Consider the following 47,746-nt stretch of genomic DNA (forward strand, 5'->3'; position numbering starts at 1 on the left):
GGGTCGATCACGCCACCGCTGGCCAAAATGCGGATGTGGCTGTCGGTCAGGGTCGCCAACTGGCTGTGGCCCTGAGCCAGGTAATAAGAAGGGCGGCGCTGAGCGATCATCAGCGACAGCACCTGGCGCAGGGCCAGACCGCGTTGCGCCACGTCGGCCTTGGCATCGCTCAGCAGGCGGTTCACTTCACCGAAGTCGGCGCCATACCAAACCCGCAGGCCATCGGCCATGCCATGCACCTCGCCATACCCCGGCGCCGCCGACAGCGGCACGCTGTTGAGGTAGTCACGCACAATGTTTTGCCGGGCGGGCAGGGTCTGCGGCCCGTTCTGGTAGGCGCGCACGCTGGCCGAGGCCATTTGCTTGAGTTTGTCGACGCCCGAGAGGGTCAGGCCATCGGGAGAATGGCGGTACTTTTCCAACTGCGTGGCCAAGGTGCTGCCGCCGGCCGATTGGCCTTGAACGTCGAGTTTTTTGCCGACCTGGGTGATGGCTGCCATCACGAACCGAGGCCAGTCGACAGCCGGATTGCTCAGCGGCTGCTGCGGGTCGAGCAGGTAGCGGTTTTCGATGAACAGCAGGCTATTGACCACCAAGGGCGGAATGTCGCTGAAGTGGGCGTACAGCTGCTGCGGGTACGTGAAGCTGTACAGCGGCGCGCCTCGGCAGTCGGCGATGGCCAGGCCGCTTTGCAGTTTTTCCGGGTAGGGAATAAACAGGCCGTGGCGGCTGTATTCCATCAAGGCGGGCGAAAAGCGCGTTTGCTGCTGGATGAGGTAATCGCGTTTTTGCAGGCGCTCCAGCATGTCTGGCAAATAGGCGTAGCCCAGGCGTTTGTCGAACGGGCCGTATTCGGGGTAGCGGATGGCGTTGCTCGGGCCTTCAGCCAATTCATAGGTGAGCGTGGCGGCGTAGCGGCTCAGTTCGCGGGATTGAAACCGGGCGGTGGTGGTTTCTTCGTAGACCAGCCAGGCGCCAGCGACCACCAGAAACAACAGCGTTAACCAGAAGGTTCGCCGCACCGCCCGGCGCCAAGGGGAGCGGGGTGGCGGGCGTTTTGCGTTGGGCAAAGGAGAGGAAGTCAGGCCGGGCACCGTTTGCTCAGCCGAATTACTGTTCGATTGCCACAATGCGCCCATATCAATATTGGCCTTGGCTCTGCGTTGCTCTGCATGGGTTAAAGCGTAGACGCTGTTGTCGGCGGCAAAATGCGGTTAACGTCTTCGCGCGTGTTTTTTCTCTTTTCTTCGAGCGCCACCATGCAACGCGATCATCGAGAACAGCTCAATTTCAGCTGGCAGGCCAACGCCGACGCCTGGACCGCCGCCGTGCGCGAACAACGCATTGAAAGCCGACGGCTGGTTACCGACGCCGCCATCGTGCGCGCCATTCTGGCCTGCGAACCCAAGCGCGTGCTGGACATCGGCTGCGGCGAAGGCTGGTTGTGTCGCGGCTTGATGGCCCATGGCATCGAAGCCGTGGGCGTGGATGCCTCGGTGCCGCTGATCGAAACGGCGCGGGCCATTTGTTCCGGGCAATACCGCGTGTGCGGTTACGCCGATCTTGAAGCGCAGGCGCCGCTGCTGGGCAAGTTCGATGTGCTGGTGTGCAACTTCGCCTTGCTCGACGAACCGCTGGCGCCGGTGCTGAATGCCTTGCACAGCCTGATCGCACCGGGCGGCGTGTTGCTGATTCAAACCATCCACCCGTGGAGCTCGCGGGGCGAAGGGCAGTATCAGGACGGTTGGCGCGTCGAGCATTTCGAAGGGTTTGGCGAGGGCTTTGCCGAACCCATGCCGTGGTTCTTCCGCACCCTGGAATCGTGGCTGACGCTGCTGGCCGAAACAGACTGGCGCTTGCAGTGGCTGCAAGAGCCGCTGCATCCGGAAAGTGAACAACCGGTGTCGCTGCTGCTCTTACTGAAATCCGGGCTCCGTTCTGAGCCCAGATAAGTCGAGCCCACGTCAACCGAGCCAGCCACGGATGCCTCCATGAATCTACTGCTTAACATCGACGTTCCCGACCTCGAAGCGGGTATCGCCTTTTACACCCAAGCGTTCGGCGTGCACCTCAAGCGCTACCTGTTCGACGGCCAGGTGGCGGAGCTGCTGGGTGGCCCCGTGCCGATCTACCTGCTCGCCAACCCTACCGGCAGCCAACCGTGCAAAGGCGCCGCGCGCCAGTACCAGCGGCACTGGACGCCGGTGCACGTCGACATCGTGGTCGATGACCTGGCCGCCGCCTGCGAACGCGCCATTGCCGCCGGGGCGAAAAACGAAACGCCGATCCGCCACGAAGCCTGGTGCAGCATCGCCACCTTTGCCGACCCGTTCGGCCATGGCTTCTGCCTGATGCAATGGAACGGCGACGGTTATGCCGAAGTGGAAAGTGCCGCGCCATCGCACTGCGCCTTGTAGGAGCCAGCTTGCTGGCGAAGCTGTTGGTTTCCAAGATTCGCCAGCACGCTGGCTCCTACGAAAAAACAGAACAAAAAATTGGATAAGGAACGCCCCATGCACACCGTTCAACTCGCCAACCAAACCCTTCCGGCCATTGGCCAAGGCACCTGGCGCATGGGCGAGCGCGCCAGCGAACACCGAGCCGAAGTAGACGCCCTGCGCCTGGGCGTGGAATTGGGCATGCGCCTGATCGACACCGCTGAAATGTACGGCGAAGGTGGCGCGGAAAATGTGGTGGGCGATGCCCTGCAAGGCATTCGCGATCAGGTGTATCTGGTCAGCAAGGTGTACCCGCATAACGCCAGCCGCCGAGGCGCCATCGAAGCCTGCGAGCGCAGCCTCAAACGCCTGCGCACCGATACCCTGGACCTGTACTTGTTGCACTGGCGCGGTCAGTACCCGCTGGACGAAACCGTCGAGGCGTTCGAGCGCTTGCGTGAGCAAGGCAAAATCCGCGACTGGGGCGTGTCCAATTTCGACCTCGACGACATGCTCGAACTGAACAACCGCGCCTGCGCCGCCAACCAAGTGCTTTACAGCCTGGAGCAGCGTGGTGTCGGCTTTGATTTGCTGCCTTGGTGTCAGCAGCAGCACATGCCGCTCATGGCCTATTGCCCGATTGGGCAGGGCGGTCGGATGCTGGCCGATGTCACGCTGAACCAGATCGCCGAGCGCCGTGGTGTCGGCGCGGCGCAGGTGGCCCTGGCCTGGCTGGTGCAGCAAGGCGGCGTGATCGCCATTCCCAAAGCGGTGACGCCCAGCCACGTGCGCGCCAACGCCGCTGCCCTTGAGTTGACCCTGGACGCCGCCGACCTGCGCCTGCTCGACGGCGTATTCCCGCCGCCGACGCGCAAGCAACCGCTGGCCATGGTGTAACGCCCAATGCTCAAGCGCCGTGGTGTGACGCTCAGCCTATTTAGTTGCGCAATTGCCGTAGCGCTCAGCGCGGCGGTGCTGGTGACGGCGCCGTTGCCTGTGCAAAAGCTGCACAACGCCGTGTTCGACCAATACCAGCGCTGGCAGCCGCGCGCCTATAACAACGCGCCCGTGCGCATTATTGATATCGACGAAGCCAGCCTGGCGCGCCTTGGCCAATGGCCGTGGCCACGCACGCGGGTGGCCGAGTTGGTGACCAAGCTGCATGAGGCGGGCACGGCGGCGATTGTCTTCGACGTGCTGTTTGCCGAGCCGGACCGCACCTCGCCCGCGTCGCTGTTGAAAGACCAGGGGCTGGACGATGGGCTGATCAGCCAACTGCAAGCCTTGCCCGATCACGATGCGCAACTAGCCAACGCGCTGACCGCGCGCAACGTGGTGCTCGGCTTTGCTACCGAGCGGCGCGGTGCGGGCGGTGAATTACCCCTGAGCCGCTTTGGCCTGGTGACTGCCGGACAACCGCCGCTGGCGTTTCTGCCCAGTTACGCCTCGGCCGTGCGCGCCTTGCCGGCACTGGAACAAGCGGCGGCCGGTACGGGCGCGCTTACGTTCGAGCCCGACACCGACGGCGTGGTGCGCAAAGTGCCGTTGTTACTGGCGCTGGGCGAGCAAGTGCGCCCATCGCTGGTGGCCGAAGCCTTGCGCGTCGCGCAGCGGGCCGGTATGTACCGGGTGCGCAGCGGCGAGGCAGGCGTGGAGCAAATCGACATCGGCCGCGTGCAAATTCCTACCAACCGTCGCGGCGAGTTCTGGGTGCATTTCACCGAGCCGCAAGCGGCGCGGACCATTCCCGTCTGGCAGGTGCTGGCCGGGCAGGCGCCGGACGGCCTGGCCGGTAGCATTGCTCTGATCGGCACCTCGGCGCAGGGCCTGCAAGACCTGCGCTTCAGTCCATCGGGCGGCATCATTCCCGGCGTGGAAGTCCATGCGCAGGCGCTGGAGCAAATTCTCAGCGGCGAGTTTTTACAGCGGCCGGGCTGGGCGGTGGCGGTCGAAGCGCTGGTGCTGGTGCTCGGCAGCTTGCTGGTGGCGCTGCTGGCGCTGCGCCTGCCTGCGCTGGTGGCGGCCGTGCTGACGGCGCTGCTGATCGGCGCGGCAAACGGCGCCAGTTGGTACGCCTTCAGCGAGCACCGCTTGCTGCTTGATCTATTCACTCCCGGCATCGGTCTGGCACTGGTTTACAGCGTGGCGAGCATCAGTCACCACGTCGCCAGTGAGCGGGAACAGCGCTGGGTGCGCGAGGCGTTCTCGCGTTACGTGTCGCCCAACTTGGTCAAACACCTAGTGGATAACCCCGGCCAACTGACCCTCGGCGGCAAACGTCAGGTGTGCAGTTTTGTGTTCACCGACCTCACCGGCTTTACCGAAATGATGGAGCGGCAAAGCCCTGAAGCCGTGGTCAGCCTGCTGAACGATTACCTGGAAGAAGTGATCGGCATCGCCTTCCGCCACGACGGCACGCTCGACCGTATTGTTGGCGATGCCGTGGCCATTATGTTTTCAGCGCCGCTGCCACAGGCCGACCATGCGCAGCGCGCGCTGAACTGCGCGCTGGAAATTGACCGCTTTGCGCAAGGTTATGTCTCGCAGTTGCAAGCGTGCGGCACCGCCTTCGGCCAAACCCGTATCGGCGTGCACAGCGGGGAAGTGGTGGTGGGCAATTTCGGTGGCTCGACCATTTTCGACTACCGCGCCTTGGGCGACCCGGTGAACACCACCTCGCGCCTGGAAAGTTTGAATCAACACCTCGGCACGCGCGTGTGTGTGTCGGCGGCTATTGCGCGCAGCAACCCGCACGTGCCGATGCGCCCGGTGGGCAAGGTGCAGCTCAAGGGTAAGTCGGCGGCGGTGGAAGTGTTCGAGCCGTTAGGCACGGCGGACGAGGCGTATGACGCCGCTTACCTATTGTTGATGGCCGGTGATGCCGGCGCGTTGGCGGCATTCGCAGCGCTGCATGAGCAGCGCCCGAACGATGGCTTGGTGCAGTTTCACTGGCAGCGGTTGTTGGCGGGAGAGCAGGGCGATGCGTTTGCCATGAACCGCAAGTGAGCTAGCGGACGATGATTTCCACGCGCCGATTGCGCGGTTCGGGGGTGTCGTCCGGCGTTTTGATCAGCAAATTGCTTTCGCCGTGGGACGTCACCACCAACTCGATGACCTCGATGCGTTCCTTCTTGAACATCTCGGCGATGGCCGTGGCGCGCTTGAGGCCGATTTGCTCATTCCACTTGCTCTTGCCTTCGGTGTCGGTATGGCCGATTACCGACACCGCCGACGGCCCGCGCTCGCGCAAGGTGACGAGCACGTTCTGGAAGTCGGCTTTCGAGGCTTTGGTGAGGTTCGCCGTGCCGGTGTCGAAATACAGACGGAAGGTCACCGGCAGTGCCGGTTGCGCGCCGAGTGCGGCGGAGAAGTCTTGCTGCACGCGTGGCGGCTCGACGGCAAAGGTGTTGACGGTTTTGCCGTCGAGCGCCACGGCGTTGAGCTTTTTATCGACACGGGTGCTGCCGTTCGCCGTTTGCACGACGATGGCGCCGGTGGTGCCGTCGGGGCTTTCCATCAACACCACATAAGACTTCGACGTGGCACAGCCCGTGGCGCACAGGGCCAACAGCAGAACGGCTAGGCCGCGAATCAGATACCCAGGCATGAACAGGCTCAGTCCACCTTCACCAGAAAATGGGTGCCGCGCACGCCGATGGTGCCGGTGGGGGTATTGATCTCCACGGCTTCGGGTTTGAGCTTGGCGATCACACCCGAAATGTAATTGAGCGTGCCGTGGGTGATCTTCGCGCTGAGCTTGAGGTCTTGCTCACTGGGCTCGTACTGGAACGCATCGAAACTCAGCTGGCTGTTCGGGCCGAACGACATCAACGTGTTGTCTTCCAGCGTCACGCCCAACGAGCCGTTGGCGCCGGTTTTGATCGAGCTGCCGACAAAAACTGGCATTCCGACCTTGGCGGGCTGCGGCTTACCGTCGACAATAACGGCCGCTTCACCCTCGGTTTTCATTACATAGCCAATGGCTTTGCTAGCGACAGGTTGCGTCGACGGCTCGTCGGCGGCATGCAGCCATGACGAAAAAAACAGTGGCGCAAGCAAACCGCATAACCATAGGCTGGTTTTTTTTGGCACAAACATACTAGTCTCCCTGATGACCCGAATTCTTGGGCTCAACACCCTCTGAGCAAGCTGGGTAGAACGGTGCGAAACGTGTGACGCCGTATTGTCGCTACTTATAAAAGCTGCGATCAACGTGATTTGCCAGTATTACGGCAAAAAGGAAATTTTAATAACGGGTTGCAGTATGACAACAGGATTTATCAAGTTCAGATTTAAGAACTGGTCAGTTGTTCTAACCGCGTTTTTTCTTCTGCAGTTGCTGCCGATTCTGGCACTGACTTTTGGCCTCGCGCCGACCACTGTGCTGTGCCTATCGGTGCTGGTGCTTTTGTGCACCTTGCCGTTGGCGCTCAACGGCATGGACAGCATCAACCGCACCATCGAACGCCTGGCCGAAGACACGCGCCTGATCCGCAATCTGGACTTCTCCGGCGAGCAGCCCAAAGCCTCGATGTTCCATGAGGTCGACAGCCTCAACCGCAACCATTCAAGCATGAAGGCCGCGTTGCAGCTGCAAACCCAAACCTTGCAGGAAACCCAAGCCAAGCTCGCCAGCCTGGTGGAAAACGGTTTGCTGTTGTCCTCCGAACGCGACCGCGATGCGCTGCTCAAGCACATCCTGATGCAGGGCAAACTCATCTGTAACGCGCAAGCCGCGACCATGTACCTGAAAACCGAGAACGACACCCTGCGCTTTGCGTTGCGCTCGATGGACGACGACCTGCCGGCCAGCGAAATCGTGCTGCACGACCCCGTTAGCGGCCTGCCCAACGAGCGTCATGTGTCCACCTACACCGCGTTGCACAACAAGGCCGTGGTGATCGACGACGTGTACGCCGAAACCCGTTTCGACCTCAGCGGCACCCGCCATTTCGATGCCGAGTCGGGCTACCACACCGTGTCGATGCTCAGCGTGCCGTTGGCGCCGCGTCAGGGCGAAGTGATTGGCGTGCTGCAGTTTATGAACGCGCTCGACCCGCTCACCGGCGAGGTGGTGGCGTTCTCGCCGCAAGTGCTCTCGTTTGTCGGCGCCCTGGCTTCGCAAGCCGCCATCGCCCTGGACAACCACAACCTGATCGACGCGCAGAAAGCGCTGATCGACGCCATGATCGAAATTCTCGCCGGCGCCATCGACGCCAAAAGCGCCTACACCGGCGCCCACTGCGAACGCGTGCCGGAGCTGGCGCTGATGCTGGCCGAAGAAGCCTGCAAGGTCAGCGAAGGGCCATTGGCCGATTTCAGCTTCAACTCGGCAGACGAATGGCGCGAATTCCGCATCGGCGCCTGGCTGCACGATTGCGGCAAAATCACCACGCCCGAACACGTGGTCGACAAAGCCACCAAGCTGGAAACCATCTACAACCGCATCCACGAAGTACGCATGCGCTTTGAAGTGCTGCTGCGCGACGCCCATATCGCTTGCCTGGAAGCCATTCGCGATGGTGTTGACGAAGACCTCGCGCGCGCCGACTACCAGCGCGCCATGGCGCAGTTGCAAGACGACTTCGCCTACGTGGCTGAATGCAACATTGGCAGCGAGCTGATGGAGCCTGAGCGCATCGAGCGCTTGAATCAGATAGGCAAGCGGCTCTGGCTGCGCCATTTCGATGATCGACTGGGGTTGTCCGAAGGTGAATTGCACCGCGTCGAGCACCTTGCAGTGGTGGAATTGCCGGCGCAGGAAGCGCTGCTGGCCGACAAGCCGCAGCACATCTTCCCGCGCCTGGCGAGCCGCGAGTACGACCCCAAATACGGCTTCAAGGTCACGGTGCCCGAGCACCTGTACAACTACGGCGAGCTCTACAACCTCAGTGTCAGCCGCGGCACGCTCACCGCCGAAGAGCGTTACAAGATCAACGAGCACATCATCCAGACCATCATGATGCTGGAAAACCTGCCGCTGCCCGCCAACCTCAAGCGCGTACCCGAATACGCCGGCACCCACCACGAAACGCTGATGGGCACCGGATATCCACGGCAATTGGATAAAGACAAACTGTCGATTCCGGCGCGCATCATGGCCATCGCCGACGTGTTCGAAGCGCTGACTGCCTCTGACCGCCCGTATAAGAAAGCCAAGACCTTGTCCGAATCGGTGCGCATCTTGGCCAACCTGCGCGACAAGGGGCATATCGATGCCGACCTGTTCGCCCTGTTCCTGCGCAGCGGCATGCCGCAGCGTTACGCCAAGCGCTACTTGCAGCCGGAACAGATCGACGAAATCGACATCGCGGTTTTCCTCCCCGCCTGATCAGTCAGCCTTCACCACCCGCGACTCCCCCGTCAGATAAAACTGCCCGCCTGCCACATAGTGCAGGCTGCGCAGTTCGGGGTCGGCGTGTTCGAACTGCCAATGGCCATTGGCAAAGGCGCGAGTGTCAGCCCAGGCGCCGACCACCTCGGCAATGAACAGGTCATAGGTCTCCTCGTTATGTGGTTCGGGAATTCGCCGGCAGGCCAGCCAGGCGGAGCAACCCGCCACGAACGGCAAGTCGTAGCCGGCAAACTCCAACACCTGCACGCCGGCATGGGCGAGCTTGTCGGCGTCGTCCGCCAGGCTGTGGTTGCCCACCGTGTGGGTCAGTTGGGCTTGGGCCGCCGTGGGCACTTGAATTACAAATTCGCCGCTGCCTTCCACCAAGGCGCGGGTGCGTGTGGCTTTGTCGATGACCACAGTGAGCTTGGGCGGCGAAAAGTCCAACGCGCAGGCCCAGGCCGCCGCCATCACGTTGGTCACGCCGGCATGGCGCGCCGACACCAAAACGGTGGGGCCGTGGTTGAGCAGGCGATAGGCTTTGGACAATTCCACCGGGGCAATACTGGGGCTCATGGCGATACTCGTGGCTGAGAGTTAGGCGGAAATAGTAACGGGGAGGGCGTCTCGATGCGAAAGCTCGCTTTCGCGGCAAGCGTCCTACCGGATGTTCAGCTGGGCATTCTGTGCTGTCGGGTGTACAGTCATTTGCATTATCTGTGTCAGTCAAATGACTGAAGGAGTAGCCCCATGGCTTCCCGTAAAAAACCCGCAAACGCCCGAGCAAAAGACTACGACAGCGCCGAAAAGCCGGAGTGCGCGCCTGCCGGCGTTGCTGAAATGCCGGCCCATTACCACCACGCCGCGCCAGCCGCGATTTGGAATGTGCCGGCGGGCATCGTCTGGCCGGATGAGCCCACTGACTTCCCCGCCATCACCCGCAGCCTCCAAACCATGAGCGACGAGGTTCAGGTGGGCGTCATTCGCCACGGGCTGAGTGCGAATCTGGCTCGCAGCCTGGGGCAAACATTTGATATCTCGGTGGGCGAGTTATCGAAGGTGTTGCTGGTCTCCGAGTCCACTCTTACTCGCAAGAGCCGCGACAACGCCTTGCTCGACCCGTCCACCACCGAGCGCGTGTTGCGCATCGCCGCCATTACGGCGCTGGCAATCGAGGTGTTCGAAGACGAAGCCAAAGCCACCGCCTGGATGAAGCGCGACAACGTGGCCCTGGGCGGCCAGGCGCCGCTGTCGTTATGCGACAACGACATCAGCGCCGCCCAGGTGCGCCGGGTATTGCGCGCGATTGAATACGGTGGCGTGGTCTGATGCGGGCGTGGCGACTGTGCACTGCGAAATGGGCACACAACTTTGACGGCATGGGCGCCGCCAAGGAAGGCGGGCGCTGGAACGAGCAAGACGTGCCGGCCATTTATCTGGCCCTGGATTCGTCCACCTGCGTATTGGAAACCTTCGTTCACCAAAGCGGCCCACCGCAGATGCCGCTGGTGATGGTGGAGTTAGCGCTGCCCGACGACGCCAGTCTTTACATTCAGCCGGCCCTCAGCGACCTGCCGCCAGGCTGGGACCGGCTGCCTGCCGATGTACCGAGCCGCGCCTTCGGCACCGAGTTTCTGCAACGGTCCGGCAAGTTCGGCTTGATCATTCCCTCGGTGGTTAACCCCTTGGCTAACAACCTCGTGCTGACCCCCAACCACCGCGCGCGCTTCGACATTGCGGTGGTCAGCACCCATGCGTTTATCTACGACGCGCGGATGTTTAGCCTTCAGTAGCCTGTTCAGCGCACGGGAAATAGTCCTTCGTCTCGCGGAAAAACAGGTCCATCGCACAAACCGGCAGCCTCAGCCGAGGCAGCGCTTGGCAAGCCAGCAACCGCTGACTACAGTGCGCCGAGCGCAGCCCTGCGCCATGGCGTTATGGTGTGTTCCGGTGCATTGAACAACGCGTTGAAGTAGCGCGCACAGCCATAAATGGAGGCAGGACAATGTCCACGCAAAACGATATTCGCTTCACCAACGCCATTCCTATCTTGCGCATTTTCGACGAAGCGAAAGCGCGGGAGTTTTATCTGAGTTTCCTCGGTTTCAACGTGGAGTTCGAACATCGCTTCGAACCTTCATTACCGTTGTACATGCGCATTGAGCGCGCCGGTTTAAGCCTGCACCTATCCGAACACCACGGCGATGCGTGCCCCGGCTCAACGGTCTACGTGCCGATGGAAAACATCGAGGCTTATCAGGCCGAGCTGTTGGCCAAGCAATACGGCTACGGCCGCCCGGGAATCGAAACCATGCCGTGGGGAAAAGTCATGGAAGTGCATGACCCGTTCGGAAACCGCATCCGGTTTAATCAGGCTTGATCGAAATCGACGTTGCGCACAGGCTGGCTGCGTTTCGCCATGAACGGTATGGCCGTATATCCACTCTACAAAGCGGCCCAGACTGAAAAGGACTTTCCCCATGCAAGACTCCACACCGCCCCCTATGGTCGTCACCCTACCGAACAGCACCTTCGCCGAACGCTTCACGCCGCTGCGCGCCACCTTGCTCGACCCCGAGGGCGTTTTCAGCGGTTCGCAAATGCATGCCGACCTCACCGCACTCATTTCGCTAGCCAAAGCCCAGGGCGAAAATTCCGCCGAGCTCGCTGAGCTCTATGCCTCGCTGGCGCTGCTACAGGGCAAGCGCGATGAGTGGGAAGAGCAGCGCAGCTTCGGCCTGCAAGCGTTGGCGATTCAGCAGCGCAACCCCGTGCTGCCGCCCGACGAGGTGCTGGCGCTGCATTACAGCTTGTCGATGGGCGCTGCCGAGCTGGAGCTGACTGAAGAAGTGATCGAACACCTTCACGCCGCCATTGCCCTGATTCCACAAGACCGCACCCTGGACGTGCGTCAGCAGTTCGGCTTACGTCAGGAGCTGGGTTACTGGCTGCACATTCATGGCGAGTACGCTGCGGCGCTGGCCTATAACCAGCAACTGTTGGCCGATGCTGAAGCCACGTTCGGTGCCGACGAAGCCGAGCTCACCGGCATGCTCACCAACCTGGCGCAAAACGCGTACGAGCTAAAAGACATAGCGCAGAGCGAGGCGTACCTGCGACGCGTGGTGAGCCTGTCGCGCCAGCACGACAAGCTCGATATCGAGCTCGATGGGCTGTTTCAACTCGGCGTGCTGGCCCATGAGCAGGGCGACAACGCTCAGGCCCTGGCCTATTTCCAGCAACGCGTAGAACTGGCTAAAACGGCAGACGACCACTACCTGCTCGAACGCGCCGAGGAAGACCTCGCCGAGTTTCACCAGCGCGCGAAGCAGTAAAAAGCGTGAGCGAAACCCTCGAGCTCCCCGACATCGCGAACACCTCCGGCAACCCCATGCGCACCGTGCCGCCGCAAGCGCGAGGCGGCAGCTGGGGCGCGTTCGTGTTCGGCGGCGTATGGGCGTTGAGCAACGGCGTGTGGTTTGGCGCGCTGAGCTTTCTGGCCTTTATGGCGCCGTTCATGGTGCAGCGCTACACCGCGCTCAACACTCTGGCCACACTGCTGGGCATGGGCGTTTGGCTATACATAAGCGCACGCGGCCGCACCTTGGCGTGGCGGCATAAACGCTGGGCCAGCTACGCGCATTTTCATGCCGTACAGCGTCGATGGTCGAAGGTCGCCAAGGTTGTGTTTGCGCTGACGCTGGTGCTCAGCACTGCGTTTGCCGTGGCGTTTTGGCTGATGCTGAGCGCGGGGCTCAGCGCAATGAAGGGGTAAGCAGTCTGCATGGTCGCGTGTTTCGGCGGCGCCGCTGACGCCGCCTTTCGCTGATCAGGTTTCTCTCGCAGCGCTCGCCGAAATGGGTTGAACAGTCAGCTCGACGCCGAGTGCGTTCATCAGCTTCTTGACGGTTACGAAGCGAGTTTTTTCTCCGCCTTTGAGCGATTTATACAAGCTCTCACGGTTAACGCCCGCAGCCTGCGCCACATTGTTTACGCCCTTGGCTTTGGCAACTTCGGCGAGTGCTTTCATAAGAAGCTGCGGATCTTGCGCCTTCAGCGTTTCAGCGAGGTAGGCGCTGATTGTTTCCGGACTGTCCAAAAAACGTGAGGCTTCATAAGGCGTGGTTTTGGAAAGATCCACTTCCAGTATCGGCATATTGGCCGGGTCGAATTTTTGCTCGCTCATTTTCAGTTTCCTCGCAAAGCAATGAGAATTTCTCTAGCCCGCTTAATGCCTCGACGCTGGTCCGACTTATCGCTGCCCCAAAGCAGCAGATAAGCCGTTTGGCCGACGCGCACGAAATACACGCGGTAACCTGGACCCACAAACACGCGCATCTCGCTCATGCCTTCACCGACCGACTCGCAGTCCCCGAAATTGCCGAGCTCCGCTCGATCCATTCGACTTAGTACGGCTGCTTTCCCTGAACGGTCATCGAGGCTATCTAGCCAAGTATCAAACTCACGCGTCCTGCTGAGTACGTTAATCATAGTCTCGCCTGTAGCCTGCTGGCTACTTTTCATATTCGTCATAGGTACAGACGGTCACGCAAGCGTGTCCAACTGCGCGTTTTAGGACGAATTCGTTAATAGATGACCCGTGCTTGATGCAATTGGCCGAGAGCGAGAAGTCTTAACGCGCGCCAAAGGCCGCGCTAGCGTACCGTTCCGTTTACGTTCAGTTGCTTTCGTTTCCCAGGTGAGGGCTTTTCTATGAAATGCGCGATTTGGCGCGTGCGGCATGTAGTGATGGTTGCTGTCATTGCCGCAGCACCCGGCTGCGCCACCGTGAGCGAAACATTCAATGAGAACGCGCAATGCGGCGCCCATCCCTATTGTGGAACGGCCACTGAAATTGAGTATTTGAAGGGGCTGACCGATGGCAACGCCGGGCCGCTGGCTGCGTTCATTCCGCTGGTGGTTATCGACATCCCGTTGTGCCTGGTAGCCGACACGCTGTTTCTGCCCTACACCGTGTTCAATGGTCCCGCGCCGCCGCGCCCATAGAGGGAGCGCGTTTTGTGCGGGTGATGTGCTGGAGGCTTACACAGATTTGAACAGTCCCTCGTCCGCAAGCGGGAGAGGGGCTTTGCTTGCAGGCGAAACGAATCAGTCGTCCATCTTGAGAACAGCTTTGACCTTGTCGATGACTTTCAGAATATCGAAGGGCTTTTCCAACACGTCGATAAACAAGTCCGGGCGACCGACGCCCAAATGAGCCTGCGCGCCGCTCATTAGAATCATCGGCGTATTGGCATGGGTTTCCCGTTTGCGTACCGCTTCGGCGAATTCGATGCCGGTCATGCCCGGCATCATAAAGTCGGTGATGATCAGGTCCGGGCGTTCGCGGTCGAGAATTTCCAGGGCTTTCTGACCACGACCTGCTGTCACGGTGAGGATGCCCTCGTCTTCGAGCGCGTAGCTCAAAATGTCCGCGATCAAATATTCGTCGTCGAGAATCAACACCGTCTTCATAGCGCCCCTGCTGTTTTGCAGAGCACTTGGAAAACAGGCAGGAACGTCGTTGTTCCCGTCGTTGATTGTGTCGCCCAGCGCATGCTTCAGACCTTCTTCACTGATATACCAGGAGTTCCGATGACAACTTCCATCAAAGACGGGTCATAAGCGCTATCTCTTATTTTCAGAATCGATAGTTGGCGTTGAAGTTCAGAACCATTTTGCTCAAACCGGACGAGGAGCAGGTTGTCGACGATGCTTGAGAGATCTGGCGCCGGGGCGTCGATCTGGCTGCCGAGCAAACTCTGGATTTCCCAGGTGGCCAGCACGGTCACGCCGCGGGAGCGAAGTTCGGCCATTAAGGCCGAATAGAAATCTTGCACCCGTGAACGGTCGGCCGATACGCGCGCCATGCCGCCCAGGCTGTCGATGAATACGCGCTTGATCCCGTACTTCTCGACGGTATCGAGCAAGGCGTAACCCAAGCGATCGATCAGGCCGGCGGTGGTCGAGTTCCACATCACATGGAGTGCGCCACTGGCTTCCATGGCTTTGAAATCATGACCCAAAGCCGCAGCTTTAAGGCGCAGACGCTGTGGCGACTCGTAGAAGCCGAAGTACAGGCCAGGTTCCTGCTCCGTGCACTCGCCAATGAACTCGATGCCAATGGAGGTTTTGCCCGCGCCTGCAGGGCCGGCCACCAGGGTTACGGAGGAGCCTGCCAGACCGCCGCCGATGACCTCGTCGAGCGAGTCGATGCCGCTACTAATGCGCACCAAGTAATCGCTGTCGGGGCGCGAGGGACGATTGAAAAAGCTTTCAAAGCGCGGGTATACGATAAGGCCGTCGTCGGTAATTTCGAATTCATGCACACCCGCCAACGCGCCGCTGCCCCGGGTTTTTCGCAGCTTGATGCGTCGCACGGTTCGCGGCCCGATGGCTTCTTCGCCAATCTCAATCACGCCATCGACCATGGTGTGTTCGGGGCTGCCGTCTTCCAACTGTGAACTGGTCAAAAACAAAACGGTGCAGCCGGCAAATGCGGCGTGCCCTTGGAGTTCGGAAATAAACTTTTTCGTGTCGATAGGCGATTCGGCGCGCGAGCGAGCGTTAAGCAGCCCGTCGAGAATCATGACGGTGGCTTTCTGCCGACTGATCTCACGGCGCAACAGCTTCACCACTTCTTCCAGCCCTTCGTTTTCCAGGGTGTCGAAAGCGCTGACAAATTGGATGTTTTCGCCGATCTGGGTCTTGTCGAAAAAGCTCAGGGTCGACAAGAAATGAAACAGCCGGTCATGCGGCTCTGCGAGCAGGGTGGCGAACAGTACGCGGCCGCCATTGTTCACATGATTAAAGCCAAGCTGGTTCGCCAGAATCGTTTTGCCCGACCCTGGCCGCCCTTGAATAATGTACGACGCGCCCGCAACAAAGCCGCCCTTCAACAGCGTATCCAGGCCGGCGATTCCACTTTTGAGGCGTTTTAACTGATCCAAACCTAAGCCCTCTGCTGATCTCAACCAGCTTCGAAAGATGCGCGTGCAACGTGGTTGTATGTGGCGCGCATTGTTGCCGGTTTGAGCGCGTATTCCTAGCCGTGCCGTTGATGCATCAGCCGCAGGCCAGCTTGCGCGTCATGAGCCATTCGGTAGAGATGGGAACTGCAAGATCGTTCAATGCCAATAACTTGAAGATTGGAAAAATGCGATGGCCCGACCATTCCCACTGAAGTGGACGCTTACGCTTCGGGTTTCTGGCTGTAGCCATAGAAAGCCAGCGATGCCAGATTCTTGTTTTTGGCTTCCAGCATGATATCGAAGCGGTCGAGAAACTGCAGGGCGTAATCGTTGGTCCAGCGGTTCCACATCATGTCGCTGTGGGCATACAGGTCGCGCTTGGACACAACCTTCAGCAGCTCCGCCATTTCCAGTTTCTGCTCGGCATCGAACCCGAGCGCCTGCAGGCTTTCAGGCGGCTGCGAGTAGTGCATGGTGGGGCGCAGCCCGCGCCAGCTGTCGATCACGCGCTGCACCCTGGGGTCGCCAGGGGCGATGTAGTCGTTCTCGTGAATCCAGCAATGGTGGATGTCCAGCACCACGGGCGCCAGGTCGGCCATTTTCAGGCAGTCATCCAGCCCATAGGTTTTCTCGTCGTTTTCAAACGTGATGCAATGGCGCGCCACCTCCGACAGCCGCGCCCACACCGCGCGCGTGCCCTCCACACCCAAGCGCCCGGCGATATGCACATTGCACTTGAGGTCTTGGAAGCGCTGGCCGTAGCCCATCATGCGAATCATGTCAGCGTGGTACTCGAACTCCGCCACGCTGTTTTCCACCACACCGGGATTCTCCGAACCCAACACGCAGTACTGGCCGGGATGAAACGACAAGCGAATATTCGCCGCCCGTGCTGCCGTGCCGATGGCGGCGAAGCCGTCGACAAGCTGCTGCGCAATGGCCGGGTCCTGATAAAACCCGTGCACTTTCGGGTGGCTATAAAACGGCAGCAAGTCGCTGCTCAACCGCAGCATGCGCAAGGGCAGCGGCAACTCGGCCACATACGCCAGCAAACGCAGCTGCGCGGCCAGGTTATGCAGCACCACCTCCAATAATTTTTCCCTCGCCACCTGCGGCTCTACGCTTTCCATCCAGCGCAGGGTGGTGGTGCGTGGGTTGAAAGGGGTTTCCACCAGTTTTAGCGCCGAGGGCGACAGCTCACGGTCTGGGTGTTTGTACTGGCAGGCGAAACCGATTCGAGGGTGGGTCATAGCGAGGCCTGGCGATAATGGGGTGTGAGGGCGCGCAGCTTATACAACCTTAGGTTTCTGGCGTGGCTGGGGTTCACTAATTGTGTGAGTGCTTGGTGCGTATTTATGTGTATTGGGTATGACTGCATTGTGCGGGCTGCGATTTATTGAATAACTCTCGCGCGCTACCGTGGCCGCTCGCTTACGTTTGGAGGCAGCGCCTTATGAACAGAACGCTATTAGGTTTGGCCGTGTGTGTGGCCAGCCCGTTTGTAGAAACTGCGGCAGGCGCGGGCGAGATTAGCGCCGCGCAGCACATCAGCCGGGCCGGCGAGCAAGCCGCCGTCAAAGGCCCGGATGACTTCTTCACCGGTCCCGTGCGCGTCGAGCCCTTGTTTGCCGCCGACAAAGACATTGAAGTGTCCGGCGCCTACGTCACCTTCGAGCCCGGCTCACGCTCGGCCTGGCATACCCATCCGGCTGGGCAACGCTTGGTGGTGACGTCAGGCATTGGCTTGACGCAGGAATGGGGCAAGCCCGTGCAGGAAATTCACCCCGGCGATGTCGTGGTGTGTCCGCCTGGCGTCAAGCATTGGCACGGTGCAGCGCCATCCTCGCCAATGACCCATCTGGCACTCACCGGCACGGTGGATGGCAAGGCCGTCGACTGGATGGAAAAGGTTTCCGACGAGCAATACCAAGCCGGCCAAGCCCACGCGCCTCGACCCGAGGCAACTCCTGCAGCCGCCTCGCAAACGCTGTCGGCTAAACAGCAAGCCATTCCGTTAATGGCGGCGGCCGTGGCGGCGAGCGACCTGCCCGCACTCGACGCTGCACTGAACCAAGGCCTGGATGCTGGATTGACCGTCAGCGAAGCCAAGGAAATTCTGGTGCAGCTCTACGCCTACAGCGGCTTCCCGCGCAGCCTCAACGCCCTGGGGCAACTGATGAAAGTGCTTGAGGCCCGCAAGCAGCGGGGCATCACCGACGTTCCGGGCCGTGAACCGAGTCGAGCAGCGCCCACCGGCAATGCCTTGCTCGCCGCCGGTACGGCAAACCAGACACACATTGCCGGCGCGCCCGTGCAGGGTCCTCTGTTCGATTTCGCCCCGGCGATCAATCAGTTCCTGCAAACGCATTTGTTCGGCGACCTGTTCGAGCGCGACAACCTCGACTGGCAAAGCCGTGAGCTGGCAACCGTCGGCGCACTCGCCGCCACGCCTGGGGCCGAGTCGCAACTGCGCGCGCACATGGCCGCAAGCCTTCGGGTTGGCTTGACCGTTGCGCAGCTGGAACAGGTGGCGCAGGTGTTGGCCGACCACTACGCCGCCGAAGCGGCGCAACGCGCTCGCGATGCCTTGGCCGCAACGCGCTAGGCGTTACGCCGAATAACGCAGGGCCTCGCGCAGCAGCGTAAACGCGGTCGAGGCCTGGCGGCGGCTGGGGTAATAAAGGTGATAGCCGGAGTAGGGCGTGCACCAGTCGGCCAGCACCTGAACCAGGCGGCCGGCTTCGATATGCGGCCGCAGAATGTCTTCGGGCATAAACGTCAGGCCCAGCCCCTGCAGCGCCGCGTCCAGGCGCAAGGCGATGGTGTTGAACACCAGTTGCCCTTCAACCCGCACTTTCAGTTCCTGACCCTTCTTCGAAAACTCCCATGGGAAGATCCCGCCGTAAGTCGGCAGGCGCATGTTGATGCAGTTGTGCTGCATCAGATCGCGCGGCACTTTCGGCCGAGGGTGGCGGTTGAAATAGTCAGGGGAGCCGACAACCGCAAAGCGAAAATCAGGGCCGATGCGCATCGCAATCATGTCTTTGGCCACCTGCTCACCGAGGCGCACGCCCGCGTCGTAGCCTTCGGCGACGATGTCGGTCAGGCCGTAGTCGACGATGATCTCGACGTTTAGATCCGGGTGTTCTGGCAGCAGCTTGGCCAGCATCGGTTGCAGCACCGTGTTGGCCGAGTGTTCGCCCGCCGTAATGCGTAAGGTGCCGGCCGGCTTGTCGCGGAACTCGCTGAGCAGCGCAAGCTCCTCCTTGATCTCCTCAAACCTTGGCGCGACCACGCGCAACAAATGCTCACCCGCTTCAGTGGGCGAAACACTGCGCGTGGTGCGCGCCAACAAGCGCACGCCCAAGCGCTCTTCCAACTGGCGCATGGCCCGACTCAGCGCCGGCTGCGACATACCCAGCTGGGCCGCCGCGCGGGTAAAACTGCGCTCCTGCGCCACCACCGCAAACAGCGCGATTTGGTCGTAGCTCTCAGTGGCCATTTATATATTCCCGCTATGAGTTGCCGCCGATTATGCCAGCTGTGCGCAACAGAGCTGCCCGGATGTCGTTTGTGGGAATGGCCGGCGTCGCGTACTGCGCGACCATAGGCAAAGGCACGACCAACGAGGCACCTGGCATGCAACGTCGAACCTTCAGTGACGTGATGAAAAACAAAAACTACCGCTATCTCGACGACGAAAAAACGCCGGCGAGCAAACAAACCCGCGTCGGCTTCCTGCTACTCGAACACTTCTCCCTGCCGGCCTTCACCCAAGCCCTCGACAGCCTGGTGACCGCCAATTTGCTGCAAAGCGGCCTGTTCGCCGTGCGCCACTTCAGCCTCGACGGCAATGAAGTGATCAGCGACCTGGGCCTTGTCATTCGCCCAGACGCCATCTTCAACCACGCCTGCCTGGGCACCCTCGACTTGCTGGTGGTGTGCGGCGGCTACCGCACCGCCTTGCACGCCAGCGCCGACTTGAACCGCCTATTAAAAGACGCCGCCGCCCTGAACATTCCCCTTGGCGGCCTATGGAACGGCGCCTGGTTTCTCGGCAATGCCGGCTTGCTCAACGGCTACCGCTGCGCCATTCACCCCGAACACCGCTCCGCCCTGGCCGAAGTGGCGAAACGCGCCGAAGTCACCAGCGAGCCCTACGTCATCGACCGCGACCGCCTGACCGCCTCGTCCGCCTCGGGCGCGCCAACGTTGATTCTTGAATGGATCAAACAACTGCACACCCGCGCGCTGGTCGACGGCATCGAAGACATCCTCGCCTTCGAAGCCTCCCGCTATCGTCGGGTCAACCCCAAATCCCTGCTGAAAATCAGCGACCCCACCCGCGAAGTGGTGCAGCTAATGGAAGCCAACCTGGAAGAATTGCTCGAACTCGACCAACTCGCCGACTACGTCGGCCGCTCCCGCCGCCAAGTCGAACGCCTCTTCCGCGAACAACTCGGCACCACGCCACAGCGCTACTACCTTGAACTGCGCATCACCGAAGCACGGCGGCTGTTGCAACACACCAAGCTGTCGGTGGCCGAGGTGGCGCTGGCGTGCGGGTTTGTGACGGGGAGTCATTTCAGCCGCTGTTACAGCTCGTATTACGGGTATCGGCCTTCTAAGGAGAGGCGGTTGGTGTGAAGCGGCTGGGAATGTGAAAAGCAGAAACAAAAAGCCCCGCATCAGCGGGGCTTTTTGTATTTCGAATTTTGGAGCGGGTGAAGGGAATCGAACCCTTTTATTTTCAATGCTTTATGAAGCAAAGCCCCGCTTTGTCGGGCGTGAGCTTCGGATGTTTTGCGCTTCATCTGACATTACATGGCTTTGTTTTCGACACATTTTCGACATATCCGCTAACGACCAAAAGCGGCTATCCAAGGACGATAACTAATTACGAGGCCTGGATACTCTGCCATTTGGGACAGATTTTTTAATCGAATCTAAAATAGAGCAATTAAATATATCCATCCCCTCCCCACGGCAACTTCAGCTTTTTATGAGTTTCAAATCAAAATCAGGCTCAGAAAAGTGCATAACTTCACCATTATCCATCTCAACCAAAACGCCGACCTTTAAAAATAACCAATCCTGAGGGGGGAACCCGGAAGAAAAAGTACCATCATCCAGAGATGCCACCACAATTCCGTTCGTTCCTGACCACAACTCCACCCGGTCGCCAACGTTAATTTTTTCGCCAGAGATATAGTTCATAAACTTATCATTCCAAAGGAGACATATTAGGAGGAGGCGGCAACTCCGTTGTTCCAACAGGATGCCAAAAGCACTTACAAGCTGGGGCCGGGCTTTGATGCCGCTCATAAAGGTGGACATGTGAACCCGCATGCGGATAGTGCGGTTTGCTTGGAGGAACCAAATCTACTCGGTAGCGAACAGTTCCAACTGGCGGTTCACAAGGCGGGCAACTATTGTTCCCTTTTGGGCAGCTAGTTTGTTCCTGTTCCTTAGTTTCCGACCGTGGAGGATCTCCAATCATGGAAATTCCCCAGGCTCCCACTCCGATGGCTGCGGAGTACGTAATGGCTGTGCCCATTCCGGCGCCGGCTCCAGCTCCGGCACCCATTCCAAGCGCAGGAAGGCCAAGAAGAAAAAAGAACTGCCCATCCGGATCCACATTCATCACAGGATTCTGACCGGCATATCCGTATGTGTTCAACCCACCCTCAAGCCCAATCGGATCACTCTCCACATACCGCCCCGTATCCGAGTCGTGATCTCTAAAGTAATTGTAAACTTACCGGCCATTGCACTTTTTAGGCCGGCGCTACAAACCCGAGGTGAGTCTGTAGCGAAGGCTCGACTCAGCTTGCTATCGATGTACCATTAGTACTTTTCTAAAAAATTACTAATCTGCGCAGTGCAGATAAAATCCAAGCTTTGAATTTTTTGAAAAATGTATTTTCCCTGCTCCAGATGGTGACATAGAAAATCCGTTTTCATTGGGATCCTCTGCGACTGCCATTAACAGCTTTGCGAGCATTATTAGAGCGGTTTTTGAACCTTCTATTAATACCGTCGACTCATCACTCTCGGAGTCGTCACTTTCTAACAATTTAAAATTTAGTCCAACTGGACTACTAGAATAACTTTCACATATTTCATTTGTTTTCATCTGAAAAATCCGAGTTTTTAAAAGGTACGTTTAGGCCGACCATCCGCCCAAACATCTCTGTCACGTATGCCCTTGTCGTAATTCTTTTTATTTTTATAAACCTCATAATGATCGTTGTGAAGTTTATCTTTCTCCCAGGTTTCACCGGTATCTGTATTTTTCTTTCCAGAGGCACCTCGAACGTTTTCGAAATCCTCAGGATTAGTGGCAGGTGTTTTTTCTTTATCTACCGGACTGGAGTTCGGTTCTCCGTTCTCGTTCGAATTATTTTGGAAAACACCGCCGATAGCATTAGCACATCGTTCCCCGGGATCACTGAGGTTTTTACAGTATGGAAGGTTTGGAGATATGGAGCACAGAAATGCGGCCGCGCCTCCAACTACTGCGGTACCGAACACTATTTCCCCGGCAATTGCTGCTTGTCCGCTCGGGTCTATGTAATTAAGCGGATTCCCCTCTACATACCCATACGTATTCAACCCACCCTCAAGCCCAATCGGATCACTCTCCACATACCGCCCCGTTAATCCCTGAAGTAGTTGTAAACTAATCGGCTATAACATCTCAGGCGCCGTCGCTAGAGAACCACATCAGAGCCTGTAGCCTCGGGGAACGAGGCCCTTGAGTCGAAGGGGGCATCTTGCCGCCCCCCTTGCCGCGTGACGATTGCACTCTCAAGAAGTTTAATTTTCAAAACATACATCTACGGATATGCACTTAAAAATCAATGAGCCGCTAGGGCTTATATTAATAGTCACAATTAAATCTTCACCTGAAGCGCCTCCATTAATTTCCAGCGCGAAAATTGAAGCCGGGGCTTTTAAATCGTCAACACTGTTACAGCTATAGACGCCATCAAATTTTATCTTTGCAGGCTGCTTGCCTCGATATTCAGGAAGCCCGAGAAAATTCTTATTCAAATCATCTACAGCAATAGCTAATTGTCTTTTATCTTCCGCATAATGAATATCCATTATTTTTGAGTCATGCAAGTCGCCAAGGCTGTCAAAATACTTCGATGCATTTTCAATGTTCATATATATTCTCAAGGGATCGCTGCGTTTGCTGGAATGGTCGGCCAAAGCGGAGGAAATAGGGACGGAATCATTCGTAGACATCTGTAAGCAACGTATGCACCACCAGCACTGAACACTACCACAGCTGTTTTCTGGCAGTTGTCGCCACATTTTTCTTCCGCTTCAGGGTCAGGGATATCTCCGCCGGGAGAAAGATGTTCTTCGCCGCCATTGTGATGCCAATGATCTTTACCTCTCCAACCGGGCTTGCCTTCCCGGCCCTTATGGAAATCCAATTGGTCACCGCTAGGATGCTTCCAACGCTCACCATTGGGATCTCTGTGAGTCTCATCTCTCGACCAGTCGGGAGGTAGTTTGCTTGGATCAGACGGCAGCTCCATGAGCCCCAATGGGTCAACGCTGGTAATCGGATTTGCATTCACATACCCATACGTATTCAACCCACCCTCAAGCCCAATCGGGTCACTCTCCACATACCGCCCCGTATCCGGGTCGTAATCCCTAAAGTAGTTGTAATGCAGCCCCGTCTCCTGATCAAAGTACTGCCCCGGAAACCGTAAATTCATTTCAAGCGACCCGGTCGCCGCCCCAACCCCAAACGCATCCGACGGCCACTTCCACACGATTTGCTGTGCTGCGTTTGTTGCCATGCGTGGGGTGTTGAGGTGGTCGCTGTGGAGGTAAAACGGGGTGCTGCTGGTGACCACGCCTGAGCTGTAGGTCAGGGTTACGCCGCCCAGAGGCATGCTGTCGAGCCAGATGTAGTACTGGCCTTTTTGTTTGATGCCTTGGGCGTCGAATTGTTGTTCGCCGAACAGTTGGCCATTGGGGCCGTAGATGAAGGTGGTGGTGCCTTGCGGGGTGATTTTATGGGTGCGTTGGCCGAGGGCGTTGTAGCGGAATTCGGCTAGCAGCACGGTGCCGTTGTAGGCGCTGAGCAGGCGGTTTTGTTGGTCGTAATTGTAGAGGCGGGTGCCAACCTTTGTGAGGTTGCCGGCCGCGTCGTGCTGGAGGAGGTCGTTCCCTTTTTGGGCAAGGCGATTACTGCTGGTTTGATACGTCAGCGTTTGCGTACTGAGGGTCTGCTCGGTGCCGTTGATGGTTGTGTAGTGCACGCGTTTCTGGCGGTTGCTTTCAGCGTCGTAGCTGTAGGTCTTGCGCAAGCTGGCGTTCTTTTCTTCGGTCAGCCTGTCGAGTCCGTCGTAGTTGTAGTTCATGCCGCCCAACAGGCTGCTTTGATATTGGGCGATGTTGCTGTTGGCATCGTAACCGTAGGCACTGGTTAAGCTGCCGGCGGTTTGGTTGGTAAGGCGATAGTCCTGGTCGTAGCTGCGGCTCAAGGTAAGCCCGTTACCCCAGGCGAGGCTTTGCACGGGGCCGAATGGCAGGTAGCTGAGGTTGCTTACCAGCGTGCTGGGTGTGCCGCTCCCGACTTGCAGTGAGACCGCGCTCACTTGGCCGGCGATGTTGCGCTGGTAGCTGACGTGGATACCGGCAAGGTAGCCGATGCCTGTGAGTTGTTTGGCGCCGTCGTAGGTAAAGGTGAGGCTGTCGTATTGGTCCACACCATTAACCGCGACTGAGCGAAGTTGCTCGATCAGATTGCCTTGCTCGTCGTACGAATAGCCGAGGATGCCGCTGGAATCCTGAACGCCGGTAAGTCTGCCGATGCCTTTATTGCCGTTGGCGGTGAAGTCGTAATAGTAGTTGACGTTCAATTCGGGCTTGGCCGGGTAACTGCGCGCGGTCAGGCGGTTGAGGGCGTCATACGTGTAGGTGATGACTACGTTGCGGGCGTCTGTTGCTTTTGTGAGGTTGCCGGCGTTGTCGTAGATGAACGCGGTAGTGCCGGTATCGTAACTGACGATGGCGGTACGGTCCCCAAAACCGTTGTAGCGATAGGTCGTGTATACGGGGCGTGGACTTACTACCTGAGTGGGGTTGTCCTGGGCGTTGTAGGTGATGGAGGTAACACCGTTGAGGGCGTCGGTATTTTTCACCAAGCGGTCGAGTAGATCGTAAGCCTGGGTATTGCTGAAGGCGCGTGGGTTAGTGGTGATCGTGGGATTGTCATTTAAGTCGTACTGCTGGCTGGTAGTTTGGCCTTGCGCACCAACAGACCGCATGACACGGCCCAGTTCGTCGTGAACCCATTGGCGCTGCAAGGTCAGCGAGCTGCTGCTGTCGGTGCGGCGCAAGGTGGTGCGATTGCCCATGGCGTCGAGGTCGTATTCCTCGCGTTCGCCGAGGTTATTGCTGATTGCTGTTAGACGTCGTGCATCGTCCCAAGTGTAGGTCAGCGAGCTACCGTCGCCACGCGTGGTCTTGGTGATATCGCCGACGGCGTTGTATTCGAATGACGTGACGCTACTGCCGGTCGCCATGCTAGAAAGCCAGCCCTGGGGTGTGTAACTCAGGATGGTGGCAGTGCCATTGGCGTCAGTAAGCGTCTGTGGACGGCCTTCAAGGGTGAAGTTACTAAGCGTCGTGACGTGACCGAGAGCGTTTCTGACTGTAGTGAGATGGCCTTCCGCGTCGTACGCGTAGGTGGTTATATCAGCTACATCGGTGCGCGGGCCGTCGGCGGTTTCTAGAAGACCCAACGCGTTGTAGGCGTAGTTCCACACGCGTTCGGTGCCCGCTACAGGAGGGTTAGCACTGTCGGTTTGGCGGGTGATGCGACCTTTGTCGTCGTAGACGTAGGTACGCACAAGCGTTGGCGTTGTGATGGTGAGTGGCAGTGGTTTGCTGGTGTGCCAGGTGGTGGTCGTGGTGCGTGCAATTGAAGAGCCGCTGGCCTCGGTGCGGGAGGTTTGCAGCCCCCGGTCGTTGTAAGCGAAGGTTGTTAGCGCACCGTTCTTATCCAACTGGCGGATACGTAGCCCTCGATAGTCATAAGTAAACGCCGCATTACTCAGTGGACAGTTTGCAGACGCCTCTCCTTCTATCGTGCGAATCCGTTTGACACCGCCCGCCATTAAGATGGTGTAGCGAGTACTTTTACCCAACTCGTTGGTGAGCGTGCGTGACCCATCCGCGTTGTAGGCGATGTCAGAATGCGCAGCACCGCCAGCATGTTCACTTGAGGTGGCACGGCCTAATTCATCGTAAGTCCAAGTGGCATACCGGACACCGCGCTCATCGGTAATGCCAGTAAGTAGTTTGCTATTGCGAGTGTCTTCGTAATGAAATTGGCGCTGTTCAGTTACCCCTGCGCGGCTACGGGTAAGTTGCACCAACCGTGAGCTAGCGTTGTAGTTAAATTGAATTTCGGTACCCGTGGCACTCAGCGTTAGCGGTTGGTGTGTGGCGTCCTCCGTAAAGCTTAGGGTTCGACCGAACCCATCCGTAACAGTCGTAGTCGCGGCGTAGTGCGCAAAGCTCAACACATCGGAATTTGCAGTGATTTGCTGAAGTAGTCGACCTGTCTGATCAAAAACAAATGTTTCACCCGTAGCGGCAGTGTAATTCCAACCCGTCGAGAGTTTCGACATCTTCCCAAGTTCAGAGGCCTCTCCCGTCACGGTTGTGTCGGCTGCAACAAAATAGGACTCGTGGCCGTCGGCAGACACTAGTGTTAAATCAGTGCCCGAAATATTCACTCGGGTTGAGTAGTTGTGGCGCCATACACCGTCACTACTGTTGTAGAAGCGCGAAAACGACAATGGAGATGGGGACGTAGCGACGTAATCTTGCTCCGACTGAATTTTGCCTCCGCTCATAACATTAACGGGATTGGCGACGCACGAGTCTTGAGGAGCCTTGCCATTATCTCTGGGGGTAGGCGAGCATTGGCCGTCGGCGTTTGAACATGGATTTGTGGGAGTGACGCAAGCGCCGGTGTTTGCATCCTCTAAGCTCCCGGCAGCGCAAGGCGGGGGGCCACCGAACTTTATTGGGGCAGTGTATGTGACCCAGGAACTAGTGGTACCAACTGTTTGAAGATTCTCATAAGTACAGGTCCCTGTAGAATCAGGAACCGTGATAGTGGCAACCCAATTTCGCGAAACATTAGTAACGGGCGGGCTAATAGATCTACAAGCAAGCTGGGCAGTGGCGAATGAGCCGCCCACTGCTATATGCCACCAAGCAGCTTGGGCTCCGCCAGAGAAAATAACAGTAATAATAACAACTGCCGGCAAAATAGCTTTTTGCCGCCACAAAAAAATCCTAGAAAATTTCTTATAAATATCCATCATGAAAAATTAATGCTCCTATCTTCCAAAATGCGTCAAAACGATAATAAAAACGCGGCTTCAAAACTCACTAACAGAAGAGCCTGCGGATTTAATTCATTTAACCGCCTCCGTTCCGCATAGGTGAACATCATCCCTGATGCCGCTACTAGTATCTTCACGATGAAACTCCTTTTCTTGCAAACCACCGCCGGGCCGCTACTTCAGTTATCTGCTGCCCGCGTCTCGATCTTCCAATTTTGAGTTAGCTTCGTCGTACTCGGGACTGGTCTGGCCGCTCTCTGGGATCACTAATCCGCTGGCAATCCAAAAAGCATACTCTGGGGCAATTTTCACAAAAGCCTCGATATCGTCTTCGTTCGCCCTTCTTCTGCCATTTCTCAGCGCATACCACTTCTCGCGGTCGATACCGGTCTCTGCCTCAAGCTTCTTAGCTGTGAAGCCTTTGTACTCCCAAACGGCTATAAGACGTTCTCGAATCATGCGAATTTGTTCTATATAATTTGTACATAATGCTAGCGCATGTATGCAAGGGGGCTTATATTCGCTCTATGAAATTTGTATTAGATACAAATAACTCAGTGCTTAGTTATAGCTGAACATAGTGGAGTAAAGCGCATGCAACCGGAAGGACCCGACGTTCAAAAATTCACCGTTGCCCCGCCTGTAATGCCTTGGGATCAGTTCTGTGACTGGATCGGGATGGGAGATCAAACGGGCATCGTTCAAGCGTGGCTTGCACGTGGCTACATCCCAACTGTGAAGATCGGCAAATACCTCATGGTCAATGTCGCCCTCTACCACAAACAGCTTTTAGAGCGGGACGACTGACCATGAATGCCTTCGCCCAGCGCACTCCTGAATTGCAAAGCGCGTTGCTCCAGCTCGTACCCGCTCAAGATTTCTACGACCTATGCGTCCTTGAACCTGAAAGCCGCGAAACCGGCGCACTGCGTGACGCCAAGGTACAGCTCCGCGAAGCCGCCTACGACGTTGTAGCCATCCTGCGAGGTGAGCAATGACGAATGCACAAGTATCTGCATCTGCCGCACTCCGTGGATTGTGGCTGCTCTGTCTGCTGGTCAAAGGCCGCGATGGTGAGCGTCGTTTCCTCCCCATCCACACGATGCGAGCACTGCCGCCCCGCGTCTGCACGCCCGATACGCCCCTTAAAGATGGGCCGGGTAGCTGGCGTCTGGAAAGTCTTGCTGTCGGAGTGGGAAGTAACGCCGGCCTTTATCTGCGAGAAACATTCGCCATCGCGCCGGCCCCCGAAGTATTGGAACGTTGTGTACGACACCGGCAAGCCAACGCCCTACGTTCCCCGGTACGACCTGTTCGAGCTGGAGAGTTGATCTGATGGCTATCAACCAATGGGCGCTTCTCGGAGCGGTTCTGAATTTCCCACTGCTGGCCTATGTGCTGATTCGGTGGTGGTTCATCAAGCGCTTTCGGTATGTACCAATCGAAAACACCGGGCAAACCAAATCGCCGCCCGTGTCCGGGGCTGGTTTACCAGACGCGGGCACGGGTGGCGAAACGGGATAACAAGGGCATGGCCCTTGGTTTAAAGCTTCAAGCGGCCACGTAGGCCGGTAACCAAAACCCCAGCAATCCGATTCACCCCAGCGGCTTTGAAATTTCAAAGTTCATCCGCTCGGGATCGCTCGGCCTGCTGAAAGGCAAAACCGCGCAATAACGCGCAACTAAGCGAGGAAACAAAGATGGCTCGTTCGACTATGGAAGTGGCATTTCTCGGCACTCAGCGCTTCGACGGCGAGGGCGGCACCAAGTACATCAAGGTTTTCTACGGCGATGAGCCGGACGGCAAAACCGAACACGGTCTGTCGATTATCGGCATGGCTGCTGACGATGACGCCGCCGAAGAAATCTTCGCTGCCGGTGCTCACTTCTCGCCGCTGGAAACTGTGCGCATCACCTTTGACGTTGCCCGTGGCGGCCAGAACAAAGGTAAAAATCTCGCCCTGCACATCGAGTCGGTTAAGCCTCGCGCTGCCACTCAATCGCCCCAACAAACCCCAAGCAAACCCACTGCCGAAGCGCCCAAGGCGTAACGACTAGCCGGGAGGGTTTGCCATGCATCGCTATTTGTTCATCGCCGCTTTAGCCGGTATTGGCGGCTACCTATGGGGCCTTTCTGACGGCCTCGCCATTGCCGATTCGGTGGTAGCGCAGGTGCAAGCGTTCGGCGGCCTCCCTCTGGTGGGTAACTACTGATGGTCGTTGCTGTTCAGGTTTGCATGGAGTGGGTCACTAACGCTGATGCGTCTATCAGCTGCTCCCAACTTGGATGGCAACAGGCCTATCTGATTCCGCCTGAGGCCGCTGGCTATGTAGACATTTTGGTCTCAGGTGGTTTTTCACCAAAAGCCTTCGCCGTTGGTTTTGGCGGTGTGCTGCTGGTGTTCGTAATCGGGCTATCTGGTGGATGGATAGCCTCAATCCTTCGACGTATGAGGTAACAACCAATGAAAAAACTGCAACTGAGCAACACCGTTCGCAACCTGGGTATCGCTACTGGCGTAGCTCTTTTTTCCGCTGGTCAGGCCATGGCTGCTGCCATCCCAATCAGCACTGATGGCATCGAAGAGCAAATCACTGCCGGCGCAACTTCCGCTGGCACCGTGGCTGGTTATGTCGCTCTCGCACTGGCCGTTCTGGCTTGCGCTGGCGTCATTTTCGGCATGCTGCGTAAGTCGTAACAGATGCTCTGGTCAGTGTGGCTCGGCGCATTCGTGGCCGGGGCCTTCATCACCGGTTACCGCTGCGGCGAGTTCTTCTGATCTGGAGGGAAAAGGGGCCGAAAGGCTCCTTTTTTATTGCATGAGAAAACAGCTGTCTTTGATTTTAGTTTTTGCTCTCTGGGGCGTGTTGCCGTCAGCATTTGCTGCCGATTACGTTTGGACGGGGCCCGGCGCTTCTTCTTCAAGCCCCGCTGCTGTTTGCTCCATCCTGTTATCCCAAGCAAACGCCGCAACTTCTGTTTATACATACACGACGACAGGCGTTGTTAGGCTTTCAGAAACAAGCTTTAGGTGCCCTTATAAGCAGGTCAAAATAAATGACCCGACCGATGTTCGTGATTCTTGGTGGACACTAACTCGCTCGGGTACTGGTTGCCCCGTTAACACAACATACAACGGTGAGACCGGGGAGTGCGTTGTCCCCTACAACCCCTGTACCGAAAAAACCGGCAGGGCTTCCAACATTGCCGCATCGGTGCCGCTCCCCGGCTCGGCTTGCATCAACGGCTGCTCCGTCGCTTACCATACGAACTCCAACCCGCTAACTACTGGTGGCCGGACCACGTACTACTACGACGGCAACTACACCGGCAATCAATGCACGGCAGCTAACCCAGCGGGCTACACCGAATGCAATCTTGAGTCCGACTGCACCAAGGCTGATACCGCCCCTCAAGTCGAAACCTCGAACAAGTGCGAAGCCGGTCCAGACAGCACAACCGCTGATGGCAAGCCGGTAAAGGTCTACAACTGCACCGAGACCAAAGAGGTTAAGCAAGACGGCGACGAAAACTGCAAATGGGGCACGGTCAATGGCAATTGGACCTGCGTCATCACACAGCCCAAATCGACCAAGACAAAGACCGACACCGAAACCAAAACGACCTCCAACCCGGATGGCTCGAAAGACACGCAGACCACGACCACCAGAACCGAAACCAAGTGCACCGGCGTAAACAGCTGCACCACGACGACTACGACCACTACCAACAACAACCACACCAACGCGGACGGATCGCCCGGCGACTCTAGCTCTAGCTGTAAGGGTGCCAAGTGCACGCCCGGTAGTGGTGAGGGTGAAGGCGAAGTTGAGGAAGAAGAAGGCGACGACGAAATCGCCGGCCCCTCCAAGCAACTCGTGGGTAACGCATCCGAAGGCTTCGGGGAAGAGGAAGCGGCATGGCAGGCCAAGATAGACGCAGGCCGCCAGCAACTGGATAGCTTGATTAACCAGTACTCAACTCTGTTTTCCGGTGTCTTCGACCTGAACATCGGCACGGGTGGCGCAAAGCTGCCCTGTTACGACATCCCCATCCGTAGCCCGTACATCAACACCAATCTCGATTTCTGCCCTGCCGATTTCGAAGACCAGCTCATTTACCTGAAATACATCCTGCTCGCCTGCGCAACGATCTTGGCCGGCTTCATCATCTTGAGGGACTAACCGTGGAATGGATCAGCAGCACCATTGACCAGATTTTTCTCTTTTTCCAATACGTGTGGGACTTCCTCACGACTGGTATTTACGACCTGCTCAAAACCTTGATGGCGATCGCCACCAAGGCCGCGCTGTACTCGTATATCCAAATGCAAATCTTCGCCCTGGAAGTGGCTTATGAAGCCGCCCAAGACGTGGTGAACAGCATCGGCGTTACCCAGCAAATCCGGCAGATGTACTCCGGTCTGCCGGGTGAGGTATTGAGCGGGCTTTCCTTCTTCGGTATCCCGCAGGCGCTGAACATTCTGTTCTCCGCCTTATCCACCCGCTTCATGCTCCGCTTCGTGCCGTTCATGGGGCGCTGACCATGGCTATCAAAATTCACCATGGCCCAAACGGATCGTACAAAACCTCCGGCGCCATTCAAGACGATGCGGTACGCGCGCTAAAAGCCGGCCGCGTAATCATCACCAACATTCGTGGCTTCACCTTGGAAAGAGTCCTGCAGGTGATGCCTGAGGTGCCCCAGTCTGTCGACATCATCAACCTCGACTTAGAAGTCCGGGCTGATATGGAAAAGATGCGCTCCTGGTTCCAATGGGCTCCGCGGGGCGCATTCATCATCTTTGATGAAACCCAGCTGGTTTTCCCCAAAGCGTGGCGCGAAAAGGACCTGGCCCAATTCGACTATCCGGGTGGTAGTGAGGCGGCGGCCGCTGCTGATCGCCCCATGGATTGGCTCGACGGCTGGACCCGCCACCGGCATTGGAACTGGGACGTTGTTCTAACGACACCGAACATCAGCTACATCCGCGACGACATTCGGATGACTAGCGAGATGGCCTACAAGCACTCAAACCTTGCCGTGATCGGCATATCTGGCCGCTACAAGGAGGCCCAGCATGACGCCCAGCTCAACCGCGCCCCAGCCGAAGGCACCATCGTTGAATACAAGCGAATCAAGCCCGACACCTTTCGGCTCTACCAATCAACCGCCACCGGAGTTTCCCAAGACACCACGGCTGGTAAGAGCCTTTTCCGCTCACCTAAACTACTTTTTCTCTTGGCATTTATTGCCAGCGTTTTTGTCGCTGTATTTTCTCTCGGCGGAATTGATTTCGGCCCTGCTGGAGCCAGCAAAGAAACTGCTGCTCCCGCCGCTGAAAAAGCTGCTCCGGCTGCTGCTGCGCCTGCTCAAAATATTAGTAACGTGGCTGCTGATGTACTGCCTGTTTCTCTGGGTGGCCGGTCAGGTGCTCCACTGGATCCTGTCTTAGCCCATCCCTTCGATGGTCGGCATATCTATGTTGAAGCTGTAGTCGAAGGCAAACGTGATGGGCAGTTCACCCGCAAGGTGATGTTCCGCGTTGAGGATGAAGAAGGCCGCGTATTTAGGCAGACCGGAACTGAACTGGCCGACATTGGCTACAAGCTTGGCTATCGCGGCCCCTGCTATGTGGTCATCAAGTACAAGGAATGGGAAGGCCAAGCCGTATGCAAGGGCGCAATGCCTGCGCAACAGCTCGCGCGCGGTCAATCCAGCCAATCCGCAACACCCCAAGCGAACCCCTACCAAACAAACGCTAACGCTCCTGCAAGCGAGATTTCGGGCACCCGTGTGATTGCCATCCCGGACAACAGCCGGTTGCCCAGAACGCTCCTGAATTGAGGAGCAAGGCGGCGAGCGCGCGGCTCGGTACAGAGCAAGCGAGCCGCCGCGTGACGTCCCTGTAGCACGTCAGATAAACCAAGAATGAATTCCGCTATATACGGCATTAGGGAAGAAAAATGGCAAAGCCAATTGATCAAACTCGGTTGAACATTGAAACGGCAGTTGAAGACAAACGCGGTCGTTTGTTCGTTGATCCTTCAACCTTGGCAATGACCGACCTATCCGGCGTGCGCCTGCTCCGTTGTGGCGTCGATACCGTGCGCCAGTTGTACAAGGGCATGATCCGCCCGGAAATCATGGCGCTGTTTGAGACCCCCGGCGTTCTGGTCGACTTCGCTGGCCAGCGTTGGCATTCGGGGAGGGTAGGGAAGGACTCCGGGTATCAGTACAAGCTGCAAAACGCTGACCTTGGCCTGATTCTGCTGGTCAAGAACTTCAACGCCAAAATCGACTGCATTGGCCCGCACCTCAAAATCGAAGTATCGCCCCACGCCATCGACAACCTGTCGCCAGAGCGTCTACAAGCCCGCCTAGATTTTTACGCTGAACAGATCCTCTCGCACCTCGAAATCAACCAATGCGCTGTTCACTTGGCGCTTGATGTTCAAGGCTGGAAACCGCCTGTTGATCTGGTCGCGCGTATGCACTGCCGCTCCCGTATCTCTCGTGATATCTCCGGCATCAAGGAAATTCAGTGGACTCTGGAATCTGCCACCTATGGGAAGGGCCAATCGTTCATTTTTGGATCTGTAGCCGGCGTCCAACTCGGCATATACAACAAGACCCTGCAGGCCCGAGCTACAGACAAGCTCGACTACTGGGAAAGTGTTTGGCGTCGCCGGAACTCCTTCGATCAAGACGACCCGTGCAATTACAACCCGGACGAAGATGTGTGGCGCATCGAGCTGCGTTACCACCACTCAATCATTCAGCAATTCGCTAGCGGGTCTGTCGATGTGGCGTCCGGTGCAATCCTAGACACCCGTTCGTTTGAGGCGTTTTCGGCCCATCTGGACGGTCTGTGGCGGTACGGCCTAGGTCAGTTCAAGTTGCTGGTTCGCCCTGGCTGCTTCGATGCCATTTGGACCCTTATTCGTGATGACGTGAAGGTCGAGATCGAAGCAGATTCGCTCCTCGATGACACCGACTACAAGCGCTACTACAAGACCAGTCGAGGCTTTAGCGGTAAGAACGTTGAGCTGTTCTTGGGCAACTTCGTCAGCTTGCTGGCAAGGGAAAAGGTGGGTGCAAAAAAGGCTTTCGCCACGCTTCAGCAATGGGACTGCTGGGTCGTTATCCGCGATCACTACGCCGCTAAGGACATGACAGAGCACGACCTCTACAAACACATCAAAGCGCTGCTTGAGGAACGAAACGTTCGTTGGGGGAGGGCGGTTTAGTGTCTATTAAACAGCTCCCCAACGGTCGTTGGAAGGTCGACGTCGAACCGATCAAAGGTACCCGTTTCCGCAAGACTTTCAAGGCAAAGGCCGATGCATTGAGGTATGAGGCGTCCTGCCGTGCAAATACAGCTGTTTCTCCTGCGGGTGGTGCGCCCAAAAAGGACAAGCGGCGGTTATCCGAACTAGTCCAGCTTTGGTTTGAACTGCACGGCGTATCGCTCACCGATGGCGTTCGCCGTTTCGCCATCTTGAAGGCAACAGCAAAGGCTATGGGTGATCCGCAAGCACGTTTGATTGATGGGGCAAAGATTGCAGGTGCTCGCGCTGCATGGATGGCCGATGGCATCACAGGGAAGACCGCTAACAATCGTCTTGGCTACTTGAAAGCTGTGTACAACGAGCTGCATAAGCTCGATGTGATCGACTACCCGTGCCCGTTTACGCGTCTTCGGCCGGTCCGCTTGCAGGAACGAGCGTTGGCCTATCTGACGAAGCCTCAGATATCGGAGCTGCTACAGGCAATGCGTGAGAAAACGACTTCGCCGCATATCTCGATGGTTGCGTACATTTGCCTTTCGACCGGGTGTCGGTGGGGTGAGGCTCAATCGCTGCGGCCAGAGCACATCCGGGGTAACTCGTTGGTGTTCGCCAGGACTAAATCAAAACGCGTTCGTATGGTGCCTGTCACACCGGAGCTGGTAACCGCGTTGCGGAATCATTGGGGCGTGTATGGCTACTTCACTAACTGCATCGGCGTATTTCGCCAAGTGCTTTTGTCGACGTCGATCAACCCGCCACGGGGCCAATCAAGCCATATCCTGCGTCACACCTTCGCAGCTCACTTCATCATGGGAGGTGGTCACATCGTGACGCTAAAGGAAATCTTGGGGCATGCCTCTCTCAGCATGACTATGCGATATGCGCATCTAGCTCCCGAACACTTGAACGATGCAATAAGATTGGGGCCTTTGCAGGGACTTAGCGTTTAGCGGTTTCGCCAACTACAGGGAAGTTTTCGCATGGCAAAAGATCTAAGGCTTGTGGACCCACTCTCAGAGGTCACCCGTAAGGAGCGAAGGATGCTACTGGGGTTGAGCGTTCTTAGTATTTTCATTATGAAAACAGGCGCGGTACCAACCAAGATAAGCGCGCTGGGCATCGAGTTCGGAAACTCTGATCAGCAAATATTCCTGTGGTTGTTGGCTTCGATTCTTTTCTATTTCTGTGTGGCGTTTTCCGTCTACGCCTTCTCTGATTTTGTAGCATGGAAAAAAGAAATTTTTGCGCATGACGTTGATGCAACTAGAGAAGGGTGGGATGCGTTCGACCGGAATGATAGGGACGCCGTCGCTATCGAGGAGCTCATACAAGAGGCCTTTAAGAAGAACCAAAAATGGTTCTCGCTGACCAGCCCGGTTTCCTTTTGCAGAGCGCTCTTCGAGTTTCTGGTCCCGCTATTCGTAGGATTCTTCGCCTTCTGCCAGGTCGCTTCCGCAGCTTATTTCTCGGTCTAGCGCCTCTATCTTCGACACTTTTTCGACACCCTAAACCCCAGAAACGAAAAAGCCCTGAATAATCAGGGCTTTAGCTTGTTCAATTTGGAGCGGGTGAAGGGAATCGAACCCTCGTTATCAGCTTGGGAAGCTGGAGTAATGCCATTATACGACACCCGCTTTTGCGGGGGCCTTTGTACCAGAAGCCGCCTAGGAAATGAAGCCCGCCGCGATAAACAGGGCGATGTTTTTCGCGGTGGGCGGGCTTTTCCTACGTGGTTTACACGGCGATGGCGGTCGTGACCTCGTACGTTGGGACGCGGCGTTGTTGGCCGGTTTGCAGGAAGCCGAGCATGGCGGTTTGGGTTTGTTGCCAGGCGCCTTTGTGTTCCATGTCGAGGAAATGACCGGCGTTGGTCACGGTGGTGAATTGGCAGTCGTTGAGGTGATTGCCGAACAGGCGCGCATCGGCGGCGGTGGTGTATTCGTCGCGCTCGCCGTTGATGAACAGCAGCGGCGTGTCGATGCTGTGCAGGCAGGCCATTTGGCAGTGCGTGTCCAGGTGCAGCACTTTGTGGATGTGTGCGTACATCTGCCGGTATTCGTGGTCGTGCAGGTTGCTGATGTGCCGATGGTTGTAGCGTTTGAACAGCGAGGGCAGGTGTTTGCCGATGGTGTCGTTGACCAGTTGCCCCATGTTCTCGCGGTCCATGGTGTGCAGGTAGAACAGGCCTTTTTCCAGGTAGTCGAGCATCGGCTCGTTGAGCAGCGGCGAGAAGGAGTTGATCACCGCTTTCTCGATACGTTTGGGCCGTTGCGCCAGGGCGAGCAGCGCGGCCACGCCACCCCACGAGAAGGACGACACGTAGTCGGCGTCGAAATGCTCAATCAGCTCAAGCAGAATTTCCGCTTCGTCTTCTTTGCTGATGGGGTGCACGTGGGCGTTGTGCGCTTTCGATTGGCCGGCATACGGCTGGTCGTAGCAGACGACGTTGAACTGCGGCGTCAGGTATTTGAGCGTGTGCGCGAATGAGGCGGTGGTGGCCAACGAGCCATTAACCAGGATGACGGTTTTACGCGCCGCCGGGTTGGCGTAGTACTCGGTGTGTACGTTGTGGCTGTTTGCATGAACGACGGCGGTTTCTGGCCTCATGTCGTTTTCCTCCTTGGCGCAAGGTGGTGCTCCGGTAAGCGGGGTAGCCGCTAAAAAGAGCCGTGTTGGGCAGACAGCAAAACGCCTGGACATGACAACTGAATGTCAGCCATGAAAATAAGTAAGTTATTGTTTTTCAAGCGGTTAGGATCGAACAACACAGCTGCTGCACGGCGCGGGGAGCGCCTGCGAGAAGGCGGGGTGAACCAGGCAGGAATCCAATTGACGCAGGGCGTCAGTAACCGGGGACGTGCTTAGATGGTCGCGGTGACTGATAAGTCACGCTCTGACCTTGTGCCTCGATTTAAGCAGCCGCCGTTTACCACTGCAAGCGCACGGCGGGGCTTTTTTGGAAATTAAACGGCTCTGCCACGGGCTGTCCGATGAGTGACCGGTTTCGCCTGCCGGCCACACGTATTCACTTTTGCACGACGGCCAGGGTTTCGCCGGTGCTGGGGCAGCTTTGCGCGCCGAGGTAGCGCGAGGTGTCGAGCCATTTTTTTTGCGGGTAGTAGGCGAATACGTAGCTGCCGGTTTTCAGGGTGTCGATCAGTTTGCCGGCAATGGCTGGGCGCACCGCGGGGCAGCCCTGGCTGCGACCGAGACGGCCCAGACCGGGCACCACTTTCGGGTCGGCGTAGGCAGCGGCATGCATGACGATGGCGCGCGATTGGCTGTTGTCGTTGAAGCCCGGTTCCAGGCCGACCAGGCGCAACGAGCGGCCGTGTTTGCCGCTGTAGGTGACGCCGGTTTGATACAGGCCGATGGAGCTTTGGTAGCTGTTGGGCACGTTGGAGAACGAGGTAGCCAGGTCGGCGCCGCTGTTTTTGCCGTGGGCTACCCACTCTTCGAACAGCAGCTTTTTATGCTTCAGGTCGAATACCCACAGGCGTTTGTCGCGTGAGGGTTTGGAGTAGTCGATGACGGTCAACAGTTTGTCCGGATCGGTCTGGCTGGCGCACTGGTAGGCGGTGAGTGCGAGCTTTAGCGCGGTCAGGCTGGCGCTGGGCGCGAGGCGTTGCAGGTCGGTGGCGCTGGGCAAGGTTTGCGCCTGAGCAGCGAAACCGCTGGTGAAGGCGAGCAGGCCGATAACGCCCGCGCAGCGCTGAATAGCGCGTCCCCAAAGAAGTCGAGTGAACAATCAAATGGCCCTGTTTGAGTTCGAGTGCGGGCGCATTGTGCACAATTGGTCGAACGCTTCCGATCATTTTTTGACCAGCGGTTACGGGCTTTTTTCGGCGTCGGTGGTGATCACGGTGAAGTTGCCGTTGTTGCGCGTTTGCGAGGTGGAGGCCAGGTCGGTGATCACCAGCGTGCTGCCGATGTCCATGGCGGCGTGCAGGTTTTTGAGGAACTGCGGGTCGACGCTGAGCGAGCCCAGTTGGTCGCGCGGGGAGTTGCCGTATTCCGGATTGGTCACTTGCACCGCCGACCAATGCAGCGGTTGCGGCGGCAGCAGTTCGTTGGTGGAAGGCTTTTCCAGCAGCGAGAAAACCGCCATGCCACGGTGTTGCTCGTTGCTGTCCAGCGACAACACCGGCGCGCTGCCTACCAACTGGCCGCCGCGAAATACATAAGCGCGCAGGTCGGCGCGGCTGATCAATACCGACAGCGGCCCGGCGCTGGCGCCTGGGTCATTCCAGAACGTGTCGTCGCTCAACACGGCGGTCGCCACCGGTTTGCCGGCGCTCACGGTCGGCGCCAGCAAGCCGGGGTGATAGACCTCGACCGGCGCGCTGTGGGCGTCGGAAACGATCACCGTGGTGGAGCTGAAACCGGTGGTCTCGAACAGCTTTTTGGCGAACTCCATGGGCAAGCGCACGCAGCCGTGGGAGGCCGGGTAGCCCGGCAAATGGCCGGCGTGCAACGCCACGCCGTCCCACGTTAGGCGCTGCATATAAGGCATGGGCGCCTCGTTGTAGAGGTCGGATTTATGCTCCACGCTTTTTTGCAGAATGCTGAACACACCGGTGGGGGTTTCGCGGCCCTTCTTGCCGCTGCTGACGGTGCTGACGCCGATGGCGATGCCGTTGCGGTACACGTACGCACGCTGTTCGGTGAGGCTGACCACCACCGTCACCGGCCCTTGCGGTGATACCTGCGGATACCAGAGAAACTGGCCCGGCTTGAGATCTTGCAGCTGCTGGCGCAGGTCTTGCGCGGACGGCAACGGGGCCAAGGTGGCCGGCGGGGTAACGGCGCCGGTAAGCGAAATGACAACGAGCGAACCCACGAGCAACTTCAGCGCCTTCATCACGGCCCTCCAGAACGACTGCATGGGTTTTGAGCGAGTAGTAGCGACTTTAGTCCCGAAATTTTTTGGCTGCTTGGGTGGGGGGAGGTAGATGAGGACGGTTGGTGGGAGTGGTTTGCTGGTCCGGTGAGCGCCTGTGGATCGGTATTCCTTTTCGAGATTCTGGATTCCCGCCTTCGCGGGAATGACGGAGGTTTTGCTTAGGTTCATCGTCATTCCCTTGCAGGAATCGAGGCTAAAGCCTCTCCTACAGTCAGCCGCGATTCGATATGGCAGCGGCTGTTCTTCCCTCAAAACGCCGCAATCTCATCCGCACTCAGCGCGCGGTATTCGCCCGGCCCCAGCGCCGCATCGAGCACCAGCGGCCCGACGCTTTCGCGGTGCAGGCGCAGCACTTTGTTTTGGAAGTGGCCGAACATGCGCTTCACCTGGTGATAACGGCCTTCATACAGCGTCAGCCGAGCGCTGTGCGAGCTAAGAATCTCGAGCTGAGCGGGCAGGGTGGTGAGGTTTTCATAGGCGAAGTACAAGCCTTCGGCGAATACGGCGTGGTAGGCGTCGGTGATCGCCTGCTCGGTCTCGACGTAGTAAACCTTCGGCTGTTTGCTCGTCGGTTGCGTCACCCGGCGCGACCATTGACCGTCGTTGGTCAGCAGCAGCAAACCGGTGGTGGTCAGGTCCAGACGGCCGGCCAGGTGCAAGGGGTGCTCGGCGGCTTCGGGCAGCAGGTCGAGCACGGTGGGATGCTCGTCGTGCTCGGTGGCGCTCACGTAGCCGGCGGGTTTGTGCAGCATGAAATACAGCGCCGGTTTGCCAGGCTGCACCACTTGATTGTCGAGTTCGACACGATGGAATTCGCGAATATCCAGCAAACCGTCACGCGTCACCACGCCGTCCACCGTCACCCGTCCGGCAGCCAGCTGGGCGCGGGCATCAAAGCGCGTGGCGGCGGGGAGGTTGGACAGAAAACGGTCGAGGCGCATCGGTTGCTCGCGCTGGAAAAAAAGGCCGTGTGGGAGCGGCTTTAGCCGCGATGCGTTGCTGGCCGCACCGGCAGAGCTGGCCCAGCCGCTTGCGCACAACGCGGACACAAGCAGCTTTTATCGATCTGCTCGTCGCTCAACCACGCCAACGCTTCGGGGGAAATCTGTGTGCTGAAACACCAGCAATCGCCGCTCGCCACGGTGCACTGGTTCGCCTGCCCGCATAACGGGCAGCGGTCGGTTTGGGCAGTGGTTTGGGAGGAAGGAGGTAACGGCATGGGGCCAGCAGCTCGCACGGAATGCGACATGCTAGCCCGCTATCGGGCCGCCGTCAGCTAGCGGCTTTTGAGGTACGCGCGCCAGCCGCCGAAATGGCTGATGTCGCTGGCTCCGTCCAAGCCATAGGGCTCGCAGATAAACCCGTTCTCCCAGCTGCCATCGGCCAGTTGCACTTTGCCCAGACCGAGCGGCGCGGGAATGCCGGTGAGGAACGAGCCCAGCTCGCTGCTCGGCAATTCCCACACTTCCACCTCGATGGCGACGCCGCCCTCGGCGACACGCACCATGCCCGGTCGGAACGGTGGGCCGCCGGCCAGCGCCCAGAGTTGGTAGTCAGGTGAGCTGTGGGTGGCTGTTAATAGTCGGCCGCCGCGTTGTTTGAGTTGCCAGTTCAGTGGCAGTCCGTCCAGGTGCGCGCCACACACCACCACGCGTGCCAGGTCGTTGCGCGCGATGGCGCCCGGTGCGCTGAGGCTCAAGCTGCGTTCGCCCGCTAGCGGCAAACCGTGTTGACGCTGCAACCCATCGGCGAGGCCGAGCAGGTACTGGTCAGTGAACGGCCGCCCAAACAGCGTCACGCCCCAGGGCAAGCCATTGGCCATAAAACCCGCCGGCACGGCGATGGCGGCGTAGTCGAGCATGTTCATAAAGTTGGTGTAATAGCCCAGGTCGGAATTGCGTTTCACCGGCTCGGCGTCCAGTTCGGCCAGCGTCACAGGGCGCGGGTAGGCCGGGGTGAGCACGCAGTCCAGCTCGGCCATGGCGCGGTCGCACACGGCTTTGAGCTGCTGCAAACGGTACTGCGCGCGGAACAATTCGACCGCCGTGGTGCCCGGTGCTTTCGACAGCACGGCATGAATCACCGGCAACACGGCGTCGGGCTGCGCCTCGATCAGTTCGCCGGCCACGCTATAGCGTTCGGCCACCCACGGGCCTTCATAGAGCAGGCGCGCGGCTTCGGCGAAGGGTTCGAAATCCAGCTCCACGGCCACGCCGCCCAGCGCTTCGAGTTGCTTCACGGTAGCCGCGAACAGCGCCGGGCTTTCCGGGCAGCCGAGGAGCTCAAGCTGCTTCGGCACGCCGAAACGGAAGCCTTGGCGCGGTACGCCGAACGCGCTGCCATCGTTCCACAACGGATTCTTGCGGCTGTATTCATCGGCCGGATCGAGCGTCGCGGTGAGCGCCAACAGTTGGCTGGCTTCGCGCGCGGTGGCGGTGAAGTAAGTGACGCAATCCAGGGTGCGGCAGGCTGGCACGACGCCTGCGGTCGACAGCAGGCCTTTGGTGGCCTTCAGCCCAACCAGATTATTCAGCGCCGCCGGCACGCGGCCTGAGCCGGCGGTGTCGGTGCCCAGCGAAAAGCTCGCGACACCGAGCGCCACGGCCAAGGAGGAACCCGCGCTCGAACCGCCTGACGGATAGTCCGGGTGCACGCTGTTGCGGCACGGGCCGTAGGGCGAACGCGTGCCGTTGAGGCCGGTGGCGAATTGGTCGAGATTGGTCTTGCCCAGCGGCACGGCGCCGAGCGCCAACAGTTGCTTGACCAGGGTCGACGATTCGCTCGGCGTATAGGCAAACGCCGGGCAAGCGGCGGTGGTGGGAATGCCGGCCAGATCAATGTTGTCCTTGATCGCGAATGGCACGCCGAACAGCGGCAGGCTGTCGGCGCTTTTGCCGTCGAGGGCGGCGAGGTAGGGCTCCAGCTCTTCGGCCGTAAGCAAATGAATGAACAGATTGAATTCTGGATTCAGTGCTGCAGCGTGCTCACGCAGCGCGCCGATTAACTGACGCGGCGTAGTGGTGCCGGCCAGGTAGGCGGCTTTGACGGCGCTCAGGCGCAGGTCGAATGGGTGGGTCATGGTTGGCTCCAAACGTAGATAGCGAGCGAAACGCGATTTGTCCCCTCTGCCCGTTTACGGGAGAGGGTTAGGGAGAGGGTTTTAAAATTGCGTCGGACGCAGCCCTCTCCCCCGGCCCCTCTCCCGCAAGCGGGAGAGGGGAGCAAAGCCGTTGAGATTGTTTCGACCTCAGATTTCTTCCAGCACAACAACCCGCTGCCCAGCCCTGACCGCTGAGCCCGGTTGCACGCGCACTTCCTTGACCACCCCGTCACGCGGCGCCAACAGCGGAATTTCCATTTTCATCGACTCCAATATCACCAACACATCGCCGGCCTTGACGCTTTGCCCGGCCTCGACCTGCACCTGCCAAAGGTTGCCGGCAATATGGCTTTCAATGCTGTGTTGGCCCACGGCGAGTGGGGCGTCTTCGCCGAGTTCGGCCACCGCTTCTTCGCTGTCAAAATGGGCCTGGCCACTGGCGATCCAGCGCTCGCGCTCGGCGTTGAAGGCGCCTTGTTGCTGACGGCGGAAGGCACCGATGGTGTCGGCTTCCTTGGCGAGGAAATCCTGGTAGTCGGCGAGGTTGAGCACGCTGTGTTCGATCCGCAGCGGGTAACGGCCGAGGGGGAAGTCTTTGCGAATTTGCAGCAGTTCTTCCGCGCTCACCGGGTAGAAGCGAATCTGGTCGAAAAAGCGCAGCAGCCACGGTTTGCCGTCGAACGCTTCGACTTCGCGGTAGCGGTTCCACATCTGCAACGTGCGACCCACGAATTGATAGCCGCCGGGGCCTTCCATGCCGTACACGCACATGTACGCGCCGCCGATGCCCACCGAGTTTTCCGCCGTCCAGGTACGCGCCGGGTTGTACTTGGTGGTCACCAGCCGGTGACGCGGGTCCAGCGGCGTGGCCACCGGTGCGCCGAGGTAAACGTCGCCCAGGCCCATCACCAGATAGCTGGCCTCGAACACGGTTCGGTACACCTCGTCGAGATTGGGCAGGTCGTTGATGCGGCGGATGAATTCCAGGTTGCTCGGGCACCAGGGCGCGTCTTTGCGCACGGTGGTCATGTATTTTTCGATGGCCAACTGGCACGCCGGGTCGTCCCACGACAGCGGCAAATGCACGATGCGCGACGGCACTTCCAAGTTCTGCGCGGCGCACACCGCGTCCCACTCGCCGGCGATGATGCCGAGCAAATCGGTGAGGCTGAGGGTTTCCGGCTGGTAGTGCACTTGCAGCGAACGGATGCCCGGCGTCAGGTCGATCACGCCGTTCAAATGCTTGGCTTCCAGCGCCTGCATCAGCGCGTGGCCACGGAAGCGCAGCACCAGGTCCAACTCTGGCGCGCCGATTTCCACCAGCAAATGGGTGTCGCCGGAAAGGCGGGCGACGAGGCGGGTGTCGTTGTCGCCGAGGTCGAGCACGATGGGGGAAATTAACTCGGGAGAGGGCAGGCGAGAGGGGCTTTGGATTGTGGGATCAATGTTGGAACCGGCCCTCTCCCCCAGCCCCTCTCCCGCGAGCGGGCGAGGGGAGCAAAGCGGCGTCGCTGCAAGCAAACGTGCTTCGCTAATGCTGACGGCCGTGAACTGCACCTTATCCCCAGCCTTCAACTGCCCCAGTTGCCAAAGGTCTGCCTCAATAATCGTCACTGGGCACACAAAGCCGCCCAGGCTCGGGCCGTCCGGACCGAGGATTACCGGCATGTCGCCGGTAAAGTCCACGGCGCCGATGGCGTACGGGTTGTCGTGGATGTTCGAGGGATGCAGGCCGGCCTCGCCGCCACTCTCGCGCACCCATTGCGGTTTCGGGCCGATCAGGCGCACGCCGGTGCGGCTGGAGTTGAAGTGCACTTCCCAATGCGTGGCGAAGAAGGTGTCGATGTACTCGGGCGTGAAATATTCCGGCGCGCCATGGGGACCGTAAATCACACGAATGCTGCGCACGGCGGGCAGCGGCGGGCACAGTTCGCCGCCCAGTGCGGCGCCGTGGCTGTCATCGCTGAGCGCAGGAATATGCAGCACGTCGCCGGCACGCAGGGCGCGGCCGCCATGGCCGCCGAACTGGCCGAGGGTGAAGGTGCTTTTGCTGCCCAGATAATCCGGCACTTGCACACCGCCGCGCAGGCACAGGTAACTGCGCGCGCCGGCCCCGGCGATGGTGCCGACGCTTAGGGTGCTGCCGGCTTTTACCAGTAAGGCGGTATTCATCGGCTGAGCCGCGCCGTCGAGGCTCAGGGGAATGTCGGCGCCGGTTATCGCCACCACGGCGTCGGTGTTAAAGCGCAGCGTCGGGCCGCTCATGGTGATTTCCAGCGCGGCGGCGCCTTCTTCATTGCCGAGCAAACGGTTGCCCAGGCGCAGCGCCAGGCTGTCCATCGGGCCTGAAGGCGGTACGCCAACGGCCCAGTAGCCGAGGCGGCCGGGGTAGTCCTGCACGGTGGTTTGCGTGCCGGCGCCGAGCACTTCGAAGGTGTCGGCCTTGTAGACCAATTGTTCGAGGCAGCGGGTCCAGGGGTGGCCGCTGGCGAACGGTGCGTCTTTGATGATTTGGCGCAGGTAGTCGCGGTTGCTTTCCACGCCGTACAGCACGCTGTCGCCCAAGGCGTTGTAAAGCCCGGCGCTGGCTTCTTCGCGGGTCGGCGCCCAGGCGATGAGCTTGGCGATCATGGGGTCGAAGTACGGCGGAATTTCGCAGCCGGCCTCTACCCACGTGTCGATGCGCAGGGTTTTGCCATCGGCCGGCGGAAATTGCACGGCGGTCAGCAGGCCCGGGCTCGGCTGGAAGTCGCGGCCCGGATCTTCCGCATACAAACGCGCTTGAATGGCATGGCCGTTGGGGCGCAAGTGCTCGCTCAGTTCGCTCAGCGGCGGCAGGTCGCCAGCGGCCAGTTGAATCATCCAGCTGACCAGATCGACGCCCCACACTTGCTCGGTCACGCCGTGTTCGACCTGCAAGCGGGTGTTCACTTCGAGGAAATAAAACTGGCTGGCTTCGCTGTCGTAGACGAACTCGACGGTGCCGGCGCTGCGGTAGTTCACCGCCTTGGCCAGCTTGATGGCGGCGGCGCAGAGCTCGTCGACCATGCCAGCGGGCAGGTTGGTGGCCGGGGTTTCCTCCAGCACTTTCTGATTGCGCCGCTGCACGGAACAGTCGCGCACGCCGAGGGCGATCACCTCACCGGCGCCGTCGCCGAACACCTGTACTTCCAGGTGGCGGGCGCGCTGGATGTATTTCTCGATAAACACGCCGGCATCGCTGAAGTTGTTCTGGCCCAGACGTTTGACCGCGTCGAACGCCTCGCTCAATTCCTCGGCCGAACGGCACACGCGCATGCCGATGCCGCCGCCGCCCGCGGTACTTTTCAGCATCACCGGATAACCCACCTGCTCGCCCGCCAGCAGCGCGGCGTCGAGGTTTTCCAGCAGTTCGGTGCCTTCAAGCATGGCCACGCCGTGCTGTTTGGCCAGGGCGCGCGCCGTGTGCTTGAGGCCGAACACGCGCAGTTGCTCTGGCGTTGGGCCGACGAAGGCGATGCCGGCGGCTTCGCAGGCTTCGGCAAAAGCGGCGTTTTCCGAGAGAAAGCCGTAGCCCGGGTGAATGGCTTGGGCGCCGGTTTGTTGGGCGACGGCGAGAATTTTCTGCACCTGCAAATACGTGCCCGCCGCCGCGCCTTCGCCGAGGCTGAAGGCTTCGTCGGCTTGCTGAATATGCAAGCTGGCGGCGTCGGCCTCGGAATACACGGCCACGCCCTGCACCTCAAGCGCGCGCAGGGTGCGCAAAATGCGGCAGGCAATGGCGCCACGGTTGGCGATCAGCAGTTTGGTGAACATGGCGTTAAGCCCTCGAAAGGGGAGGCGGGCCGTCCCGCTGTATTTGGGTGTGCACCGGCGGTCGTCCGCGGTGTAAATGCTTTACTCGGTCGGTCCCCTCTGCCCGCTGCGGTCGCCCGGACAGGGGAGAGGGTTAGGGAGAGGGTTTTGAATCTGCGTCAGACGCAGCCCTCTCCCCCAGCCCCTCTCCCGCAGGCGGGAGAGGGGGGCTCACCTGCAAAACCTGCCCACTGCGGCTCTGGCACAGCGCAAACAACCACCGCCGAATCAGTCCCATACCAAGAACTCCGCCGGTGTCGGGTTGTAGCCGTTGCAGGGGTTGTTCAATTGCGGGCAGTTGGAAATCAGCACGATGACGTCCATGTGCGCCACCAACTCGACGTATTTGCCGGCAGCGGAAATGCCGTCTTCAAACGTCAGCCCACCTTCAGGCGTAACCGGCACGTTCATGAAGAAGTTGATGTTGGCGCTGATGTCGGCTTTGTTCAGGCGGCCGTCGTGCAGGCTGGCGCGCAGGAAGTTGTCGCGGCAGCTGTGCATGTAGCGTTTGTCGAGGGCGTAGCGCACGGTGTTGCTCTCTTGCGCGCAGGCGCCGCCGAGGGTGTCGTGGCGCCCGCAGGTGTCGGCGGTGATGGTCAGCAGCGGGTTGCCGAGGTTGGAATACAACACGGTGCCGGTGGTGAGGTACACGCGGTTCTGTTTGCGCAGGGTGCGTTGCACGTCGTAGCGCTCGCGCGGGTTGCGGGCGCTGTAGAACAAGGTGTCGACGGCCTGGTTTCCTTCCAGGTCGAGCAGGCGCAGGGTTTGCCCGGCTTTCACTTCTTTCAGGAACGGCTCACCGGCAGCAATGGTGGCGCGGTAAACGGCGGCTTCTTCATGGAAAGGGCTGTGGGTAAGCGACATGGTTAAAGCCCTCAGATGTACAGACGTTCGGTGTTGTGGAAGCCACGGTCGTTTTCCGGACGCGAGGTGCGGCACAGCACGCTGATGCCGTCTTCAGCCACTTTGCTGAAGCTCAGTTGCACCGGCTTTGGCGCGTAATCGGGGTTGGGATCCATGGGGTGTTGCAGGGCGGTGAGCACCACCAAGGTGTCCATCGGCGCGTACAGCTCGACGTAGTCGCCGGCCTTGGAATTGCCCTCGGCAAACTGGAAGCAGCCGTCGCTGTCGACCGTCACTTTGCTGAACAGATTGAGGGTCATGAGCAGGTCTTGCAGGTTGAGGTTCCACTTGCCCATTTCCACCAACAGGTTGTCGACGCCGTTGCGGAAGAAGCCGTTGCGCAGTTCCTGATAGCGGCCGGCGCCGTATTTTTCCTGTACCTCGGCGGCATTCAACACGCCGCCGAAACTGTCGTGCCAGCCGCAGGTGTCGGCGGTTATGGCGGCCAGAACACGGCCCATGTCTGAGTACAGGCAATGGCCGACGGTGAGCTTGGCGGTGTGCTGGCCCTTGAGGCTGTCGGGCAGGTTCAGGCGCTCACTTTTCTCGGCGGCATTGAGCAGCATGAGGCTGACGT

The 47,746-nt window shown here is 58.8% G+C and carries 50 protein-coding genes, 1 tRNA gene and 2 pseudogenes (1 of these 53 only partly in view); 26 read left to right on the plus strand and 27 right to left on the minus strand.

Annotation, left to right across the window (positions count from 1 at the left end; translation table 11 throughout):
- Nucleotides 1-1,139, minus strand: partial view of a transglycosylase domain-containing protein gene (locus AC0IW7_RS17730; RefSeq protein ID WP_471819732.1) — the start only. The gene continues 1,972 nt to the left of window position 1, outside the view; the window shows 1,139 of its 3,111 coding nt (coding positions 1-1,139); it begins with the start codon at nt 1,137-1,139; its stop codon lies beyond the left edge, outside the window.
- A 120-nt stretch (nt 1,140-1,259) separates the two neighbouring features.
- Here AC0IW7_RS17730 and AC0IW7_RS17735 point away from each other — a divergent pair, with 120 nt between their 5' ends.
- The 4 genes from AC0IW7_RS17735 (at nt 1,260) to AC0IW7_RS17750 (ending at nt 5,444) form a co-directional block, all read left to right on the plus strand.
- Nucleotides 1,260-1,952: a class I SAM-dependent methyltransferase gene (locus AC0IW7_RS17735; RefSeq protein ID WP_122493802.1), complete on the plus strand. Its 693-nt coding sequence runs from the start codon at nt 1,260-1,262 to the stop codon at nt 1,950-1,952.
- A gap of 39 nt (nt 1,953-1,991) precedes the next feature.
- The gene (locus AC0IW7_RS17740) at nt 1,992-2,417 is read left to right on the plus strand and encodes a VOC family protein (protein WP_471819734.1); all 426 of its coding nucleotides are present in this window, start codon (nt 1,992-1,994) and stop codon (nt 2,415-2,417) included.
- Nucleotides 2,418-2,513: 96 nt separating this feature from the next.
- Nucleotides 2,514-3,335, plus strand: a complete 822-nt coding sequence (locus AC0IW7_RS17745; protein ID WP_471819735.1) for an aldo/keto reductase — start codon at nt 2,514-2,516, stop codon at nt 3,333-3,335.
- A gap of 6 nt (nt 3,336-3,341) precedes the next feature.
- Nucleotides 3,342-5,444 carry a CHASE2 domain-containing protein gene (locus AC0IW7_RS17750; RefSeq protein ID WP_471819737.1) on the plus strand — a complete coding sequence of 701 codons (2,103 nt, stop codon included), beginning with the start codon at nt 3,342-3,344 and terminating at the stop codon, nt 5,442-5,444.
- Between the two features lies 1 nt (nt 5,445).
- Here the strand turns inward: AC0IW7_RS17750 and AC0IW7_RS17755 are convergent, their stop codons facing one another.
- Both AC0IW7_RS17755 and AC0IW7_RS17760 read right to left on the minus strand, forming a co-directional pair.
- Nucleotides 5,446-6,045, minus strand: a complete 600-nt coding sequence (locus AC0IW7_RS17755; RefSeq protein ID WP_471819739.1) for an OmpA family protein — start codon at nt 6,043-6,045, stop codon at nt 5,446-5,448.
- An 8-nt stretch (nt 6,046-6,053) separates the two neighbouring features.
- Nucleotides 6,054-6,536 carry a FecR family protein gene (locus AC0IW7_RS17760; RefSeq protein ID WP_471819741.1) on the minus strand — a complete coding sequence of 161 codons (483 nt, stop codon included), beginning with the start codon at nt 6,534-6,536 and terminating at the stop codon, nt 6,054-6,056.
- 166 nt (nt 6,537-6,702) lie between these two features.
- On the opposite strand from AC0IW7_RS17760, the gene AC0IW7_RS17765 reads away from it, so the two are divergent.
- A complete protein-coding gene (locus AC0IW7_RS17765) occupies nt 6,703-8,769 on the plus strand; it encodes an HD domain-containing phosphohydrolase (protein WP_471819743.1) in 2,067 nt (688 codons plus the stop codon).
- Here AC0IW7_RS17765 and AC0IW7_RS17770 read toward each other — a convergent pair whose 3' ends face one another.
- A complete protein-coding gene (locus tag AC0IW7_RS17770; RefSeq protein WP_471819745.1) occupies nt 8,770-9,348 on the minus strand; it encodes a flavin reductase family protein in 579 nt (192 codons plus the stop codon).
- Between the two features lie 174 nt (nt 9,349-9,522).
- Between AC0IW7_RS17770 and parS the strand changes: the two genes are divergently transcribed.
- The 5 genes and pseudogenes from parS to AC0IW7_RS17795 all read left to right on the plus strand — a co-directional run bounded on the left by parS (nt 9,523) and on the right by AC0IW7_RS17795 (nt 12,547).
- Nucleotides 9,523-10,101 carry a type II RES/Xre toxin-antitoxin system antitoxin gene (parS, locus tag AC0IW7_RS17775; protein ID WP_471819747.1) on the plus strand — a complete coding sequence of 193 codons (579 nt, stop codon included), beginning with the start codon at nt 9,523-9,525 and terminating at the stop codon, nt 10,099-10,101.
- Nucleotides 10,101-10,565 (plus strand): RES family NAD+ phosphorylase, encoded by a 465-nt coding sequence (locus AC0IW7_RS17780; protein ID WP_471819749.1) that lies wholly within the window; start codon nt 10,101-10,103, stop codon nt 10,563-10,565. Before parS ends, AC0IW7_RS17780 begins: the two co-directional genes overlap by 1 nt.
- 218 nt (nt 10,566-10,783) lie before the next feature.
- Nucleotides 10,784-11,152, plus strand: a pseudogene (locus tag AC0IW7_RS17785) (glyoxalase superfamily protein); the annotation flags it as partial.
- A gap of 100 nt (nt 11,153-11,252) precedes the next feature.
- On the plus strand, nt 11,253-12,107 hold the full coding sequence (locus AC0IW7_RS17790; RefSeq protein WP_471819750.1) for a tetratricopeptide repeat protein: 855 nt from the start codon (nt 11,253-11,255) through the stop codon (nt 12,105-12,107).
- Between the two features lie 5 nt (nt 12,108-12,112).
- Nucleotides 12,113-12,547 (plus strand): hypothetical protein, encoded by a 435-nt coding sequence (locus AC0IW7_RS17795; RefSeq protein WP_471819752.1) that lies wholly within the window; start codon nt 12,113-12,115, stop codon nt 12,545-12,547.
- A 54-nt stretch (nt 12,548-12,601) separates the two neighbouring features.
- On the opposite strand, the gene AC0IW7_RS17800 is transcribed toward AC0IW7_RS17795, so the two are convergent.
- Nucleotides 12,602-12,958: an addiction module antidote protein gene (locus AC0IW7_RS17800; protein ID WP_471819753.1), complete on the minus strand. Its 357-nt coding sequence runs from the start codon at nt 12,956-12,958 to the stop codon at nt 12,602-12,604.
- Nucleotides 12,959-12,960: 2 nt separating this feature from the next.
- Nucleotides 12,961-13,263 (minus strand): type II toxin-antitoxin system RelE/ParE family toxin, encoded by a 303-nt coding sequence (locus tag AC0IW7_RS17805; protein ID WP_471819754.1) that lies wholly within the window; start codon nt 13,261-13,263, stop codon nt 12,961-12,963.
- Between the two features lie 222 nt (nt 13,264-13,485).
- On the opposite strand from AC0IW7_RS17805, the gene AC0IW7_RS17810 reads away from it, so the two are divergent.
- Nucleotides 13,486-13,779 (plus strand): YceK/YidQ family lipoprotein, encoded by a 294-nt coding sequence (locus AC0IW7_RS17810; RefSeq protein WP_471819756.1) that lies wholly within the window; start codon nt 13,486-13,488, stop codon nt 13,777-13,779.
- A 102-nt stretch (nt 13,780-13,881) separates the two neighbouring features.
- On the opposite strand, the gene AC0IW7_RS17815 is transcribed toward AC0IW7_RS17810, so the two are convergent.
- The 3 genes from AC0IW7_RS17815 to AC0IW7_RS17825 form a co-directional block, all read right to left on the minus strand.
- Complete coding sequence (locus AC0IW7_RS17815; RefSeq protein WP_122493787.1) at nt 13,882-14,247, minus strand: response regulator; 366 nt, start codon at nt 14,245-14,247, stop codon at nt 13,882-13,884.
- Nucleotides 14,248-14,333: 86 nt separating this feature from the next.
- On the minus strand, nt 14,334-15,722 hold the full coding sequence (locus AC0IW7_RS17820; protein WP_463539634.1) for an ATPase domain-containing protein: 1,389 nt from the start codon (nt 15,720-15,722) through the stop codon (nt 14,334-14,336).
- 242 nt (nt 15,723-15,964) lie between these two features.
- The gene (locus tag AC0IW7_RS17825) at nt 15,965-16,993 is read right to left on the minus strand and encodes a UV damage endonuclease UvsE (RefSeq protein WP_471819758.1); all 1,029 of its coding nucleotides are present in this window, start codon (nt 16,991-16,993) and stop codon (nt 15,965-15,967) included.
- Nucleotides 16,994-17,196: 203 nt separating this feature from the next.
- Here AC0IW7_RS17825 and AC0IW7_RS17830 point away from each other — a divergent pair, with 203 nt between their 5' ends.
- Nucleotides 17,197-18,348: a (R)-mandelonitrile lyase gene (locus AC0IW7_RS17830; RefSeq protein WP_471819760.1), complete on the plus strand. Its 1,152-nt coding sequence runs from the start codon at nt 17,197-17,199 to the stop codon at nt 18,346-18,348.
- Nucleotides 18,349-18,351: 3 nt separating this feature from the next.
- On the opposite strand, the gene AC0IW7_RS17835 is transcribed toward AC0IW7_RS17830, so the two are convergent.
- Entirely contained in the window at nt 18,352-19,245 is an 894-nt protein-coding gene (locus tag AC0IW7_RS17835) for a LysR family transcriptional regulator (protein ID WP_471819762.1), read from the minus strand.
- Between the two features lie 137 nt (nt 19,246-19,382).
- On the opposite strand from AC0IW7_RS17835, the gene AC0IW7_RS17840 reads away from it, so the two are divergent.
- The gene (locus tag AC0IW7_RS17840; protein WP_471819764.1) at nt 19,383-20,390 is read left to right on the plus strand and encodes a GlxA family transcriptional regulator; all 1,008 of its coding nucleotides are present in this window, start codon (nt 19,383-19,385) and stop codon (nt 20,388-20,390) included.
- A gap of 345 nt (nt 20,391-20,735) precedes the next feature.
- Here AC0IW7_RS17840 and AC0IW7_RS17845 read toward each other — a convergent pair whose 3' ends face one another.
- The 7 genes and pseudogenes from AC0IW7_RS17845 to AC0IW7_RS17875 all read right to left on the minus strand — a co-directional run bounded on the left by AC0IW7_RS17845 (nt 20,736) and on the right by AC0IW7_RS17875 (nt 27,595).
- Nucleotides 20,736-20,960 carry a hypothetical protein gene (locus tag AC0IW7_RS17845; RefSeq protein ID WP_471819766.1) on the minus strand — a complete coding sequence of 75 codons (225 nt, stop codon included), beginning with the start codon at nt 20,958-20,960 and terminating at the stop codon, nt 20,736-20,738.
- 7 nt (nt 20,961-20,967) lie between these two features.
- Entirely contained in the window at nt 20,968-21,456 is a 489-nt protein-coding gene (locus AC0IW7_RS17850) for an RHS repeat domain-containing protein (protein WP_471819768.1), read from the minus strand.
- 156 nt (nt 21,457-21,612) lie between these two features.
- Nucleotides 21,613-21,879, minus strand: a complete 267-nt coding sequence (locus AC0IW7_RS17855) for a hypothetical protein (protein WP_471819769.1) — start codon at nt 21,877-21,879, stop codon at nt 21,613-21,615.
- 407 nt (nt 21,880-22,286) lie between these two features.
- Nucleotides 22,287-22,435, minus strand: a pseudogene (locus AC0IW7_RS17860) (RHS repeat-associated core domain-containing protein); the annotation flags it as partial.
- A gap of 127 nt (nt 22,436-22,562) precedes the next feature.
- The gene (locus AC0IW7_RS17865; RefSeq protein ID WP_471819771.1) at nt 22,563-22,916 is read right to left on the minus strand and encodes a hypothetical protein; all 354 of its coding nucleotides are present in this window, start codon (nt 22,914-22,916) and stop codon (nt 22,563-22,565) included.
- A gap of 8 nt (nt 22,917-22,924) precedes the next feature.
- Nucleotides 22,925-27,115 carry an RHS repeat-associated core domain-containing protein gene (locus AC0IW7_RS17870; RefSeq protein ID WP_471819773.1) on the minus strand — a complete coding sequence of 1,397 codons (4,191 nt, stop codon included), beginning with the start codon at nt 27,113-27,115 and terminating at the stop codon, nt 22,925-22,927.
- Between the two features lie 204 nt (nt 27,116-27,319).
- Complete coding sequence (locus AC0IW7_RS17875) at nt 27,320-27,595, minus strand: DNA-binding protein (protein WP_471819774.1); 276 nt, start codon at nt 27,593-27,595, stop codon at nt 27,320-27,322.
- 135 nt (nt 27,596-27,730) lie between these two features.
- On the opposite strand from AC0IW7_RS17875, the gene AC0IW7_RS17880 reads away from it, so the two are divergent.
- From AC0IW7_RS17880 to AC0IW7_RS17940, 13 genes are all read left to right on the plus strand, one after another.
- Nucleotides 27,731-27,943: a DNA-binding protein gene (locus AC0IW7_RS17880; RefSeq protein ID WP_471819776.1), complete on the plus strand. Its 213-nt coding sequence runs from the start codon at nt 27,731-27,733 to the stop codon at nt 27,941-27,943.
- A gap of 2 nt (nt 27,944-27,945) precedes the next feature.
- Nucleotides 27,946-28,134, plus strand: coding sequence for a hypothetical protein (locus tag AC0IW7_RS17885; protein WP_471819778.1), 189 nt, complete (start codon nt 27,946-27,948; stop codon nt 28,132-28,134).
- A 3-nt stretch (nt 28,135-28,137) separates the two neighbouring features.
- Nucleotides 28,138-28,467, plus strand: a complete 330-nt coding sequence (gene pflM, locus AC0IW7_RS17890; protein ID WP_471819779.1) for a lysogeny maintenance protein PflM — start codon at nt 28,138-28,140, stop codon at nt 28,465-28,467.
- Between the two features lie 4 nt (nt 28,468-28,471).
- On the plus strand, nt 28,472-28,660 hold the full coding sequence (locus tag AC0IW7_RS17895) for a hypothetical protein (RefSeq protein WP_471819781.1): 189 nt from the start codon (nt 28,472-28,474) through the stop codon (nt 28,658-28,660).
- Between the two features lie 176 nt (nt 28,661-28,836).
- The gene (locus AC0IW7_RS17900) at nt 28,837-29,187 is read left to right on the plus strand and encodes a hypothetical protein (RefSeq protein ID WP_471819782.1); all 351 of its coding nucleotides are present in this window, start codon (nt 28,837-28,839) and stop codon (nt 29,185-29,187) included.
- Nucleotides 29,188-29,209: 22 nt separating this feature from the next.
- Nucleotides 29,210-29,350, plus strand: a complete 141-nt coding sequence (locus AC0IW7_RS17905) for a hypothetical protein (protein WP_463551424.1) — start codon at nt 29,210-29,212, stop codon at nt 29,348-29,350.
- 251 nt (nt 29,351-29,601) lie between these two features.
- Nucleotides 29,602-29,835 carry a hypothetical protein gene (locus tag AC0IW7_RS17910; RefSeq protein ID WP_463551425.1) on the plus strand — a complete coding sequence of 78 codons (234 nt, stop codon included), beginning with the start codon at nt 29,602-29,604 and terminating at the stop codon, nt 29,833-29,835.
- 121 nt (nt 29,836-29,956) lie between these two features.
- Nucleotides 29,957-31,321, plus strand: a complete 1,365-nt coding sequence (locus tag AC0IW7_RS17915) for a hypothetical protein (RefSeq protein ID WP_471819784.1) — start codon at nt 29,957-29,959, stop codon at nt 31,319-31,321.
- 2 nt (nt 31,322-31,323) lie between these two features.
- Nucleotides 31,324-31,680: a DUF2523 family protein gene (locus tag AC0IW7_RS17920; protein ID WP_471819786.1), complete on the plus strand. Its 357-nt coding sequence runs from the start codon at nt 31,324-31,326 to the stop codon at nt 31,678-31,680.
- Nucleotides 31,681-31,682: 2 nt separating this feature from the next.
- Nucleotides 31,683-32,984: a zonular occludens toxin domain-containing protein gene (locus tag AC0IW7_RS17925; RefSeq protein WP_471819788.1), complete on the plus strand. Its 1,302-nt coding sequence runs from the start codon at nt 31,683-31,685 to the stop codon at nt 32,982-32,984.
- Nucleotides 32,985-33,103: 119 nt separating this feature from the next.
- A complete protein-coding gene (locus AC0IW7_RS17930) occupies nt 33,104-34,387 on the plus strand; it encodes a hypothetical protein (RefSeq protein WP_471819789.1) in 1,284 nt (427 codons plus the stop codon).
- Nucleotides 34,387-35,379 (plus strand): phage integrase, encoded by a 993-nt coding sequence (locus tag AC0IW7_RS17935; RefSeq protein ID WP_471819791.1) that lies wholly within the window; start codon nt 34,387-34,389, stop codon nt 35,377-35,379. Before AC0IW7_RS17930 ends, AC0IW7_RS17935 begins: the two co-directional genes overlap by 1 nt.
- Before the next feature lie 30 nt (nt 35,380-35,409).
- Nucleotides 35,410-35,904, plus strand: a complete 495-nt coding sequence (locus AC0IW7_RS17940) for a hypothetical protein (RefSeq protein ID WP_471819793.1) — start codon at nt 35,410-35,412, stop codon at nt 35,902-35,904.
- Between the two features lie 85 nt (nt 35,905-35,989).
- Here AC0IW7_RS17940 and AC0IW7_RS17945 read toward each other — a convergent pair.
- From AC0IW7_RS17945 to AC0IW7_RS17990, 10 genes are all read right to left on the minus strand, one after another.
- A tRNA-Gly gene (locus AC0IW7_RS17945) sits at nt 35,990-36,063 on the minus strand.
- Between the two features lie 100 nt (nt 36,064-36,163).
- Nucleotides 36,164-37,036 (minus strand): alpha/beta fold hydrolase, encoded by an 873-nt coding sequence (locus AC0IW7_RS17950; protein WP_471819795.1) that lies wholly within the window; start codon nt 37,034-37,036, stop codon nt 36,164-36,166.
- A gap of 418 nt (nt 37,037-37,454) precedes the next feature.
- The gene (locus AC0IW7_RS17955) at nt 37,455-38,147 is read right to left on the minus strand and encodes a murein L,D-transpeptidase catalytic domain family protein (protein WP_471819817.1); all 693 of its coding nucleotides are present in this window, start codon (nt 38,145-38,147) and stop codon (nt 37,455-37,457) included.
- Between the two features lie 111 nt (nt 38,148-38,258).
- Nucleotides 38,259-39,293, minus strand: coding sequence for a L,D-transpeptidase (locus AC0IW7_RS17960; protein ID WP_471819797.1), 1,035 nt, complete (start codon nt 39,291-39,293; stop codon nt 38,259-38,261).
- Between the two features lie 287 nt (nt 39,294-39,580).
- The gene (locus tag AC0IW7_RS17965) at nt 39,581-40,273 is read right to left on the minus strand and encodes a pseudouridine synthase (protein ID WP_471819799.1); all 693 of its coding nucleotides are present in this window, start codon (nt 40,271-40,273) and stop codon (nt 39,581-39,583) included.
- Nucleotides 40,274-40,314: 41 nt separating this feature from the next.
- Nucleotides 40,315-40,581: a cysteine-rich CWC family protein gene (locus AC0IW7_RS17970; RefSeq protein ID WP_471819801.1), complete on the minus strand. Its 267-nt coding sequence runs from the start codon at nt 40,579-40,581 to the stop codon at nt 40,315-40,317.
- A gap of 27 nt (nt 40,582-40,608) precedes the next feature.
- Nucleotides 40,609-42,411, minus strand: a complete 1,803-nt coding sequence (atzF, locus tag AC0IW7_RS17975) for an allophanate hydrolase (RefSeq protein ID WP_471819802.1) — start codon at nt 42,409-42,411, stop codon at nt 40,609-40,611.
- Between the two features lie 168 nt (nt 42,412-42,579).
- A complete protein-coding gene (gene uca / locus AC0IW7_RS17980; protein WP_471819803.1) occupies nt 42,580-46,227 on the minus strand; it encodes an urea carboxylase in 3,648 nt (1,215 codons plus the stop codon).
- A gap of 267 nt (nt 46,228-46,494) precedes the next feature.
- Complete coding sequence (locus AC0IW7_RS17985; RefSeq protein WP_122493774.1) at nt 46,495-47,130, minus strand: urea amidolyase associated protein UAAP2; 636 nt, start codon at nt 47,128-47,130, stop codon at nt 46,495-46,497.
- Nucleotides 47,131-47,141: 11 nt separating this feature from the next.
- On the minus strand, nt 47,142-47,746 hold a 605-nt coding region (locus AC0IW7_RS17990), incomplete at its 5' end, for an urea amidolyase associated protein UAAP1 (RefSeq protein WP_471819805.1).

The sequence above is a fragment of the Pseudomonas sp. AC229 genome, assembly GCF_979254655.1.

What these genes read in the sequence shown, in the direction of transcription:
- AC0IW7_RS17905 (WP_463551424.1), top strand. Translation starts at nt 29,210, where the DNA reads ATGCATCGCTATTTGTTCATCGCCGCTTTAGCCGGTATTGGCGGCTAC.
- AC0IW7_RS17870 (WP_471819773.1), bottom strand. Translation starts at nt 27,115, where the DNA reads ATGATGGATATTTATAAGAAATTTTCTAGGATTTTTTTGTGGCGGCAA.
- AC0IW7_RS17840 (WP_471819764.1), top strand. Translation starts at nt 19,383, where the DNA reads ATGCAACGTCGAACCTTCAGTGACGTGATGAAAAACAAAAACTACCGC.
- AC0IW7_RS17815 (WP_122493787.1), bottom strand. Translation starts at nt 14,247, where the DNA reads ATGAAGACGGTGTTGATTCTCGACGACGAATATTTGATCGCGGACATT.
- AC0IW7_RS17880 (WP_471819776.1), top strand. Translation starts at nt 27,731, where the DNA reads ATGCAACCGGAAGGACCCGACGTTCAAAAATTCACCGTTGCCCCGCCT.
- AC0IW7_RS17865 (WP_471819771.1), bottom strand. Translation starts at nt 22,916, where the DNA reads ATGAACATTGAAAATGCATCGAAGTATTTTGACAGCCTTGGCGACTTG.
- AC0IW7_RS17745 (WP_471819735.1), top strand. Translation starts at nt 2,514, where the DNA reads ATGCACACCGTTCAACTCGCCAACCAAACCCTTCCGGCCATTGGCCAA.
- AC0IW7_RS17895 (WP_471819781.1), top strand. Translation starts at nt 28,472, where the DNA reads ATGGCTATCAACCAATGGGCGCTTCTCGGAGCGGTTCTGAATTTCCCA.
- AC0IW7_RS17855 (WP_471819769.1), bottom strand. Translation starts at nt 21,879, where the DNA reads ATGAAAACAAATGAAATATGTGAAAGTTATTCTAGTAGTCCAGTTGGA.
- atzF (WP_471819802.1), bottom strand. Translation starts at nt 42,411, where the DNA reads ATGACCCACCCATTCGACCTGCGCCTGAGCGCCGTCAAAGCCGCCTAC.
- AC0IW7_RS17835 (WP_471819762.1), bottom strand. Translation starts at nt 19,245, where the DNA reads ATGGCCACTGAGAGCTACGACCAAATCGCGCTGTTTGCGGTGGTGGCG.
- AC0IW7_RS17780 (WP_471819749.1), top strand. Translation starts at nt 10,101, where the DNA reads ATGCGGGCGTGGCGACTGTGCACTGCGAAATGGGCACACAACTTTGAC.
- AC0IW7_RS17900 (WP_471819782.1), top strand. Translation starts at nt 28,837, where the DNA reads ATGGCTCGTTCGACTATGGAAGTGGCATTTCTCGGCACTCAGCGCTTC.
- AC0IW7_RS17735 (WP_122493802.1), top strand. Translation starts at nt 1,260, where the DNA reads ATGCAACGCGATCATCGAGAACAGCTCAATTTCAGCTGGCAGGCCAAC.
- AC0IW7_RS17985 (WP_122493774.1), bottom strand. Translation starts at nt 47,130, where the DNA reads ATGTCGCTTACCCACAGCCCTTTCCATGAAGAAGCCGCCGTTTACCGC.
- AC0IW7_RS17765 (WP_471819743.1), top strand. Translation starts at nt 6,703, where the DNA reads ATGACAACAGGATTTATCAAGTTCAGATTTAAGAACTGGTCAGTTGTT.
- AC0IW7_RS17915 (WP_471819784.1), top strand. Translation starts at nt 29,957, where the DNA reads ATGAGAAAACAGCTGTCTTTGATTTTAGTTTTTGCTCTCTGGGGCGTG.
- AC0IW7_RS17760 (WP_471819741.1), bottom strand. Translation starts at nt 6,536, where the DNA reads ATGTTTGTGCCAAAAAAAACCAGCCTATGGTTATGCGGTTTGCTTGCG.
- pflM (WP_471819779.1), top strand. Translation starts at nt 28,138, where the DNA reads ATGCACAAGTATCTGCATCTGCCGCACTCCGTGGATTGTGGCTGCTCT.
- AC0IW7_RS17830 (WP_471819760.1), top strand. Translation starts at nt 17,197, where the DNA reads ATGAACAGAACGCTATTAGGTTTGGCCGTGTGTGTGGCCAGCCCGTTT.
- AC0IW7_RS17925 (WP_471819788.1), top strand. Translation starts at nt 31,683, where the DNA reads ATGGCTATCAAAATTCACCATGGCCCAAACGGATCGTACAAAACCTCC.
- parS (WP_471819747.1), top strand. Translation starts at nt 9,523, where the DNA reads ATGGCTTCCCGTAAAAAACCCGCAAACGCCCGAGCAAAAGACTACGAC.
- AC0IW7_RS17875 (WP_471819774.1), bottom strand. Translation starts at nt 27,595, where the DNA reads ATGATTCGAGAACGTCTTATAGCCGTTTGGGAGTACAAAGGCTTCACA.
- AC0IW7_RS17930 (WP_471819789.1), top strand. Translation starts at nt 33,104, where the DNA reads ATGGCAAAGCCAATTGATCAAACTCGGTTGAACATTGAAACGGCAGTT.
- AC0IW7_RS17810 (WP_471819756.1), top strand. Translation starts at nt 13,486, where the DNA reads ATGAAATGCGCGATTTGGCGCGTGCGGCATGTAGTGATGGTTGCTGTC.
- AC0IW7_RS17750 (WP_471819737.1), top strand. Translation starts at nt 3,342, where the DNA reads ATGCTCAAGCGCCGTGGTGTGACGCTCAGCCTATTTAGTTGCGCAATT.
- AC0IW7_RS17940 (WP_471819793.1), top strand. Translation starts at nt 35,410, where the DNA reads ATGGCAAAAGATCTAAGGCTTGTGGACCCACTCTCAGAGGTCACCCGT.
- AC0IW7_RS17790 (WP_471819750.1), top strand. Translation starts at nt 11,253, where the DNA reads ATGCAAGACTCCACACCGCCCCCTATGGTCGTCACCCTACCGAACAGC.
- AC0IW7_RS17800 (WP_471819753.1), bottom strand. Translation starts at nt 12,958, where the DNA reads ATGAGCGAGCAAAAATTCGACCCGGCCAATATGCCGATACTGGAAGTG.
- AC0IW7_RS17970 (WP_471819801.1), bottom strand. Translation starts at nt 40,581, where the DNA reads ATGTCGCATTCCGTGCGAGCTGCTGGCCCCATGCCGTTACCTCCTTCC.
- AC0IW7_RS17885 (WP_471819778.1), top strand. Translation starts at nt 27,946, where the DNA reads ATGAATGCCTTCGCCCAGCGCACTCCTGAATTGCAAAGCGCGTTGCTC.
- AC0IW7_RS17950 (WP_471819795.1), bottom strand. Translation starts at nt 37,036, where the DNA reads ATGAGGCCAGAAACCGCCGTCGTTCATGCAAACAGCCACAACGTACAC.
- AC0IW7_RS17845 (WP_471819766.1), bottom strand. Translation starts at nt 20,960, where the DNA reads ATGAACTATATCTCTGGCGAAAAAATTAACGTTGGCGACCGGGTGGAG.
- AC0IW7_RS17805 (WP_471819754.1), bottom strand. Translation starts at nt 13,263, where the DNA reads ATGATTAACGTACTCAGCAGGACGCGTGAGTTTGATACTTGGCTAGAT.
- AC0IW7_RS17965 (WP_471819799.1), bottom strand. Translation starts at nt 40,273, where the DNA reads ATGCGCCTCGACCGTTTTCTGTCCAACCTCCCCGCCGCCACGCGCTTT.
- AC0IW7_RS17825 (WP_471819758.1), bottom strand. Translation starts at nt 16,993, where the DNA reads ATGACCCACCCTCGAATCGGTTTCGCCTGCCAGTACAAACACCCAGAC.
- AC0IW7_RS17770 (WP_471819745.1), bottom strand. Translation starts at nt 9,348, where the DNA reads ATGAGCCCCAGTATTGCCCCGGTGGAATTGTCCAAAGCCTATCGCCTG.
- AC0IW7_RS17740 (WP_471819734.1), top strand. Translation starts at nt 1,992, where the DNA reads ATGAATCTACTGCTTAACATCGACGTTCCCGACCTCGAAGCGGGTATC.
- uca (WP_471819803.1), bottom strand. Translation starts at nt 46,227, where the DNA reads ATGTTCACCAAACTGCTGATCGCCAACCGTGGCGCCATTGCCTGCCGC.
- AC0IW7_RS17755 (WP_471819739.1), bottom strand. Translation starts at nt 6,045, where the DNA reads ATGCCTGGGTATCTGATTCGCGGCCTAGCCGTTCTGCTGTTGGCCCTG.
- AC0IW7_RS17910 (WP_463551425.1), top strand. Translation starts at nt 29,602, where the DNA reads ATGAAAAAACTGCAACTGAGCAACACCGTTCGCAACCTGGGTATCGCT.